We start from the raw sequence: 57,061 nt of genomic DNA, 5'->3' as shown, positions 1-57,061 counted from the left end.
GATCCGGCGAATCCCGTCCGGATAGCCGCCGCCTGTCATCGCGCCGGTCGCGCCGGCATCGAGATCGGCGAGCAGCGTGATGCCTTCCTCGCCGTCCCACGGCCCCTCTATCGCATCGCCGCCGAGCGCGATCAGCTCGCGCAGCTTCGACGCGGCGCCGGCGGTCTCGATCTTGAAGTACGACACCGCGTCGATCTCGCGGGCGAGCGACGCGAGCAGCGCGGCCGGCAGCGCGACGCCGCTCGCGGGCGCGTCCTGGATCATCAGCGGAATGTCGAGGCCGTCGGCGGCTTCGCGGAAGAACGCGCGCACCTGCGCTTCGGGCACGCGGAACGTCGCGCCGTGGTACGGCGGCATCACCATCACCATCGCCGCGCCCATTGCCTGAGCGTTCCGGTTGCGTTCCGCGCAGATCCGCGCGCTGAAGTGCGACGTCGTGACGATCACCGGCACGCGGCCCGCCACATGCTCGAGCGTGGTGCGCGTGATCAGGTCGCGTTCGTCGTCGCCGAGCGCGAATTGCTCCGAATAGTTCGCGTGGATGCAGATGCCCTGCGAACCGGCATCGATCATGAAGTCGAGGCAGCGGCGCTGGCCGTCGAGATCGAGCGCGCCGTGCGCGTCGAAGATCGTCGGCGCGACCGGAAAGACGCCCTGGTAGCGTGCGTTCATGGCGTGCCTCACTCGACGATGTCGAACTGGTCGAGGAACTCGGTCTTCAGCGTGAGGCCGAGGCCCGGCACGTCGTCGCGCAGCTGCACGAAGCCGTTCTCGGCCACCGGCTCGCCGTCGAAGATGTAATAGAACAGCTCGTTGCCGACTTCGACGTCAAACATCGGGAAGTACTCGCTCATCGGCGACGCGAGCGTGCTCATCGTCAGGTGATAGTTGTGCATCTGGCCCGCATGCGGAATCACCGGCACGCTGTACGCCTCGCACAACGCGTTGATCTTGTGCGCCATCGTGATCCCGCCGACGCGGTTCGTGTCGTACTGGACGACCGACACGGCCTTGCGGTCGAGCAACTGCTTGAAGCCGTACAGCGAGAATTCGTGCTCGCCGCCGGAGATCGGAATGCGCGTCAGCTGGTTCAGCTCCGCATAGCCGTCGATGTCGTCGGCGATCACCGGTTCTTCCAGCCAGCGCGGCTGGTATTTCTCGAGCTTCGGCAGGATGCGCTTCGCGTACTCGAGGTTCCAGCCCATGTAGCACTCGAGCATCAGGTCGTTGTCGTAGCCGATCACCTCGCGGATCGCCGCGACCGACTTCAGGTTTTCGGTCACGCCTTGCTGCCCGTGTGCGGGCCCGTAGCCGAAGCGCATCTTGAACGCGCGGAAGCCTTCCTTCAGGTAGCGCTGCGCCTCGTCCTGCATCTCTCTCAGATCGGTGCGGTAGAGCTTCGAGTAGTAACAGGGGATCTTTTCCTTGGTGCGGCCGCCGAGCAGCTTGAACACGGGCTTGCCGACGCTCTTGCCGAGGATGTCCCAGATCGCGATGTCGACCGCCGAGATCGCCGCCATGCCGATGCCCTTGCGGCCCCACGCGTGGGTCGCGCGATACATCCGCTGGTTCAGGTATTCGTAGTCCCACGGGTCCTGGCCGATCACGAGCGGCGCAAGGTACTGGTCGATGATCACCTTCGCGACATGCGGCGCGAGCGCGACGTTGCCGAGGCCGACGATGCCGTCGTCGGTCTCGACTTCGACGACCGTCCACGAATGGAAGCGGAACGTGCTCATCGTTTCCTGCGGCGCGTACAGCAGGTCCATCGCGTTCGAGCAGAAGTTGCCCTGGGGCGGAACGGTCTTGCCTTTCCACTGGAATACGCGTGCACGTACGGAACGGATCTTCATGATGGTGTCTCCGGTAATCGATGTTGTCGTGTGGGGGAGGCGCGCGAACGTCACGCCGAAACGGTGTTGGTGCGGCGCGCCGCGCCCATCCGGCAGGCGATCTGCAGCGCCTGCCAGGTCGCGCCGACGTCGGCCGTGCCGCGGCCCGCGATGTCGTACGCGGTGCCGTGCGCGGGCGTCGTGATCGGCACGGGCAGCCCGCCCTGCACGGTCACGCCGCGCGAGAAGCCGAGCAGCTTGATCGCGATCTGCCCCTGGTCGTGGTACATCGTGACGATCGCCTGGTAGTCGCCGGCCTGCGCCTTCAGGAAGATCGTGTCGGCGGGGAACGGGCCGTGGAACGGTGTGTCGGTCGGCCAGTCGCGCGACTGCAGCTTGCGCACGGCCGGCTCGATGATGTCGACTTCCTCGCGGCCGCAGCTGCCGCCGTCGCCGCCGTGCGGGTTGAACGCGGCGATCGCCACCTTCGGCGCCGCGACGCCGTTCGCGAGCAGCGACCGGTAGATCAGTTCGGAAGCCTGTTCGATCCGCTCGATGCTCAGGTAGCCCGGCGCATCCTTCAGCGGAATGTGCGACGAGATGCGTGCGGTCCACAGTTCGCCGAGCGTGTTGAATTCGCAGAAGTAGCCGGTCACGCCGAGCGCCTCGGCGAAGTGGTGCAGCTCGTCCTCGTGCTTCAGCCCGCCGAGCTTCATCGCGTACTTGTTGAGCGGCGCGAAGCAGATCGCGTCGATGTCGCCGGCAAGCGCGGCGTCGAGGCACAGGTCGAGCACGGTCAGCGTCGAGCGGCCGCCGGCCGCGCTGGGCTGCCCGACCGTGACGTCGGCCGGATCGATCGTGTCGATGGCGACGAACGCGGCGCGCGCGGTCGACGGCCGGCCGCGCGCGGCGGCGAGCGACGCGACGGGCTCGACGTCGACCGTCACGCCGGCAACGCGCTGGCCGGCTTCCCACAGCCAGCGATCCCCGATCAGCACGAGGTTCGCGCGGGAAGTTGCGTCGGGGCGCGCGAGCAGTTTCGCGATCAGCTCGGCGCCGATGCCGGCGGGGTCGCCGAGCGTCAGCGCGACGACGGGCAGGGCGGCGGTGGACGAGGGGGTGTTCATGCGGTGTCTCCGGTGGCGGCGCGTGGCCGTTTGTTTGATCAATTGTTCCGTTGTGCTTCGCCATTTCCCGCAAAGAGATTTCTTTCGGGGCGCATCGCTAGGAGGAACGGTGCCCTCTTGACCGGCAGCTTATTCAACGGGTTAGGATTGCCGGCATGATCCTTGTCTACCGCTACCGGGTGAAGTCGCTCAACGGACTGCTTACCAAGCAAAGCCGTGCGGTGAACTACGTCTGGAACTTCTGCAACGACACGCAGAAGCACGCGCTCAAGTGGAGTAAGAGGTGGCCGACGGGTTTTGACCTCAACAGGCTGACAAGTGGCAGCTGTAAGGAACTCGGTGTCAGCGCCGGCACGGTCAATGCGACGTGCGAGCAATACGCAAAGTCGCGCAGTCAGCGCCGGCGCCCGTACTTGCGCTATCGCGGCAGGAAATCGCTTGGCTGGGTGCCGCTGAAGGGCTGTGACCTGAAGCGTGAAGGCAATGCCTTTCGCTTCGCCGGCAACACATTTCGCGTGTTCAACAGCCGTCCGCTTCCCGAAGGCAAGATCAAGGACGGAACCAATTTTGCGCAAGATGCGCGTGGCAACTGGTTTCTGAACATCACAATCGAGATACCCGATGCTCAGGTGCGCCCGATTCGTTCCGGTGTCGGTATCGACCTTGGTCTGAAAGACTTCGCCACACTTTCGACTGGCGAGAAGCTGCCTAACGATCAGTTCGGCCGACGCGCGGCCGAGAAGCTCGCGAAAGCGCAGCGGGCGCGAAAGCACAAACGGCATATCGCGAAGCTGCATGCCAAGGTGGCGAATTCCCGTGCCGATTTCCAGCACAAGCTCGCGCTTGATTTGGTGCGGCGCTTCGATTACATCGCAGTTGGCAATGTGTCGGCTGCGAAACTCGCCAGGACCAGGATGGCGAGAAGCGTCTACGACGCGTCCTGGTCGTCCTTCCGAGACAAGCTCCGCTACAAGGCGATCGTGCACGGGGCCACATTCGAGGAAGTCGACGAGTACGGTTCTACCCAGTCCTGTTCGGCGTGCGGGTCGAAAGACAGCACGACGCGGCCGAAAGGTATCGCGGGACTGCGAATAAGAGAGTGGACCTGCAGTGAATGTGGTGTCGAGCATGATCGAGATACCAACGCTGCGTTGAACATTCTCCGATGCGGACGTGCATCGCCAGTTGTGGGAATCCGCCGCATTTACGCGGTGGGGGACGTCAAGGGGTTGATGCTAGGTAGACAGATCGAGTCGGTAAATTGAAAACTCTTGATGAATCGATAACCTGGAGTAATCAAAGATGGGCTCGATCGACCGACGAGACTCGACGCCGCAGCTGCTGAACCGGCTGCGCATGCGGCAGATCGCGCTGCTGCTGGCCGTGGACGAATGCTCGACGCTGCGCGCGGCGGCCGACCAGATGGGCCTCACGCAGCCGGCCGCGACGAAGATGCTGGCGGAACTGGAGAGCGCGCTCGGGCAGCGGCTGTTCGATCGCGTCGGGCGCGGGCTCGTGCTGAACCCGGCCGGCGAGCGCGTGCTCGGCTATTTCCGTGGCATTCGCGGCAGCGTGGAGGCGCTGAACCGCGAGCTCGGCGAGCTGCAGCTCGGCAGCGCGGGGCGGCTCGCGATCGGCAGCATCATGGCGGCGTCGCCGGGGCGGCTCACCGAGGCGCTCGTGCAGTTGAAGGCGCGTTACCCGCTGCTGGCGATCGACATCGCCGTGGATACGAGCGACCGGCTGATGCCGCAGCTTCTTGACGGCGTGCTCGAAGTGGTGATCGGGCGCCACGTGGGGACCGATTGCGATTTCCGCGTGGTGGACGACGAGGCCCTCGCGATCATCGCGGGCCGCGACCATCCGCTCGCGGGCTCGGGGCCCGTGGAATTCGATGCGCTGCTCGATTACGCGTGGATCCTGCAGCCGGCCGGCAGCCCGGCGCGCGAGGTCGTCGAGCGCGAGTTCAGCGCGCGGCACCAGCCGATGCCGCGCGGGCTGGTCGAAACGGGGTCGATCCTGACCACGATGAACCTCGTCGACCGTTCGTCGATGCTCGGCGTGATTCCGCTGACGGTGGCGCAGCGCAATGCGGAGCACGGGCTCGTCGCGATCGTCGATTACACGCTCGAACAGAAGCTGCCGTCGTACGGCAGCCTCGTGCGGCGCGACCGGCCGCTGAGCATCCCCGCGCAGCAGTTTCTCGCGCTGTTTCACGGGACTGGGGCCGGAGATGATGACGGTGCTTAATGGGGCGGTTTGCCAGCCAAGGCGGCCGAGCCAGCCGCGCCAGCCGCGTTGGCCGAATCAGCCGCGTCGGCCGAACCAGCCTGGCAGGCCGAATCAGCCAAGCCGGCCGAACCAGCCGCGCCGGCCGATCCCGCCGAGCCAACCGAGCCAACCGAGCCAACCGAGCCAACCGAGCCAACCGAGCCAACCGAGCCAACCGAGCCAACCGAGCCAACCGAGCCAACCGAGCCAACCGAGCCAACCGAGCCAACCGAGCCAACCGAGCCAGCCGAGCCAGCCGAGCCAGCCGAGCCAGCCGAACCAGTCATGCACCCGCGTCGCGGAACGCAGTGAAGCGTGATGGCGACGCCGGCGAGACGGATAAGGCAGGTGAACCCGAAGCGAACGGCCTCAGTGCGCCGACGGCGCGGCGGGCGCATCGGCGAGCGCCGGCATCGATTCCGCCAGCGTGCGCTCCGGGCGAATTCGCAGCGCGGCGACGATGCCGATCACCAGCATCGCGACCGAGCCGATGAACGGCACGGTCCAGCTCCCGGTGCGATCGACGAGATAGCCGAACAGGATCGGCGACAGGATCCCCGAGATCGCGGAGCCTGCGTTCATCATCCCGCTCGCGATGCCGGCGTGGGTCGGCGCGATGTCGCTCGGCACGGCCCAGATCGGCCCGATCGTCAATTCGAGGCACAGGAACGACCCCGACAGGCACAGCGCGACGCCGGCCGTCGAGTGCACGACCGCGAGCGGCAGCAGGCACACGAGCGCGCCGACGAAGCTCGCGACGATCACGCTCTGGCGCGACAGCGCGAGGTTGCCGGTCTTCCGGTAGATGCGGTCGCACAGCCAGCCGCCGAGCGTGTCGCCGACCACGCCCGCGAAGAACACGCCGGACGCGAACAGCGCGGTCGACTTCAGGTTCAGGCCCTGGCCGTTCAGGAAGAACGTCGGCAGCCACGTGAAGAACAGCCACGCGGTCCAGCCGTAGCAGAAGTAGACGAAGATGGTCGGCGCCATCCGGCGGAACAGCGGCCCCCACGGCGTCGGGCCGGCGGGCGGCGCGGGGCGCGTGGCGTGCGTGCGACCGTCGGCGGCTTCGTCGCCGAGCGGATGTTCGCGGAAGCCGACGATCCACCACGCGAGCCATACGAGCGTCACCGCGCCGATCACGAAGAACGCCGCGCGCCACGACAGCCAGGTCATCAGCGCGGCGACGATCGGCGGCGTGACCGCGTTGCCGAGCCGCGAGAACGAATGCGTGAAGCCCTGCACGACGCCGCGCCGCTCGCGCGGGAACCAGTGGGTGATCGCGCGGGCCTGCGCGGGCAGTGTCGCGCCTTCGCCGATGCCGAGCAGCAGGCGTGCGGCGAACAGCAGCCCGAGGCTGTGCACGAGCCCGGTCGCGAAGGTCGACACGACCCAGATCAGCCCGCAGCCGATCAGCGTGATGCGGGCGCCGAACCGGTCGGCGATCCAGCCGCCGCCGATCTGGCAGATTGCATACGAATACGCGAACGCGGAGAATGCGACGCCGAGTTCGGTATTCGACAGGCCGAGTTCGGCCTTGATCGCGCCGGCCGCGGTCGCGAGGTTGACGCGGTCGACGTAGAGGATGAACGAAAGCGCGCACAGCAGCCACAGCGTGTGGCGCCGTTGACGAGGGTCGTTGGGCATGTGTCTCACTCCATTCTCGTGCGCGGCGTGGCGATGACGCCGCGTTCACTGGCCGGGCCAGCATCGCGCGGCGGCGAAGACACTGTCTAATGAATCTTTGGGATCAATCGATAACCCCAGGTATTCATTCCCGTTTCTGCGGCATCAGCGGCATCATCTGCATCGGCCGTACCCGATGCAATGGAACACCACAGGTGAAGAATTGACCGACGACGAAGAACTTTCACTCCGCCGCGAGAGCCGCTTCTGGGAGCTGCCGCCGGTGAAATGGTGGATCCGCGGGCATGGCCGCGACGGCTATTCGTTCCGTCTGCTGCTGTGGCCGCCGGTGATCGTGTTCGTGCTCGAATTCATCTGCATGCTGTTCGACGCGCTGTACACCAGCATCGCCGTCAGCGCCGTCGCGACGCTGTTCCTCGGCTTCGCCGGGTACCACGGCGCGCAGCGCGAATGGCTGGTGCCCGCCGCGACCACGCGCGCGCTCGTGAAGGCACGCATGAAGAAGGCGGCCGAGCGGTTCTCGTCGCTCGGCGTGGGTGCGACCGTGCTCGCGATCTTCGTCGCGGCGACGTCGCTGTCGCTCGTGATGTCGGGTCAGCCGGTGCTCGACACCGCCTCGAAGGACGCGGTGTCGATCTTCATCGCGCTGGTGTTCCTGCCGGTGTACGTATCCGGCGCGGTGCGCAAGCTGGCGATCGCGCGGATCGAGGAGCTGGAGGCGCTGCGCAATGCGACCGTCGGCACCCGCCTGAAGTTCGATCGGGCCGGCGCCGTGCGCGCGGTCGTCGTGCAGGGCGCGGCGGGGAAAGGGAAAGTGTCCGTGCGGGAGTACACGGTGCTCGGGTTCAATCCGCCGCTCGAACAGGTCGGGCGCGAACCGCGCGCGTGACGGTCAAAGGCGACGCAAAGGCGGCGTCTTAAGCCGGAAAGCGCTCGTTGTCCGGCGCCGGCACGAGGTTGTCGGGCCACTGCACTTCGAACCGCGTACCGCCCGCGCCGGTCGGCACGCAGACGGCTTCGCCGTGGTGCGCATGCGCGATCGCCGCGACGACGGCGAGCCCGAGGCCGCTGCCGCCGGGCTGCGACTCGTCAACGCGCCGGAAGGCCTTGAACACGTGCGGCGCGAAATCCGCCGGGATGCCGGGGCCGTCGTCCTCGACGCGCAGCCGGCACATTCCTTCTTCGATGCACGTCTGGATCCGGATCGCGCCGGGCACCGCATGGCGGCGCGCGTTTTCCAGCAGCGCCAGCAGCGCCTGACGGATGCGTACCGGGTCGCAGCGCATGCGCCGCGGGTCGAGATCGAGCACCGGATGCTGGCCGGCGGCCTGCAGCGCGTGCGCGAACACGTCGACCACGGCGCGCACCTCGGCGGCAAGATCGGCGTCGCGGATCTCGATACTCAAATGGCCGCCATCCGCGAGGCTGACCACGCGCAGATCCTCGATCAGCCGCGTCAGCCCCTCGACCTGCGTGAGCAGGCTGCGGAACTGCGCTTCGTCAGGGGTGAACACGCCTTCGGCGAGCCCCTGCAGGCGTCCGCGCAGCACCGTGACGGGCGTGCGCAGCTCGTGCGCGATCGCGGCGTTCCAGATCGCCTGCTCGTTGGTCACGCGCTGCAGCTCGCCGGCGAGCGCGTTGAAGTTGTCGGCGAGCAGCGCGGCTTCGTGCAGCGAGCGGTCGCCTGCAACGGCGCGTGCGCCGAGATCGCCGCGCGCGACGCGGCGAATGCTGTCGGTGACCGAATTCAGCGGCACGAGGATGCGGCGCGCGAGATTGACGGCGACCGCGACCGACAGCGCGAGGCCGACCGACGTGGTCGCGATCAGCCATAGCCATTCCGGTGCGGTCGGCAGCAAGTTCTTCGTGTTGAAATGCGCGGGCCAGTAGTTGAACGCGACGTAGTAGAAGACGGTGGCGGTGAGCACCATCAGCATCGTCACGCCGAACACCATCCCGGCCATCGTCAGCGCGATCTGCCGGCTCAGGCCATCGAGCTTCACGTTCAGCTCCAGAGCTTGTAGCCGACGCCGCGCACGCTGACGGGCACGCCCTGCACGCCGAGGTCGTCCAGCTTCTTGCGCAGTTTGCTGACGTGGCTGTCCACCGTGCGTTCCAGCGCGTCGCCTTCCGGCAGGCAGGTGGCCATCAGCTCGGCGCGGCTGAACACGCGCCGCGGCGCGCGCGCGAGCTGCGCGAGCAGCTTGAACTCGGTGAGCGTCAGCACGAGCGTGTGCCGCTCGCTGCCCACTTCGAGCGTGGCTTCGTGGTGTTCGAGGTCGATCTCGAACGGCGCGACCCGCAGCACGCGCTGTTCTTCCTGGCGGGCGCCGGCCATCGAGCGACGCAGCACCGCCTGCGCGCGCGCGACGACTTCGGCGGGATTGAACGGCTTCACCACGTAATCGTCGGCACCGATGCGCAGGCCGGTGAGCTTGTCGATGTCCTGGTCGAGCGCGGTCAGCATGATCACGGGCGTGTCGCCGCGATGACGGATTTCGGCGAGCACTTTCCAGCCGTCGACGTGCGGCATCTGCACGTCGAGCAGCACGAGGTCGGGCTTGAGCTGCAGGTGCAGTTCCAGTGCGCGGCGGCCGTCGGCCGCGTGCACGGTGCGCAGGCCGCCGCGCGCGAGATAGGCGGTCAGGATCTCGGCGATCTCGGGTTCGTCTTCGGCGATGAGGACGAGCGCCTGGGCGTCCTGGCCGGCGCTGGAAGGGGTCGGGAGATCAGGCAGGGCCATTCGTGTGAGTCCATCGGGGTTTCCATCGAGTCGCCATACTACCGCATGGGAAACACCGCCGAGCAGAGGCCGGGCGGCGGTGTGCGCCGGCTCGTGCCGGCGCGTTCACGAACGGTATGGTGATGATGGCCCGGCTCGATGAGGCCGGGCCGCGCCCGCGGCGGCGGGCGGGTCTCATATCGGCAACCTGCCGGTGCGCGAAGCGCATCGCATCGCGCCCGCGGTGCCAACCGATCGCGGGGCGGCCCGCGTCAGTGGCCGATTTCCTTCAGCAGCGCCGCGGCCGCGAGCTTGCCGATACCGTTCGACGCGAGCGGGCTGTCGCCCGTGATCAGCTTGCGGTCCTGATGGCAGCGGCCGGTCATGTCCTTGTTGAGCACCTTCGCACCGAGCTGTTCCAGGCTTTGCGCGACGAGCCACGGCAGCGGGCCCGGCATGTAGCCGATGTCGAGATTCGGGCCGGTGTCGAGCGCATCCGGGAACACGCACATCTCGTAGCCCTTGAACGGGTAGTCCTGCGGATCCTCGTCCACGGCGGCCGAGAGCAGGCTCGCGGGCCCGTGGCACAGCGTGATGATGTGCCGGTCGTAATCGAGCGCCCAGTGCAGTGCGCGCTTCACGTCCTTGCTGTACGGAATGCCGGCGAGGACGCCGTGGCCGCCCGGGATGAACACCGCGATGTACGGCGATTCGGGGCCGAGGTTGGCGTCGAGCACGTCGGACAGCTTCAGCGGCGTCTTGAGCTTCGGCAGGTACTTCCGGTACGTGCCTTGCACCGCCTCGTCGTCGCCCGGCATCGCCCAGAGTTCGAGTTTCGTGGGGTTGCCCGACAGCGTCGCGATATCGATCTCGAAGCCGGCCTGGTCCATGTGATGCATCGGCAGCAGCATTTCGACCGGATGATTGCCGGTCGAGAACATCTTGCCGTTCGTCATCAGGACGTAGCGCTCGTCGGTCGCGATCATCAGCACCTTCCACTTGCCGCCCGTGTACGGATTCGGGTAATCCGCGCCGGTGAAATCGGTCTTCGACGACGTGTACTGCGACAGCGAATACGGGGACGGAAAGTACGCGTTGTTTTCGGCCGGATCGGGCGTGGGCGTTCTGTCCATCTGCGGCTGTTCGGAAGTCATGGCTGCTCCTTTCTCGGGGGGATGGATTGAGGATTCGGCATGGAAAACGGCCAAAACGCGTGCATTGCGCATGCACGGTTTCGAATCGGCGGCGTGGGCCTCCGTTCATGCCCGGGGCGAGGGGACGCGTGTCCCGACGAACAGGTTGCGCGCCGTCATGAATCGTACAACGTCACCCTTGGCGCCACGCCCCCCCGATCAGGTGGGTCGTGACACGGCGCCGCGCACCTTGCGCACACCGTCGTGGATACGCCGGGCACGTGACGCGCGGATGTCCGCCGGGCCGGCGCGCGTGCGCCGGCTCCCCCTGACAGGGGGGGACGCCGAAGCCGGCGCGTCGGGTATCGTGGCCGGACTCGCAAAGACCGGACAGGACTCGGCGTACGTACGGGCCGTGTCGCTGCGGGAGCGCATCTTCGCCCGGCCGGCATCGTGCCTGACCGGTCGCTTATGGAGCCATTCATGAATCCGTCACAGCCGCATTTGCACGATGCGCCGGCCTCGTCCGCGCATGCGTATCCGCTGCTGATCAAGCAGCTGCTTCACACGCCGCTCGCGACGCGGCCCGAGCAGGAGATCGTGTACGGCGACCAGGTCCGGCACGATTACTGGACGTTCCGGCATCGCATCGGGCAACTGGCGAGCGGGCTGACGTCGCTCGGCGTCGGCGCGGGCGATACGGTCGCCGTGATGGACTGGGACAGCCACCGCTACCTGGAGTGTTATTACGCGATCCCGATGATGGGCGCGGTGCTGATGACCGCGAACGTCAGGCTGTCGCCCGACCAGCTGCTCCATACGCTGAACCATTGCGGCGCGCGTGTCGTGCTGGTGCATCGCGATTTCCTGCCGTTGCTGGACGGCATCCGCGACCGGCTCGTCGCGGCGCAGCACTTCGTGCTGATCGCGGACGGCGCCGAGACCGGGCTGCCCGACGGTTTTGCCGACGAATACGAACGGCTCGTCGCGGCCAGTTCGCCCGATTTCGTGTTCGGCGATTTCGACGAGAACACGCGCGCGACGACGTTCTATACGACCGGCACGACCGGGCTGCCGAAAGGCGTTGCGTTCAGCCATCGCCAGCTCGTGCTGCACACGCTGGCCGGGATGGCCGCGCTGTCGAGCGCACGCGATCGCGGGCGCCTGCATCGCGACGATGTCTACATGCCGATCACGCCGATGTTCCACGTGCACGCGTGGGGGCTGCCTTATATCGCGACCACGCTCGGGCTCAAGCAGGTCTATCCGGGGCGCTACTCGCCCGACGGGCTGCTGGCGCTGATCGAGCGCGAGTCGGTGACGTTCTCGCACTGCGTGCCGACCCTGCTCGGCATGATCCTCGACTGCCCCGCATCGGCGTCGGTCGATCTCTCGTCGTGGAAGGTGGTGGTCGGCGGCTCGCCGTTGCCCGAAGGGCTGGCGCGGGCGGCGCTCGCGCGCGGCATCGACGTGTACACCGGCTACGGGATGTCGGAGACCTGCCCGCTGATGACGATCGCCCAGGTCGATGCGTCGCCGATGGCGGACGGCACGGCCGACGACGAGCTCGCGCGCCGGACCAAGGCGGGGCTGCCGCTGCCGCTCGTCGACCTGCGCATCGTCGATCCTCACTTTCGCGACGTGCCGCATGACGGCCGCGCGGCAGGCGAAGTCGTCGTACGCATGCCGTGGGCGACGGCCGGCTATCTCGGCGACGCGCCGGCGACGGCGTCGTTGTGGGCCGGCGGCTATCTCCATACGAACGACATCGGCGTGATCGATCCGGATGGCCGGCTGCAGATCACCGACCGGATCAAGGACGTGATCAAGACGGGCGGTGAATGGGTGTCGTCGCTGGAACTCGAGGACATCCTGTCACGCCATCCCGCCGTACGCGAATCGGCCGTCATCGGCGTGAAGGACGCGCGCTGGGGCGAGCGGCCGCTCGCGCTCGTCGTGCTGGCCGACGATCATGTGGGGCGCGTCGGGCCGGCCGAGTTGCAGGCGCACGTGAAGCAGGTGGCCGATCGTGGGCTGATCTCGCGGTACGCGGTGCCGGAACGGCTGCTGATCGTCGATGCGATCGAGAAGACGAGCGTCGGGAAGATCAACAAGCGGGCGCTGCGGGAGCGCTACCAGCCCGCGTGACGGTGCGGCCGGCCGGGCGCCGGCCGCCGGCCGCCGGCCGCGCCGGCTCATCCGAGCGTCGTCTTGCCGAGATCCTCGAAGAGCCGGACATTGTCCCAGTAGGCGGCCAGCCGTGTGATGCGGCCGTCGGCATCGAACTCGAACACGAACGCGTGCCGCAGCGTGAACGACCGGCCGCGATTCCGGATGCCGAGAAAGTCCCGCGCCTGCGTGCCGCCGATCGTGACCTCGGCGGTGGCGTGGCGGCCGGCGTCATCGGAATGAATGGCATCGATCCTGTTCGACAGGTCGGGGAACGCGTCCAGCAGCGCGCCCCAGATCATCCTGCCGTGCGTGTCCGCCGGCGCGGCCGCACCGGCCGGCACGTAGTCGAGGGCGGCGCCAGGGGAAAATAGCGCGAGCATGCCCTCGATGTCATGCTCGCGATACCGGTCGAAAAAGGTGGCGACGACGTCGCGACGGTTCATGGCGGCTCCTGGCGGAAAAGCGGGGCGACGGTCCCGACGCGCGGATCGGCCGGTTGCGCAGGACACCTTCCAGTCAGGATGGCGCGACTTTCCTCGCACGGTAGCCCCCCGAATGGGGGGCTGAACAGCATGCGCGCGATCGAGAACAATGCGAGTCCTTCCGTTCGACCGACGCGCGCCGCGGTACGGACATCACCTACTTATGAGGGCCGATGCCGTGTCGCTATGCTGTTTCGATGCGAGGCGGCACCGCGCCGCGCAGCGGGCCGCACACCGGCCCGGCCTTCCAGGCGGACGCACGCGCGCAGCGCAAGGAGAACAGGAACAGCATGACGTCCAGCGACAGCAGACAAGCAGCAGGGCCTGCGGACGCCGACGGGATCGAAGTGCTGGTGCGCACCAAGCTTGCACCGGCGTCGGCCCGTGGAATCGTGTCGCGCATCGCGCGGTTCGGCCGACTCGCGCGTGGCCTCGATCGCCGGCTGACGCTCGTGTGCGCGCCGGCCGGGTACGGCAAGACGACCGTACTGGCGGAGTGGCGCGACGCGCTCGTGGCGACGAACGTGAAGGTTGCGTGGGTGAGCCTCGACCAGGACGACGACAACGCATCGATCTTCTCGTCGTATGTGGTGGCGGCGATCGTCGACGCGACGGGCGGTGTCGGCGGCCGCGCGCAGCGGCTGCTGCGCGACCGCGCGCTGATTCCGCTGAAGATCGTGTTCGACGAATTGCTCAACGAGCTGGAGGTCGCGGGCGTCGAGCTGTTCCTGATGCTCGATGATTACGACCGCCTCGCGTCGCCCGTCATCCACGACGCGATGTTCGAGCTGCTGCGCTATGCGCCATCGAACCTGCACGTGGTGCTGTCGTGCCGCTCGGCGCCCGCGTTGCCGCTCAGCTATTTCGAATCGCGCGACGAGCTCGTCCGGGTCGACGAGGACGATCTGCGTTTCGATGAAGCGGAGACGAGCGCGTTCTTCGAGCGCGTCGCCGGCAAGCCGCTCAGTGCGGAAAACGCCGGGCGGCTGCGCGCGGCCACCGAAGGCTGGGTGTCGGGCCTGCAGCTCGCGGCGCTCGCGTTGCGCGACGACAACGATGCGGCGCGCGTCGCCGAGCAGGTCAGCCATGCGCGCGCCGGCATCGCCGCGTACCTGAACGAGAACGTGATGACGCAGGTGCCGGACGCGATCCGTCATTTCCTGCTCTGCACGGCCGTGCTGGACCGGATGACGCCCCCGCTGTGCGATGCACTGACTGGCCGCGACGATGCCGTCGCGTGCCTGGAGTGGCTGAGTGCGCACAACCTGTTCATCCGCTCGGTCGACGGCGGCCGTCGGAGCTATCGCTATCACGCGCTGTTCCTGCAATACCTGCGCGAGGAGCTGACGTTGCGCCTGCCGGACGAGGTCGCCGCGCTGCATCGCCGCGCGAGCGCGTGGTACGCGGCCGAACGGCAATGGCCGGATGCGGTCAGGCATGCGCTCGCGGCCGGCGATTTCGACGCGGCCGCCGGCTGGGTCGAGGCGTGCGCGATGAAGCTGATCGCAGCCAGCGACGTGCGCACCGTGCTCGACTGGGTGTCCCGCCTGCCGGAACAGGCGCTGGCGGGCCGCCTGCGCCTGCGCATCGCCCACGTGTGGGCGCTGGCGTTGTCGATGCAGATAGTCGACGCGCGGCGCGCGCTGGAGGCGATCGAAGCCGATATCGATGCACGGCGCGTCGGCACGGATGCGGTCACCGCGACCGAACTGCTCGGCGTCCGCTCGCTCATCGCGGGGCTGTCGGACCGGAGCATCGAGTCGCTCGAGCTCGGCGAGCGCGTGCTGGCGGCCGGCCCGCCGGCCGGCTCGTGGGTCGAACAGATCGGGCAGACGACGCTCATCTTCGGGCTCGGCTACGCGGGCCGCCTCGACGACGCGCTCGACCTGCGCGCGCGGGCGGAACGTGCGGCGTCGGGCCATGAGCCGCTGTTTGCGCATGTCTACCGGCAGAACATGTCCGGCCTCGCCGAATTCGTCGCGGGCCGCCTGCACGATGCGTCGAAGACGTTCGAGACCGCGCTGCGCGGCGCGGAACGCTCGGCCGGGCGGCTGTCGGCGGCGACGGCGCTGTCGGCCGGCTACCTGTCCGCGATCTATTACGAATGGAACGACTGGCCGAAGGTGCGCGAAGCACAGCGCGACCGTTTCGACATCGCGATGCAGGCGTGTTCGCTCGGGCCGCTGCTGCGGTTCATGCAGACGGCAGCGGTGCTGCAGTTCCGGTCGGGCAACGAGGCCCGAGCGCACGAGATGCTCGACGAAGCCGATCACATCGCCTGCAGCCGGCAATGGTTGCGGCTGCGCGTTGCCTGCATGGCGACCGGTGTTCGGCTGCATGTGAGCGCGGGGAAGCTGACACAGGCTCATCGTGTCGGGCGGGCGCTGGCGGCGCTGGTGTCGGCTGAACCACCGGAAGCCGCGTCGAGCTACGTCGAGACGTGGCAGATGGCGCAGTCCGCGCGGGCGCGGCTGCTGCTTGCCGATGCCCGCGCGGAAGAAGCCGCCCGGGTCATGGCAATCGTGCACGACGTGCTGGCCGCGCGCGGGTTCGACTGGTTCGCCGCGCAGGCCGCCGTGCTGCGCGCGGTCGCGCTCGAACAGGCCGGTCAGGAAGACGACGCACTGGCCGTGCTTGCCCCTGCGCTCGAATACGGGCAAGGCAACGGGCTCGTGCGCACGTTCGTCGACGAAGGCGCCGTGGCCGAACGCCTGACGGCGCGCGTGCTGAAGCGGGCCGACCGGTTTCCGGCGGTCGGTGCGTGGTATCTGCGCGAACTCGCGCGCGCGTTCGACGCGGACCGGGCGTCGAATGCCGCGCCGGCCGCACGGCCCGGCACGGCCGGCAACCTGAGCGCGCGCGAGGTCGAAATTCTCGATTACGTCGCGCGCGGCCTGTCGAACAAGGAGATCGCCCGCGCGCTGCGCGTTGCGCCGGAGACGATCAAGTGGCACCTGAAGAACATCTTCGAGAAGCTCAACGTCACGTCGCGCATCCAGGCCGTGCGCAGCGGGCTGGCGCTCGATGCGTCGTCCCGCACGCGCGTCGGCGACGAGTAGGCGGGGGCGCGCGGCGCGCCCGCGTTGCCACGGCGCGAGTGGCTCATCGATGCGAGTCGAACGCGGACACGATCTCGTCGATCGTCGCGCGGATGCGCGCGGTGTGGCGCAGGTCGCGATGCGTGACGAGCCAGACCTCGTAGGGCGCTTCCCGCATCTGCGCGGGCCAGATGCGGGCAAGGCCGTCGCGTTCGCCCATGTGCACCGGCACTTCGCCGATGCCGAGGCCCGAGCGCAACGCGGCGCGCATCATCAGGCTCGAATTCATCCGCCCGACGATGCGCCCGGCATCGATCGGCTCGCCGGCGATCGCCGGCTTCCGGCTTGCGTCGACATACGGCTGGTAGACCACCAGGTCGTGCCCCGCGAACGCACTGCCGCGTGCCGGCTCGCCATGCCGTTGCAGATAGTCGTGCGAAGCGAACAGTCCCATGTCCCAGCAGGCGAGGCGGCGCGCGACGAGATCGGGGTTGTCGGGCCGCACGGTGCGCACCGCGATGTCGGCCTCCCGTTTCGCCAGGTTCAGCACTTGAGTCGACGTGTTCAGCGACACGCATACGTCGGGATGCTTCGCATGCAGCCGCGCGATCGACGGCATCACGAATTCGAGCGCGAGCGCATCGGTCGTCGTGATCTTGACCTCGCCGGCGAGCCGCCGGTCGACGCCCTGCGTCAGCCGGACGAGCTCGTGCGCATGCAGTTCCATCGCCTCGGCGGCGCGCAGCGCCAGCTCGCCGACCGGCGTGGTCAGATAGCCCTTCGATGAGCGCAGGAACAGCGTGGCGCCGAGCGTGTGCTCGAGTTGCGCGAGCCGGCGCCCGACCGTCGCCTGGTCGACCCCGAGCGTTTGCGCCGCGCGGCGCAACGTGCGTTCGCGATGAATCGCGAGAAACACGCGTGCGTCGTCCCAGTTCATCGATTGTGCTGACTGATGCATTTTTGCATTCCTCGTTCGGCAATTCACTGCGTGCCCGCGAGCGGCACCGTCTCTAGACTGTCTTCACACCCATTGCGATGCCGCGATTCGAGGATGACCCGCGAATCGGCCGTGCATCGACGAACGTTGAGGATCATATCGTGACTGATGACGTGACAACCCTGCCCGCCGACATGACGGCGATTGAAATCGTGCGCCCCGGCGGCCCCGAAGTGCTTGTGCCGACCACGCGTCCCGTGCCGTCGCCGGGCCCCGACGAAGTGCTGATCCGCATTCACGCGGCGGGCGTGAACGGCCCCGACGTGTTCCAGCGCAAGGGGCTGTACGATCCGCCGCCCGGCGCGTCCGACATTCCCGGTCTCGAAGTTGCCGGCGAAGTCGTCGCGGTGGGCCGCGACGTCACGCGCTTCGCGATCGGCGACGAAGTCTGCGCGCTGATTCCGGGCGGCGGCTACGCGGAATACGCGGTGGCGAACGAGAGCAATACGCTCGCGATTCCCGAAGGGCTCGACATGACGGAGGCGGCGGCAATGCCCGAAACCTTCATGACGGTCTGGCTGAACCTGTTCCAGCGTGGCCAGTTCACGGCCGGCGAGAGCGTGCTGATTCACGGCGGCGCGTCGGGCATCGGCACGACCGCGACGATGCTGGCGAAGGCGTTCGGCGCGTCGACGATCATCACGACGGTGGGCTCGGAAGCCCAGCGCGAAGCAAGCCTGCGGCTCGGCGCGGATCTCGCGATCGAGTACCGCAACGAGGATTTCGTCGAAGCGGTCAAGCGCTTCACCGACGGCAAGGGCGTGGACGTGATCGTCGACATCATCGCCGGTGACTACGTCGCGCGCAATTTCGCGGCGGCCGCGATGAACGGCCGCATCGTCCAGATTGGCGTGATCAACGGGCCCGCGAAGGAACTCGACCTGTTCCCGATGCTCACCAAGCGTCTCACGCACATCGGCTCGACGCTGCGCTCGCGCACCTACGCGGAGAAGGCTCAGCTCATCCGCGAGCTGGAGGAAGCCGTATGGCCGCTGATCCGCCAGGGCACGGTGAAGCCGCAGGTCTACCAGACCTTCGACCTTCGCGATGCGAGCGCGGCGCACGCGCTGATGGATTCCGGCCGCCACATCGGCAAGATCGTGCTGCGCACGCCTGCGGCGGATCAGGCACCGGTTTCCGCCGCAGGCGGCAAGCATTCCACATGACCGGGCCTTGCTTCAGCCCCCCGGATGGGGGGCTGAAGGCAACGCGGCGAATGACGACAATCGGTACCACTGAACATGACGGCGCGCGACGCGAGCGATGGCCCACGGGGCACGTCGATGCATCGCGGGCCGCGGTTCGAAACCGAGGCCGCGCCGCGCGGCCGGGCGCGGGATGGCCCGAGCGTGCGCGCCTGGCGGATGTCGCGACGGCCGCGATGGACGATGAATCGAAATGGACATGCTTGAAAACATGCGGACGTTCGTGCGTGTCGTGCAGGCGGGCAGTTTCACCGCCGTCGCGAAGCAGTCCGACATGGCGACCGCTCAGGTGTCGCGGGCCGTCGCCAGCCTGGAGGACTACGCGCAGATCCGGCTGCTGAACCGGACGACCCGCAAGATCGCGCTGACCGACAACGGGCGGCGCTATTTCGAACGCCTGCTGGCGATCCTCGGCGACGTCGACCAGGCGAACGCCGAAGCGCGCAATGCACTGGTCCGCCCGTACGGGCGGCTGCGCGTGCATACGATGCCGGGGCTCGGGCAGAGCCACGTGACCGCGTCGGCCGTCGCGTATCAGGCGATCTTCCCCGAGGTGTCCGTCGAAATGACGTACTCGCAGCGGCTGCCGAATCTCGTCGAGGAAGGGTACGACGTGTCGGTTGTCACCGCGTCGAGCCTGCCCGATTCCGGCTATATCGCGCATTCGTGCGGCCGGAGCTACAGCGTGCTGGTCGCGTCGCCGGCCTATCTCGCGCGGCACGGTACGCCGCGCACGCCGGCCGAACTCGCGGGCCATGCGTGCCTGTGCCTCGATACGCCTGCCGACGCGAATGGCGAATGGCGGCTGCACGGCGCGGGCGGGGACGTCGCGGCGCACACCGTGACCGCCGCGTCGTTTCACGCCAATGCGCCAGAGGCGCTGTCGATCGCGCTGCGCGCCGGGCTGGGCATCGGCCCGCTTGCGATCTATTCGGTCATCGACGATTTGCGCAGCGGGCGGCTCGTCCGCGTGCTGCCCGATTACCGGCTGACGATGCTCGACGTCTACGCGATGTTCGCGTCCCGGCGATTCGTGGACGCGAAGATCCGCACCTTTCTGGATCACCTGCGCGCGACGCTGTCGCCCGCGCTGGCGGCCGACGAGCACGCGCTCGAAGCGATCGCCGCGCCGCGCGGCCGTGCGCGCACCCGTGCGTTGTCGGGTGCGGTGGCCTGACCGCTTTCCCCAGCAGTTTCCCCGCAGTTTCCGTTCGTTCCTTGAGGAGAATTCGATGAAGATCCGCCTTGCCGTCGTTGCAGGTTTTGTCGCGCTGTCGCCGATCCTGGGTCATGCGCAGTCCGGCGCGCCCAATGCGGACGTGTCCGGCCCGCAACGGGTCACCACGTCGCCGGCCGCGTCGTCCGTTGCGTCACCGTCACCGTCACCGTCGGCGGCGGCGCGGTCCGCGAAGAAGGCCGATCGCGCCGCCGATCGCGCGTTCGCGAAGAAAGTCCGCCAGGCGATCACGAAGGCGCCCGGCATCGGCGGCGCGCAGGTCACCGTATTTGCAAAGGCGAAGACGGGCGACGTGACGCTGGCCGGGCAGATCACGGACCAGTCGCAGGATCAGGTCGCGGTGGATGCGGCCCGCCAGGTGCCGGGTGTCACGTCCGTGAAAAGCCGGTTGCAGTTGCGTCTGGAAGGCGGGCAGTAACAGTAACGGGCGTGTGTCCCCGGGCGGCCGCGTCCGGGGCATTCGCCGGACGAATGACGCGGCGCCGGCCCGCCGGTGCCGTTTCATCGCCGCCATCCGCGCGGCGTCACGCGTGATCGCTTTTGCCGCACATCACCGTGAAGGTTTGCTGCATGGCCGCGCAAAGCGGTTCCCCGTCATCGCGAAGTGCCCGCTCATGGGCAAGGTCGTGATCGTGCAGGATGCATGAATCGGCGCGGCAGTCGCAGCATGCGGGTGGATCGGGCGTACGAGATCAATACATGTCCGATTCAGGCTCCTCGGCGCTTCTGCCGCCCGGGATCCGGAAAAGATATCGAATCCCGATAACGGTGCCATACGTCGATCCCGTCGCTCGTATGCCAGACGCCCGCGTCGGCGTGGATCGTCGGTGTGAATCGGTAGCTCAGGCCCCCGCCGTAGACCCGACTGTCTAACGAGCCGGCGGCCTTCTAAATGACGAATACCGCGTTGACGGTCAGGTCGTTGAGTTCATGACGACCGCCGATCGTGCGAGCGGAATCGAATACCTCGCCCAGTTGCCGACGCAGCCGACTATTCGCGGGATCGGCATCGGAATTCGCGTGCCGGTAGAGGTACGTGTCGATCGATGCATCGAGCGGGCATTCGAGCATAAGCGGGCCATCGCGCACGTGTGATGCCTTGCTGTGCATGGATCTACTCGAGCACCACGAGCAGGTTCAGGTCGGTCCGGAAAATGTTCATGACATTGGAAATGAGCGGGTGGCTGGGCGGCAGCGTTGGTTCGTCATAAATACCGAGTGACGACACGGTTTTGCCGCCCCCCGGACGGGGGGGGGAAGCAGCGTTGCGCGGCTCACGCTGAATTCACACACGTACGCCTGTCCCGATTTTTCGGCGCGACCGGGACGCGCGGTGTTTTCATGAGGAGCATGCGAATGCGTCGATGCCCCCCACCTGAGGGGGCTGCTATTCGCAGATGGTCGAAATATGCTCAACCGTCTCGCCATCACGGAGGCGCTATCGTCCGGATAGGGAATTGACCTATATGGTATGGATAACGAATCAATGAACGGGGTGGCGGATTAGGAAAGCGGCACTGAATCTAAAAATGATCGATGGAGGAGGCATATGACGTTGAATGAAAGCGCAGTTTCGCGCATCCGGGAGCATGTGAAGTTTCGTGAGCTGGTCGACGAACGCGCACGCCTGGGCCGGGTGTTGATGATTATCGTGTTGGGGACGTATTTCGGGCTGATCGCGCTGGTTGCGTTGCGGCCTGATCTGTTGCGCAGCCCCGCGTGGGCGGGAAGTGTCACGACCGTCGGCGTGGTATTTGCGATTGCGGTGATCGTCGCGGGATGGGGGCTCACGTGGCTCTATGTCCGTGTCGCGAATGATCGGTTCGAAAGGCTGACCAACGAACTGCTTGGCGAGGTGATGGAATGAGATCGATCGCACGCGTTTCGACCGCGACAATCATGCTTGCCGTCACGCCGGGCGGCTTTGCCTGGGCGAGCCCGGTGGTCGAGGGTGGGCAGCGTCAGCCGCTCAATCTTGCCGCCATCGCGATGTTCATGGTGTTCGTCTGCATGACGCTGGGCATCACGTACTGGGCGGCGAGGCGCACCAGGACGGTGAACGACTTCCTTACCGCCGGCGGCGGAATCAGCGGGCTCCAGAACGGCCTTGCGGTTGCCGGTGACTACATGTCGGCCGCGACGTTGCTGGGTGTCGTGAGTCTCGTCTATTCGAAAGGCTACGATGGCCTGCTCTATGTCGTCGGCTTCTTCGTGGGATGGCCCGTGATGCTGTTCCTCATGGCGGAGCGACTGCGCAATCTCGGCAGGTTTACGTTCGTCGACATCATCGCCTACCGGCTTGATCCGATCAGTACACGCTGGATGGGCGTAGTCAGTTCGTTGACGGTCGTGTTTTTCTATCTCATCGTCCAGATGGTTGGCGCGGGAGAACTCGTTCAACTGCTATTCGGCATTGACTACAACTATGCGGTCGTCGGCGTCGGGTGCCTCATGATCGTCTACGTGACTTTCGGCGGAATGATCGCGACGACGTGGGTTCAGATCATCAAGGCCGTTCTGCTGATGTTCGGCGGCACGTTGCTGACGTTGCTGGCGCTCGGTCATTTCGGCTTCAGCTTCGAACGGCTCGCGCTGTCGGCGATCTCCGTGCACAAGGGGGGAAGTTCGCTGATGGAGCCGGGCCGCCTGTTTTCGGATCCCGTTTCGGCCATCTCCATGTCGCTTGCGACGGTGTTCGGACTCTCCGGATTGCCGCACGTCCTGATGCGCTTCTTTACCGTTCCGAACGCGCGGGAAGCCAGAAAGAGCGTTTTCGTTGCCAGCTCGTGCATCGGTTTCATGTTCGTCGCGATGTTCATCATTGGTCTCGCGAGTGTCGTGATCGTCGGCACCGACCCGCAGTTCTTCGAGGGCGGCCGGGTGGGCGGGGTGCTGCGCGGCGGGAGCAATATGGTGGCGATGCATCTCGCCAAGGCGACGGGCGGTAGCCTGTTCCTCGGCTTCCTTGCGGCGGTGACGTTCGCCACCATCCTGGCCGTGGTGTCGGGCCTGGTGCTGGCGGGGGCGTCGGCCGTATCGCACGACATCTATGCGAGCGTGCTGTGCAAGGGGCGAGCCAGCGGGGCATCGGAGATCCGGGTTACGCGATGGACGACACTGGCGATCGGCGCCGTTGCCGTCGTGCTTGGCCTCCTGTTCAAAGGGCAGAATCTCGCTTTTCTCGTCGCCCTGGCGTTCAACGTTGCCGCTTCGGCGAACTTCCCGCCGCTCGTGCTTTCGATGTACTGGAAGGGGTTGACGAGTCGCGGCGCCGTTTGCGGCGGCATCGTCGGACTCGTTTCGTCGGTCTCGCTTGTCATTCTGTCGCCGGCGGTGTGGAAGTCGGTGCTCGGGCATCCGGCTGCCGTGTTCCCTTACGATCACCCGGCGTTGTTTACGATGCCGCTGGCGTTCCTGGCGAGCTACGTCATGTCGACATTCGATCGCAGCTCGAAGGCAAGCGCGGAACGGCGTTCGTTCGACGCCCAGTTCGTACGTGCTCATACCGGGCTCGGTGCGGAACGGGCGGTCGAGCACTGAGCTGAACGAACAGCCCTCCCCGGCGCGCGTCGGCAGGCAAGTCAGTGCGCGCGAATTGGTACCGACGTGCGGTCATTTCGCGCGGGCGCAGGGAGCGGCGAGTCGGGCGCTGCGAGCGCGCTTTGAATGAAATGCAGACTACCGAGGGCCGTCTGAAGATGGGGCACGGCCGGGCGAACCGCATCGATAGTCTGCATCACCCGCTGCAGTGCGCCAATGGCAGCCTGTACCGCGTGCATGGCAGCGGCGCTGGCCTTCGGCGTCGGCGCCTCGAACAAGCGCCGAATCGCGCGATATGCGTACGCGGAAGCGTCCAGCCATGCCGGGGCGGCGTCCGGGCCGGTCCGTGCTGCCTCGATTGCCATCGCGCCGCGCAAATCGACGACGGCCGAGCCGATCTCGAGCACGGCCAGAAACCATTCGACGGACTCGCGGTTCGCCACCGGGTCGTCACGGGATATGGACCGAACCTGATACATGAGGTCGCGCGTGCGGCTTTCGAAGCGCATGCGCAGTGTCGCGGCCGAGCCCGTGCATGCAAACACCACCTGCCTGCGAAGGTCGGCCAGCAGGTGTTTGCGCAACCCGTGTGTCGTCGGTGGCAGGAACAGTTCGAACGCGACCGAGGCCATCAGCATGGACAGGACCAGCGCGATTGCGTCGTTCATGAAGGACGTCGGATCGTACGCGACGACATTGTCGGGGCCCGTCAGGAAGCAGAAGTAGATGCAGTATCCGATGCCGTATCCGGCCAGCGACGGGCGCGTCGTCATCCAGCATCCGAGTGCGAGCGGCGGAGCGAGTACCACGCACAGCAGTGGAAAACCGTCGATGACCGGATAGATGACGAACATGACAACCAGCCCGATGATGGACGCGAACGCCGTGCCGACCGCCATCTGGAACGCCGTGCGGGACGGTCGCGCCGAGGATGCGACCAGCGCGCAGATTGCGCCGCCGTTCAGGACCAGCAAGGCGCCCGAGGGCCATGCAGTCGAGATCCAGAACGCGCTCAGCACCAGCGTCAGCAGCATTGCGCGGATGCCTGCGACTGCCGCGATGAGCGGATTGGTTCGCGGTTCGTAGGGCGCCATCCACTGTTCGCGCTCGTGCGCGCTTGCGCTCAGCGACAGATAAGTTCTCGCATAGGCGATATAGATGTCCAGGAACCGGTCGAGCAGTTCGACAGCCGTGTCGAAGTCAAGCGCGGTCACGCCGTAGCCGAGCCGGTTCCGTGCCAGGCGCGCGCGGGCGGGCAGCGCAGCTCGGCACTGTTCGAGCGTGTCGGCCAGCGACGCGGCGAGTGCTTCGATATCGTCGGCGTGCGTCGCATCCTGCCGTTCGAGGCGGATCGGCGCGGCGATACCGGCCATCAGTGCCTCGACCTCCGCCAGCACGGCATCGGCTCGGGCGACACGCAGCCGGGTGATCAGTTGACTCAATGCGTGCAGGCGCGTCGACGCTGCCATGCGTTCCGCGTTGAGACGAGTCAGGCGGCCGTTTCGCAAGCGCGTATCGGGGCCTTCGAAAACCGCGGCGCTGCGTGCGGCTTCCGCGTTGACGGTCTCGTCGACGATGCGCACGCTTAGCGCCTCGAGAAACGACCGGTCGATGCGGCCGGACAGAATCGACAGCACATCGTCCGCGAACTGCGCAAACCGCGCCCGGTTCACGCGGTTGATCTGTTCGCTCACGTGCTGCGGAAAGACGAGCGCGCTGACCGCGCCCGAACTCAGGATGCCGATCGTCACCTCCGTCACACGCGTCATCGCAGACAGAAAGGCCGCGTCCGGATGTTGCCATGACGGGATGCCGATAAGCGCGGCAGTGTAGCCGGCGAGCACGAATCCATAGGTTCGGAAGTTGCGGTTGCGCGCGGCACCTGCCGTGCATAGGCCGATCCAGAGCGCGGTTGCACCGAGAAAGAGTTCCGGCGTCTGCCCGAACAGGCTGATCAGTACCAGCATGGCGAGCAGCCCTACGATCGTGCCGCAGATCCGGTACAGGCTTTTTGCGAGCACCATGCCGCTTTGTGGCTGCATGAGCACGAAGACCGTCGTCATCGCCGTTCGTGGCATCGGAAGTTCGAGCTTCATCGCCACACCGAGCGCCAGAAGCGCGGCGAGAATGGTCTTGAAGACGTACAGCCACGTGACGCCGCTCGTGCTTGCCCAGTTACGGGCGGCATCGGCGATGGCAACATATGATTTGGTATCCGAAATATAAGATGTGAATCTGAATGGCGACAAAGACATGATGTATGTTGCGCGTGATGCAGGTGTGCGGCGACGGGACGAGCGTGATTGTATGTTCCGGCGGTGCGTTCGAGTATTGCGCGTGGTGTTAAACGCTTTTTCCGGATCAGGATCGACGTCATCGCGCGACGACCGGGTGCGCTAGTCGAGTGTGCCACCCGATGAGCGCGGCCCGTTCGACAAAGCGACAGGAATCGGCGCGCGATCCCCGTTTCGGGCAGCCGGACGGCCGCTTGTTCGCGCGTTTCGTTCTTGTGCGAGGCCGGCGGCGAACCGCGCATTCGCCGCCGGCGCGGAGGTCGCTCCTTGCGTCAGGCGCGCGGCAGCATCTTCAACAGCGCCTGGGCGGCTGGTTCGGACGACGCCGGATTCTGGCCGGTGATCAACAGGCCGTCGACGACCACATACGGTTGCCAGTCATCGGCTTTCGAATAGCGGCCACCCTTCGACCGGAGCTCGTCCTCGACGAGAAATGGCACGATGTTCGTCAACCCGACGGCATCCTCTTCGGAATTCGAGAAGCCGGTGACGGTCTTGCCTGAGACGAGCGGCTTGCCGTCCGGCCCCTTGACATGCCGTAGCACGCCCGGTGCGTGGCAGACGGCTGCGACCGGCTTGCCCAGCGCGATGGCCTGCTCGATCAACGAGATCGATCGTGCGTCCTCGGCGAGATCCCAGAGGGGGCCGTGGCCGCCCGGATAGAACACCGCGTCGAACCCATCAACGGCAACCTCGGACAGCTTTTGCGTGGCCGCAAGCGCGGCACGCGCGTCCGGATCCGCGTCGAAGCGGCGTGTGGCGTCGGTCTGAAACGCGGGGTCCGCGCTTTTCGGATCGAGAGGCGGCTGGCCGCCGGCAGGCGACGCCAGCGTGATGTCGGCGCCGGCGTCTTTCAGCGTGAAGTAGGGGGCAGCGAATTCCTCGAGCCAGAAGCCGGTTTTCTCGCCAGTCGAGCCGAGGGTGTCGTGGGATGTCAGGACGAACAGAAGTTTCATGATGTCTAGGGATGAAGATGAATGATGGATGCGCGAATCCGCTTTAGGCAGCGGCTTCGGCGACGCGCACGACCACCTTGCCGAAGTTCTTTCCCGCGAGCAGGCCGATGAGCGCTTCCGGCGCGTTTTCCAGGCCGTCGGTGACGTCCTCGCGTGGCCTGATCTCGCCGGTTTTTACCCATCCGCCCATTTCGGCCAGGAACGCCTGATAGCCGGTCGCGTAGTGATCGAGGATGATGAAGCCCTCCATGCGGATCCGTTTCTTCAGGAGCGTGTCGGTCAGGAGCGGAAGCCGGTCGGGGCCGGGAGCCGGTTCGCTATCGTTGTATTGCGAAATCAGACCGCAGAGCGGCACGCGCGCGCCGACGTTGAGGAGCGGCAGCACGGCGTCGAAAATCGCGCCGCCCACGTTCTCGAAGTACACGTCGATGCCGCCGGGGCAGGCTTGCGCGAGCTGCTGCACAAGATCGGGCGCACGCCGGTCGAGGCACACGTCGAAGCCGAGCGTCTCGGTGACGTACCGGCATTTCTCCGCGTCTCCTGCGATGCCGACGACGCGGCAGCCTTTCAGTTTCGCGATCTGGCCGACGACGGCGCCTACCGCACCGCTCGCCGCCGCGACGACGATCGTTTCGCCCGGCTTCGGTTGCCCGATCCGCAGCAGGCCCGTATAGGCAGTGAAGCCCGGCATGCCAAGCACGCCAAGCGCATGGGACGGGTGTTCGAGATCCGTGCCGAGCGGCATGAGATCCGAGCCGTCGGAGAGCGCGTAGTCCTGCCAGCCGCTTTCACCCAGTACCAGACTGCCAACGGCGAATGCGGGATGCTTCGAGGCGATGACGCGGCTGACGGTGCCGCCAACCATCGTATCGCCAAGCGCAACCGGCGGCGCATAGGACGGCGCGTCGCTCATGCGCCACCGCATATAGGGATCGAGCGACAGGTGGAGCGTCTGCAGCAGGACTTCGCCTTCGGCGGGCGTCGGCACAGCAGTGGTTTCAAGCCGGAAGTTGTGTGCTGCCGGCGCCCCGACGGGGCGGCTTGCCAGGACGACCCGGCGATTGACGGATTGGGATTGCGGCATCGATGAACTCGTTGTTACGGTTTCGCCGCCCGGATCATGCCGGGCGGCGGCGGAATCTCCTGCGACAGTCGCGATGCGCAGGACGACATGCCACGGCACGTTGCCCCAGAAAAGTAGACCAGTCGTCTAGAGTCGAAGCGCTTGCGGACAACGTCGCAGGGATTGACCTGCGGGGTTGCGCCCGGCTGCGCAATTCATCGCATGAGTGCGAGGGCTGACCTGGAGGTCGAACCGTGGTGCGGATCATACGAGCCAGTAGACCAGTCGTCTAGTGAGCGTTCAACGCTATTTCGCGCGCCGCGATGTGTCCCGTTTGCGATCGCAGGAGGGCGAACGGCAAGGGCGAATCGAGCAACCGCCCGCCGTCATGGCCGTGCCATAAGGCGTTCGTCGAGATCAGCCGTCCCGGCAAATGGCGGCGTGCGACCGCTTCCGAGCCGTGAATGCGATGTGGTCGTCCTCCCCATTCGGGGGGGCGCGTTGGTTGCGTGAAACGCCGTAACGTAGTCGGCAAGGCCGCCGTTCGCGTCGGTCCGGCCGACGCAATCATCGTGTACCGAGCGGGGGGAGCCATGACCAAGACGGTGTTGATAACCGGAGCGGGGTCCGGATTTGGGCGAGGGGTCGCGTTCGCGCTTGCCGACCGGGGGCATCGCGTGATTGCGTGCGGTCAGATCTGGCCGCAGGTCTGGGCGCTGAGGCAGGAGGCCAAGGCGCGCGGTGTAGTCATGCAGGTCATCAAGTTCGATGTGACAAACGAAATCGATCGTGCACATGCATTGACGTACGACGTCGATGTCCTGCTGAACAACGCGGCGATCATGGAATCCGGACCGCTTGTCGAGATTCCGATATCCGTATTTCGTTCGGTATTCGAAACGAATGTCTTTGCGGCGCTCGAAGTCGCGCAGGGATTCGCGCGCAGGATGGTCGTGCGCGGGCATGGTCGAATCGTCTGGATGTCGTCGGTCGCGGGACTCGTCAAGGTGCCGTTCGACGGCGCCTATGCCGCGTCGAAGCATGCCGTCGAAGGCATCTGCTCCGCGATGGAGGAAGAACTGAAGCCTTACGGCGTCGAAGTCGTGACCATCAATCCCGGCGCGTATCGCACCGGCTTCAACGATACCGGCATGGAAAGCATGGATCAATGGTGGGATCAGGGCGAGCGCGTGGTCGCCCACTGGCCGACGCGCGAACTGAATCGGCAACACGATCCCGCGGAAATGATCGACGCCATCGTGACGGTGATCGAGGCGGAGGCGCCGCCGTATCGGACCGTCAAGCCCGAGTCTGCCGAGCAGCTCGTGCGCGATGAACAGGCTGCCGCATGGCAACGGATCGTCGGCGGCAAGCGGTGAGCGGCGCGAACGAACGCAACACCCGGTCACCTTGTGTGCAGTCATGGCCGCTCCAGCGCGGGTCGCCGCGCACTGTGCCGGTATCCGGCGCGATCAATCTGGACGCGTAGAAGCAAGCCCGCCCGGGAGAAGCGCGTTGCTGCCTACATGAACGCCTCGCCGTATTTTTTCACCCCCCCGTAGTGGGGGTAGAGCGGTCGGCTCGGCAGCGCTATCGTTGGCGCATCGTGGCGGAAGGCCGAAATGATGCAGGCTGGCCAGTTCGTGCCGAGCGGGTGCCGTTACATGGTCCGATTCCGGCGCGTGGCCGCGCGGAGGCGCGCACGAAGTCGCCACGACTATCTCGCTTGACCGGACGCGGCCGCCTTTCCACGCGAGCCGGCAGCAGGGCAGCGCGCATGCGCGCGTGGCTCGCCCGGAATGTCCGGCCCGGGATGGATGCCGGCATCGTATCAATTGCACTGCGCGACTGTTCGCGTCGCGCGGAGAAACCCGCCATGATTTTTGAAATTGCCCAGATCGACATACAGGAAAACGGTGAGCAGGGGTTCGAACGTGCGGTCGCCGAGGCGAAGCCGCTCATCGAACGCGCACCCGGTTGCCACGGCCTGCATTTGTATCGCGGTATCGAGCAACCGTCCCGCTATCGTCTGATGGTGCAATGGGAAAGCGTCGAGCGGCATGACGCCTTTCGCCAGACGGCCGATTTTCAGCGTTGGCGCGAACTGGCTGGCCCCTTCTTCGTGGGCCCTCCTTCGGTCGAGCACGTGCGCGAAGTCTGACGCGCCTGCGCATGGGGCATGGGGCACTGCCCCGACCGTTCGGCATACCCGACCTGCATCGCGGGCACCATGGGTTGTTGCAAGGAGATAGAGGCAGTGAGGTTCTCCACGATCAGCACGCAGATTCAACTGGCGAGGCGGCCGAACGGCCAGCCCGTTCTGGACGATTTCCTGACGGTCGAGGCACTGCTTCCGTCGTTGTCGGACGGCGAGATTCGCGTACGTAACGAATACATTTCAGTCGATCCGTACATGCGCGGTCGAATGGACGACCGGCCGTCATATGTCGAACCGTTCAAGCTGCATGAAACGATGACCGGCGCGGCGGTGGGCCGTGTGACCGAAAGCGCATCGAGCGCATTCGCACCCGGCGAACTGGTGCTGCACCGATACGGCTGGCGCGATATCGCACAGGGCGCGGCAGAAGATTTCACCCGCGTCCCGGACTTGCCGGAGCTGCCGAGCAGCGTTCATCTCGGCGTGATGGGCGCGACCGGCATGACGGCGTATGTCGGACTGCTCGTCGTGGCGCGCATGCGCGCGGGCGAGGTCGTATTCGTTTCCGCGGCGGCAGGTGCTGTCGGTTCGCTCGCAGGGCAGATCGCGCGGCTGAAGGGCGCCGCGCGCGTGATCGGCTCGGCCGGAAGCGACGAGAAAGTTTCCGTGATGCGCGAACGCTACGGATACGATGCGGCGTTCAATTACCGGCGCGCTCCCGTGCTCGAGCAATTGGAGGCTGCGGCCCCCGCAGGCATCGACGTCTATTTCGACAACGTCGGCGGCGATCATCTCGAAGCCGCATTGTCGACGTTCAATTACGGCGGACGTGCAGCGATCTGCGGTGCCATTTCGCAGTACGATCGCGTCGGTGTTCTGCCGGGGCCGCGTTTCATGGAAAACATCGTCTATCGCAGCTTGACGTTGACGGGCTTCCTGCTCCATGACTATCGACAGCACCGGGATGCGTTCGTCGACGAGATGGCAGCGTGGCTGCGGGGCGGGCAGATCGTGCATGACGAAACGATCGTCGACGGTATCGCCCGCGCGCCGGCGGCGTTTATCGGGCTGATGAACGGGACCAACACCGGCAAGATGCTGGTCAGGATCTCGTGAACGATTGAACCCGCGCGATCGACCAGGCCCGGGATTCGACACTGCTGGCTTGCGAGCGAGACATGCCTGATGCGACTTCACGATGGGACGATGAACGTCGCGTGGGATGCGTCCGCGAGTTCGCGGGTGCCCAGGTGACGGTGCTGGAATGCGACGGAAGCGTGTTGGTGGTTCGTTGGGTCGAGCCCGGCGTCCGGCATTTCGGCGAGCAGCACTGGCGGCGAGCAATCGCTTCCCGCCGTGGTCGGTGCGTACTGTCACACTTGCCCATTTTTCCCGGTGACGCAGTGTTTCGTCCGACGGGACGGCCCAGGCCCATCAACGCCGGCGCGATGATCCTGGCGAACGATGCGCTGGGCACGCAGCCCGTCTGAACGCGTGCCGGCGCGCGGCAGCCGGCACGCGCAGCCTCGTCACGATCGGATCACGATTGCACGACGGTATTTCTGAGTACGCCGATTCCCTCAATTTCGACCTCGCAGACGTCGCCTGCGCGCATCCAGAGCTGTGGATTGCGCGCCATGCCGATGCCTGACGGTGTGCCTGTCGCGATGACGTCGCCGGGCTCGAGCGTCATGACTTCGCTGATGGTGGCAATCAGCGTGGCGATGTCGAAGATCATGTCGTTCGTATTGGCTTCCTGCACGACGGCACCATTGAGCCGGGTCTGAAGCCTGAGGCCGGCTGCGCCCGGCGGCAGTTCGTCGACGGTCACCAGTTCGGGGCCCAGTGCGCCCGTTTCGTCGAAGTTCTTTCCGACGGTCCATTGCGGCGTCTTGAACTGATAGTCCCGCAGGGTCGCGTCGTTGAAGGCCGTATAGCCGGCGATGTGGCCCAGCGCATCGCTTCGCGCGATGCGTCGACCGCCGCGGCCGATGATGACCGCCAGTTCGCCTTCGTAATCGAGCTGATTCGATTCGATCGGCAAGCGGATCGCGGCTCCGTGCGCGGTCAGGCTGCTGCGAAAGCGCGCGAAGAGCGTCGGGTACGACGGAACCTCGTATCCGGCCTCTTGCGAGTGCTCGACGTAGTTGAGCCCGACGCAGATGATCTTCGACGGCCGCGTCACGGGCGGAAGCAGCGCACACTCGGTCAGGTCGAGCGGCTGGCCGGTCTGCTGGAGGCGTTCGCTTGCTTGTACCAGGGCGGAAGGCCCGCCCGAGACGAGGGTGTCGAGATCGCCGGGGTAGCCGGGATCGGTCCGCGTCAGTCCAAGATAGCGGCCGTCGCCGGACCGGATGGCGAGGCCGGTGGCGCCGTCGCGTACGAAGCTGATGAATCGCATGATGGTTTTCCGATAATCAGGTCAAGGAAGCAGGGAAGGCGTGCGGCCGCGCCACGCAGTCTTTCGATCGCGTGGGACGGTGGGTCCCGCGTGATGCAGGCAGCCGCGCGATGTCATTTGCCGGTGGAACCGCGCGCAGCGTCGTCGGTCACTTCGTTCGCGACGGCAGCCCGGATCCGCTGCAACTGCGCCGGATCGATCTGCCGCCGGACCTTCGCGACGTCCGATGCGGTCACCTTGCCGGCACGATTGCCCCAGCTTTCACGTACGAACGTCGCGAGTTCGGCGACCTGCAGGTCGGATAGCCGCCAGCCGAATGCGGGCATGGCCAGCGGTGCCGGATCGGATCGGGTCGACGGCATTCGCGAGCCGGTCAGGATCACGTGAATGACCGACGACGGATCGTCGGAAGAGACCTCCGCATTGCCGGCCAGCGCGGGAAACGCCTTCATTGCGCCGCTGCCGTCGGAGCGGTGGCACGCATTGCAGTTGTTGAGGTACAGCAATGCGCCGCTCGTCGGCGCGACGCCCGAGCGCAATGCCGCGGCTGCGTTCGCGTTGATGGGAGGTGCTGCAGGTGTCTGCGGTGCGCGAGCGGGGTGGAGGCTACCGAGGTAGTCGGCAACCGCACCCAGATCGGCGTCGCTGAAATATTGCGTGCTGTTCTCCACGACCTCAGACATGCCGCCGAACGTGGCGTTGCCGTGTGATCGGCCGGTTCGCAGCAGCTGAACGATGGTGTCCCGTGTGAGCTCGCCGGCGCCGTGCCCGGGGCGCAGGTCGGGGGCATGCCAGCCTGCGAGCGTGTATCCGCTCAGGTACAGGTCTGTTCCGCGCTCGTCGAACGCCTTCTCCTGGCCCATCAGGCCGTGAGGCGTATGACAGGCGCCGCAGTGTGCGAGCCCTTGAACAAGATACGCGCCGCGATTCCACGCCGCGCTTTGCGCCGGATCTTCACGATATGCGCCACCGGGGCGAAACAGAAGATTCCATCCCGTGAGCAAAACGCGCAGGTTAAAGGGAAAGTGGAGCCGCGTTTCCGTATTCGGCCGGCTGATCGGGGGGACGCCGTGCATGAAGTACGCATAGAGTGCACGGATATCGGTGTCGCTGACCTTCGAGAAGGACGGGTACGGCATGGCGGGGTAGAGCAGGTGTCCGTCCTTCGCGACGCCTTTGCGCATCGCAGCCGCGAAGTCGTCGTAGCTGTAGCTGCCGATCCCGTGCTTGATATCGGGCGTGATGTTCGTCGAATAGATCGTGCCGAACGGCGTTTCCATCGGCAGCCCGCCGGCGAACGGCTGGTCGCGGCGCGATGTATGGCATGCGACGCAATCGCCGGCGCGCGCCAGATAGGCTCCGCGCGCGATCTGGTCGGCATCCTGCGCGTTCGCGGCGGCCGGTTGTATCCACGTGACCAGCGTAGCGAAGGTCAACAGCAGGCCGAATGTGATTCCGGCCGGCTTCTTTCGTCGAGCACTCATTGCGCTTCCTATGTCGGTAGCAGCGGACCAGGATTCTTCAGATACTGCTCGCGGATCGCGCGCGCCGAGAAGTACGCTTGTGCGCCAACCATGCCTGTCGGGTTGTAGGCCCAGTTTTGTGGAAACGCGCATGCGCCCGTCACGAATACGTTATGCACGTCCCACGATTGCAGGTACTTGTTCACGACGCTCGTATCCGGACGATCGCCGCAGACCGCACCGCCGGTCGTATGCGTGGTCTGGTATGGCCGCATGTCGAAGTGATCGCCGATGTTCCCGACATGGATCGACATCGATTTCGGTTTCATCGCCCGCGCGACTCGCTCGGCCTGGCCGGTGACGAACCGTGTCATGCGCATCTCGTTGTCGTGCCAGTCGAATGTCATGCGCAGCAGCGGGAGGCCGTATGCGTCGCGATAGGTCGGATCGAGATCCAGATAGTTCGTGCGGTACGACATGACCGAGCCTGCCGTACCGATGGAAAATGAATGCAGGTAGTTGTCCTTGAGCGCCTTCTTCCAGGCGGCCCCCCATTTGGGGGTGCCTTCCGGCAGCAGTGTCTGGCCGATCGGGCGGCCGCCGGTGACCATCGCGCTGATATATGCGCCGCCGACGAACCCGGCCGCGGCATGATCGAAGTGATCCGCATTGAAGTCGTCGAATGCCTGGCCTCCGGAGCCGGCGCCGATGAACGGATCGATGTGGACATCCTTGTCGAAGAACAGCGAGACTGCGCTGTTCTTCTGATAGGCGAAGTTTCTGCCGACGGTTCCCGTTCCCGTCGCCGGATCGTACGGCGTTCCGATCCCGGACAGCAGCAGCAGGCGTACGTTGTGCATCTGGAATGCGCAAAGCACGACGATACGTGCCGGCTGAAACACTTCTCGCCCTTGCGCATCGAGATAGGTCACGCCGGTGGCGCGCTTGCCGGATGAATCGAGTTGCACACGCGTCACATGAGATCGGTCGCGCAGCTCGAAATTGGGTTTTGCCAGCAATGCCGGCAAGATGCAGGCTTGCGGCGATGCCTTCGCATACATGTAGCAGCCGAAGCCTTCGCAATAGCCGCAGAAGTTGCACGGGCCGAGCTGCATCCCGTAGGGATTCTGATAGGCGACCGACGCATTGGACGCGGGAATCGGAAATGGATGGAAGCCGGTTTCGCTCGCCGCGCGCTTGAACAGCGCCGCCGGATAGTTGTCGGTGAGCGGTGGGCATGGATAGTCGCGCCGACGTAGGGCCTCGAATGGATTGCCGCCGTCCACGATCTTGCCGAGCAGATTGCCTGCCTTGCCCGACGTGCCCATCACGGCCTCGACACGCTCGAAGAACGGTTCGAGTTCCTCCAGTGAATAGGGCCAGTCCTGGATCGTCATGTCATCGGGAATGAACTTGGCGCCGTATCGCTGCACGTAGTGCGAGCGGATCTTGAGGTCGGCGGCATTGGCTCGCCAGGTTGTACCGTTCCAGTGCACGCCTGCGCCGCCCACGCCGGTACCGAGCAGGAATGCGCCGAGTTGCCGGTACGGCAATGCGTCGTCGTTCGGCGAATGCCGGATCGTGACCGTCTCGCGCGCCAGATTTTGCATCAGCTTGCGTCGCTGGATGTAAGCCAGCTCGTCGGCGATTGCCGGGTACGCGAACTCGGGGCTCGTATCCCGATTCTCGCCGCGCTCCAGGCCGACTACGGTCAGACCGGCCTCGGCCAGTTCCATACCCATGATCGCGCCTGTCCAACCCATACCGACGAGGACAGCATCTACTTCCGGCTTCGTGATTTGCGGCATATGCGTCTCAACCTTGTTGACCTTCGATGCCGACGGGGCCAAACGGGTAGCGCTTGCCGGTCCCGACCCAGTCAAGGAAGTCCGCCCTGGCACCTGGAAAGCCGATCATCTTCCAGCTGCCCATCTCCTTGTTGCCTCCGTGTATCGGGTCCGACAGATAGCCTTCGCGGGTGTTCTCCAGCAGAAACGCGAAGAAGTCTGTCGACGAGATATCGTCGAATGCCATCGCGCCGGATTCCAGCCGCATGAGCACACTTGTCTGCTCTGCCACGGGGAGATCGGCAAAGCGCTTGCCGGCGAATTCGTCCATGCATCGTGCGTTCACCGCCTTGATACCTGCTCGGTACACCTCGCGAGGTGTCAGCCGTGACTGATAGCCGAATAATGGCGAGCCGGCGCGAAACGGACCCTGCATGTACCAATGCGCCGCGTAGCCGTAACCGGTTTCCAGTTGTTTGTCGATGAAGACGGGTACGTTGAGGTCCAGCGCTCCAGGCCCTTCGTCGTCGTGCGGGATCAGGAGATCCGCTGCCGCGAGTACGAAATTCCATTCATCAAGCGTGAAGTATTTCGGACGATAGTTGTCGAGCCCCACGGCGCCGTTGGCGTTTTGCGCTGCCGCTGGCGATGGCGACGCATCGTCGCCGGAATGACAAGCACCGATTGCAACGGCGGCGGGAACAATGGCGACGCGTTTGAGGAATATGCGCCTGCCTGACGCCGACGGGTGCCTGTATTCAGACGGGGGGGCTTCGCTCATCGATGGGTCTCGGATGATTTCATGGTGCAGTCACGTGCACGCGAGTACGGGAGGCATGTCGATTGCACGGTGATGGCGCGTCAATACTCGGTTCGACAGGCATGAGCGGCGCAGCCTCTCGAGGCGCAGCGCACGCGTCGGGACATGCGTCGAAGTGCGGATAAAACAGTACCCGGGGCTCAGCTTGAGGGCAGCCCCCTGTTCGGGGAGGGGCGTGCATGAAGAGCGGCCGGCAACGCCGCATTTCCGGGCGCGCAGGCTGGCGAACCCGGCTTCCGGTGCTGAGCATTTCGACCATTGCGGACGCTCACGGTGAAACGCGCAGAGCCTCAGGTACAGACGGGCGAGCTTGTCGATTCCCGAATGCGGATCATCGGTGTGCGTGATCGTTTGAAGCGTGCTTGCACGTACACCCGTACCGATGTTCATCGATGGATTCACGTGCACGAGCGTTGTCCGCATGAGTGCCAGCGGGATTTTCAAAACCGGTCGAACGGTACAACTGACCATTCCAGATACGGTTCTGCTGGACAGCATCGGCCAACAGTTCAAGAAACGACGTGACATGCCCCCCCACTTAGGGAGGATCCTTGCAAACGCCTCGTCGATACGAGGATCATGGCGGTGGCGAGGTTTGCTTCTTCAAACCGACGACGAATCTCGCTCTTCCACAGGAAACGACTCGCGAATGGAGTCGGATGCCGTCGAGTGACAAGTACAGTTCCCGGCATTCGGGAGTCACGTCATGCGATTCGCAACGTTCTTCCAGAAAGGGGCTGGTGTGGTCGTGGAAATATGGGGAGCGAGACATGGCTTGGTCCAGAGTCGCGCTGGCTATCCGGGCGTACCGCTCGAACTGCTGCCCACGGAACGCAAAACGCTGATGTTTGCCGGCAAGCAGGTGTGTTCAGGGGGGCGGTCGAGCCCGTCGATGTCGAACACGCCCCATGGGCTGATGCATCGCGCAAGATCGCTTACGCGTGCTGGGGCCCATATAGGCCCCCTGGCTGCGCACCGACGCCGTTCATGACGCGTGCCGTCGATTTTCCCGGATTGTTGCCGGGATGACTGGCATGGCGTTTCATCCGCAGCGCACCAGTGGATTGCAATCGCGTCACTCGACTCCTCCGCGAACGCCGGGCCGAGCCAGGCCAGGCAGGCGCGAGATGAATTCAACCAAGGAGCCCGCCATGTCGAATATCTCAAGACGTTCATTTGTCCAGTCCATCGGTGCCGCAACACTGGCTCCCGGCGTATTGCTCGCCTCGACCGAGGCCGGTGGCGCAACCGAGAAGCCCGTCGCACCCCAGGGTGGCGGTGCGGACTATGCCGGCTACAAGCATATTCAAGTCAGCCAGGACCACGGGGTCGCCACCGTGACGTTGAACTACCCGCCGTTCAACCTGCTCGACGAAGTACTGTCGGAGGAGTTCGATTCGCTGACGCGGCAACTGGAACAGGATGCGAACGTACGCGTCGTGGTCCTGCAGAGCGCCGTGCCGAAGTTCTTTATCGCGCATTCGGGGCTGCACCGTGTCGGCTCCGCTCCGAAGACGACTTCAAATACACGCACCTTCCGTCTGACGCAGATGCTCGGCGAGCGCCTGCGCAATATGCCCAAGGCAGTGATCGCCAAAGTCGAAGGCATCGCTCGCGGGGGCGGCTGCGAGATCGCGTTGGCTGCGGATATGTGTTTCGCCGCGATCGGCAAGGCCGTGTTTGGTCAGCCGGAAGTCGTTTGCGGACTCGTGCCCGGCGGTGGCAACACACAGCGCCTGCCGAGGCGCATGGGTCGTGCACGTGCTCTCGAAGTGCTGCTGATTGGGGAGGACTTCTCGGCGGAACTGGCCGACCATTACGGCTACATCAATCGTGCGCTGCCGGCCGGGGAATTGGGACCGTTCGTGGACAGGCTTGCGCGCCGGATCGCGAGCTTTCCCCCTACCACCATTGGCCACTTGAAAAAGGCCGTGGACATGGGGTCGGACGTCTCCTTCTCGGAAGGGTTGCTGGTGGAAGCACACGAGGCGGATCTTTGCGTCGCCAACGAAGCAATACAGGCGCGCGTGAAAGCGATACTCCAGGCCGGTGCCGAAACCTACGAAGGCGAACTGCGCTTTCCCGATCTGTCTGCGAAACTGCCGCCTGCCGATTAAGCAGGCTATTGTTCCTCCGAACGGCGATAACCCATGGGCCGGTGGATGCGATATGACTTGATTCACTTCTTGTCGTCATTTGGCCGGTGAGTTTTCGACTGTCCCGAAGATGCTTGTTGGGGCGCAGCCGTGCACTTGAAATATTGCTCGGCTGCCAAAATGTCTCGGCGGAAATGGCGGAGCGATACGGCTATGTCAATCGAGCGCTGTCATGTGACGAGCTGACACAGGTCGTCGATGAACCGGCACACAGGGCGCGGGCTTTCCGTTTCATACGCTCGGTCACATCAAAAGCACGGTTGACCGCGGCGCGTATGGGCAGCTTTCCGAGGGGCTTCTGGTTGAAGCTTGCGAAGCCGATCTTTGTGTCGCGAACCCTGTCACGCAGGCTCGTGTAAAGCTCGCCATGCAATGCGGCTTCGAAACGTACCAGGAAGAGCTTGATCTGGGCGAGTTGATCGGCCGACTTCCGTCTGCTCACTGAAACGCCACGTCGAACCGAAAATTTTCTGCGGAGCCTCGGCCGGCGTCATGTCTGCCGAGGCAGGTTTTGTTGATCGCCCTGTCGAACATACTTCCTGTCGCCTGCGAACCGGCATCATCGCCATGCCTGCGGGCTTTTTGTGAGCAGGGGCTTCGTCGACCCATGCAGCAGCGAATTGCGTTCGCGAATGACGAACCATGGTTCGTCGTGGGCTTGCTTTGCCCGCGTCCACGCGACGTCGACACCGGCTTGTCGCATGACGTCCGCCTCGAGGGACGCCACTGGCCCCGGAACTGAGCGAGAGCATGGGCCGGCCAGTTTTCCGCTGTGTTTCGTCCATGTTGTTTCGCCCCTATTCCTTCAACGGAAATTTTCCAATTCTCGGAACGTACCGAACACTTCGGATTCCGTGTTTCCTGGCGGTCGGAAATAATCGAAAGTCACGGATTGGTTCGATTCGAGTTCGTCATTGAGGTGGGAATTGTGCATTGAAGGACGTGTGGTGTTGGTCGCATTTTCGAGAATGAATTTCGACTGGCAATTTGTGTGACGTATTCAATGTTTGACAGATGAATTATTTTCAATAGTAAAAATAGGCGGAATCGCTCGCGAGGGGGGCAGGAAACCTGTTTTAAACATCCTGCTAATGTGGTCCGCGGGGTATTGGCCAAGGCGTTGTTCGAGAAACAGCTTGGCAGCTTTCACACGCGTGCCGCGTCACTTCACCGATAACTCAAGCGTATCAGTTGATCGTCAAACGGCATTGGACCGCCGCATCGGAGCACGCATATTCTTGCTCCACCCGACGCAGACCCGGTTCGGTGCATGACAACATGTCGGCGTGAATTCGGCGTCCGAACGTGGAATTCGATGCTGTACACCGATCTGCGAAAATTCAGACAATTATCGCGGTTACATCGAAAGACTTCGATTCCAATTGAATGATTTTTGTGGGTGAGGCTTCACATGGAATGGTTCGGGTGGCGATGCATCGTGCAAGTGTCAGTCAATTATTAATAATATTTAAGAGTCACTGAAGTGGCCAACATCGTGATGCAAGGAGACAGTTGTGGATTATTTCAATGATCAATCCGTCGACGCGCGTCGACGAGCAATGATGCGTGCCGCCGTCGGTGGCGCAGCGCTGGCGACGCTTCCGGCTCGTGCGTGGTCCGCAACGGCGCGGCCAATCAAAATCGGTTTCGTCAGTCCTCAGACAGGTCCGTTGGCGGCATTTTCCGAGCCCGACGATTTCACGATCGGACAGATTCGGCAGGCGTTGAGGGCAGGCATCAAGGTCGCCGGAAAGACCTGTTCCGTAGAGATCATTTACAAGGATTCCCAATCGAATTCGAGCAGGGCTGCGGACGTTGCCAATGACCTGATCCTGAACGATAAGGTGGATCTGGTGATTGCGGCGTCGACACCCGCTACCACCAATCCCGTTGCCGACCAGTGCGAGCTGAACGGCGTGCCTTGCGTGACGACGGACACACCATGGCAGGCCCATTTCTTCGGTCGCGGTGGCAGTCCGAAAAAAGGATTCGACTGGACGTACCACTTTTTCTGGGGACTGGAGGACATCGTTGGAACCTTCACCAGCATGTGGACCCAGGTTCCCGGCAGCAAGGTCGTCGGTGCGCTTTGGCCTAACGACTCGGACGGCAACATATGGGGGGACGCGCAAAAGGGGTTCCCGCCGATCCTGGCGCGCAAGGGTTTCACACTGGTGGACAAGGGGCGTTTTCACCTGCCGTCCGACAATTTTTCCGCGTACATCTCCGATTTCAAGCGACGTGACGCGACGATCGTCACCGGGGTCATTCCGCCGCCGGATTTTGCGAATTTCTGGTCGCAAGCGGGGCAGCAGGGCTATCGCCCAAAGGTGGTGACCGTTGCGAAGGCATGCGAGTTTCCCGCTGTCATCCAGTCGTTTGGTGAACGGGCCGCGGGCCTGTCGGTGGAGGTCTGGTGGTCTCCCGCTCATCCGTTCAAATCGAGCCTGACCGACGTCAGTTGCCAACAGCTTGCTCAGTCGTATAGCCAGAAGACGGGGCGTCCGTGGTGCATGCCGCTCGGTTTCAAGCACGCGCTGTTCGAAGTTGCAATCGATGCCCTGCGCCGATCAGCGGACCTTACGCCGGAAGCGATTCGCAATGCGATACGCGAGACGAATCTGGCGACTATCGTCGGCCAAGTCAACTTTCGCGCAGGACCGGTCGGGAATATCGCGAGGACTCCTCTCGCCGGCGGGCAATGGAAAAGACACGCTAAAGGATTCGAACTGATTCTGGTTGATAACAGCCAGGCACCCATGATTCCGATCCGCGATCGACTCGAGCCGATTCCTACATGATCAGATGTGGTTGAGCGTTTGAATTTTTTCCGGATACAGCGACACGTTATGGAAATACTGTCTCTACATGGCGTATCGAAGTCGTTTGGTTCGATACGCGTTGCCAACGAACTCAATTTATCGGTGAAGAGAGGAGAGGCACTCGGTGTAATCGGGCCTAACGGAGCCGGCAAGACCAGCATGTTCAATCTCATCACCGGGGGCATCGGGGTGGACAGCGGCTCGATCACCTTTGAAGGCAAGGAAATCTCTTCATTGCCGCCTCATATTCGGTGCCGTGCCGGTATCGCACGTTCCTATCAGGTTCCCCGGCCGTTTTTCGACATGACGGTCTTCGAGAACGTGCTCGTGGGCGCAACCTTCGGTGGGGAACGCGATACGAAGTCTGCCATTGAATCTACTGTCCGAGTGCTTGATCAGACAGGATTGCTTAACAAGGCGAACAGGCTGGCTGGAACGTTACCGCTTCTGGACAGAAAGCGGCTCGAGCTCGCGCGAGCGTTGGCTACCGATCCGTCGCTGCTGCTGCTGGACGAGATTGCCGGGGGGCTGACGGAACATGAGATCCGCGAGTTGATCGAGATGATTCATGCGCTCCGCGCGACAGGTATTTCGATCATCTGGATCGAGCACATCATGCATGCATTGATGGCGGTGGTCGATCGCATCGCCGTATTGGATCTGGGTGCCGTCATCCTGGAGGGATCGCCCCGGGACGTGATGTCCAGCGACGTGGTCAATGAAATCTATCTGGGAGGCGGGAGTGAGCACGATTCTTGAGGTCAGCGCCATCGATACCTGTTATGGCGACTTTCAAGCGCTCTTCGGGATCGATTTCGAATTGAGTCGCGGCGAGATTGTTGCGCTCGTCGGCTCGAATGGCGCGGGAAAGTCCACCTTCCTGTCAACGCTTTCCGGCCTGATGAAGCCCACGTCCGGCAACATTCGCATGGATGGAGAGGACGTTACCGGGGTGCCCGCGTACAGGATGGTCGCGCGCGGGCTGTCGATGGTTCCGGAAGGACGCAGACTCTTTCCAAGCCTCAGCACCGAAGAGAATCTTCGCATCGGCGCGTCTTCCGGCCGGAAGGGGCACTGGTCGCTACAAAGGCTCTATGCGCTGTTCCCGATCCTGGAGGAAAAGCGCAAGGTGCCGGCGACGATGCTTTCGGGCGGCCAGCAGCAGATGGTTTCAATCGGCCGGGCGTTGATGGCGAATCCGAGCGTATTGCTCTGTGACGAAATTTCGCTGGGTCTGTCGCCGGCCGCAATCCGGGATATCTACGCCGTGCTTCCGACTATTCGTGAAGAGGGTACGGCGATCGTCGTGGTCGAGCAGGATATTGAGTACGCGATCAAGCTCGTCGATCGACTGGTCTGCTTTCAGGAGGGACGCGTGACATTGAGCGGGGCGCCGGCCCAGCTCACACGCGACCAAATCTCACTTGCTTACTTTGGTGTCTAGTGCCATGTCTGACTGGATCAACGCATTATTAAATGGTTTGTTGCTGGGCGGGCTGTATGCGCTGTTCGCGACGGGTTTGTCGCTCTCGTTCGGCATCATGCGGATCGTCAATATCGCGCACGGCGACCTCGCCATTCTGGGCGCGTTCGTGGCGTTTTCCATCGCAGGCGCACTACGGGTGAATCCGTGGGCTGCCGCGATGCTTTGTGTTGCGACGATGTTCGCTGTTGGTTACGCGATGCAACGAATTCTCGTGGAGAAAACGCTCGACAAGGGAATCCTGTCGCCGTTGCTCGTCACGTTCGGATTGTCCATCGTGCTGCAGAACGGATTACAGGAAGTCTATTCGGCCGATCCCCGTGGCTTCGATGTGGGTGTGCTGTCGACCGCAAGCATCCCGTTGACGGTCGATATTGCGGTCGGCATGTTGCCGGTGTTGACGATGGCGATTGCCATCGCCGTGTTGGCTTGCCTGCAGGCACTCTTTACATACTCGTCGATCGGGCGTGCATTTCGCGCCACTTCGGACGACGCCGACGCCGCGCAACTGGTCGGGCTGAATCATCGGCGTATTTACGGCGTTGCGATGGGGCTTGCAGTGGCCGTTGCCGCGGTGGCCGGTGTATTTCTTGCCGTGCGCGCGAACGTCAGTCCCACCGAAGGGCAGACACGTCTCCTCTATGCCTTCGAGGCCGTCATCATCGGTGGGTTGGGGTCGATATGGGGCACGCTGGCTGGCGGCACGATCCTTGGCATCGCCCAATCGATCGGGATGAAGGTCAACCCGGGATGGGGGACGCTTGCGGGGCACCTGATGTTTCTGGCGGTGCTGGTCGTCCGCCCGAGTGGCCTGTTTCCCCGGACTCGAGATCGGTGAGGCGCGCCATGGAACATTTCATCGTTGAGCGTCATACCCGACTGAGTCGGATTGGGCAAGTCGCGGGATTGGTCGGTGTGTGTGCAATCGTTGCGATGCCGTGGTGGGCGGGACGTCCGGAGCAGCATCTGATGGCGGAGGTGCTGTACACGATAGCGCTTGCCCAGATGTGGAATCTGCTCGCCGGTTACGGCGGAATCATCTCGATAGGGCAACAGGTTTACATCGGGGTGGGAGCCTACAGTCTCGTGGCCCTTGGTCTGGGAGCCGGCATCAATCCGTTCCTGGTCATTCCGATCGCCGGCATTGTCTGCGCGGTACTTGCGATCCCGCTGGCCGCGCTGCTGTTCCGGCTCAAGGGAGCGCATCTCGCGGTCGGAACGTGGGTTGTGTCGGAAGTGTTTCGCCTGCTGGTCTCGAACACCGAGGCATTGGGCGGCGGCTCCGGGTTGTCCGTCATCGCGACCATGCGAGGGATGCCGACCTGGTGGAGGGAAGCGACGACCTTGTGGGTCGCGGCAATCCTCGGCATTGGCGCATGTGCTGTGGTGTATGCCGTCCTCCGCTCGCGTTACGGACTGGCGCTGACTGCGGTACGGGACAACGAAATCGCCGCGCGCAGTCTTGGCGTACCGACCGGGAAAATCAAATGGGTCGTCTACATTGGCTCGGCTGCGGGATGCGGGATGCTGGGTGCGCTGATCTTCGTCACGAAGTTACGCGTTTCGCCGGATGCAGCGTTCTCGATCGACTGGAGCACCCTGATGCTGTTCACCGTGGTGATCGGAGGGATCGGAACGATCGAAGGGCCGATTGTCGGGGCGCTACTGTATTTCGTCTTGCGGCAGTCGTTGGGAGACCTCGGGGTCTGGTATCAGATCGTAATGGGCGTACTCGCTATCGTTTTCATGATCTGGTGTTCGAAAGGGATATGGGGACGTTGTGCGTCCGGACGAAACATGTCGATCTTCCCGACCCGCATGCGCATTGTGATCGATCCGGATCGGAGCCGGGCGGCAGGGCCCGAGATGCAAATCAATTCGACGGAGACGCCGTGAAAATGGAGAAATGACGCGGCATTGCCGAATAGGCGATGCGATTTATGTGGATAAAAATATAAATCATTTAGTGATGCGAATAAATATCAAGGTGAAGGAGATGGAGATGAGGAATTTGAAGTGTGGCCTGTTTGCGGTGGTAGCGGCAATGCCCGCGCTCTCCTCCGCACAAAGCAGCGTTTCGATATCGGGTCTGATCGATGCCGGGGTGTCGTATGTGAGTAACCAACACGGCGGATCGAGCGTCATGTTCGACAGCGGGATTCTATCGCCGAGCTTGCTGATGCTGAAAGGAACGGAGGATCTCGGTGGAGGCAGCAAGGCAATTTTCGAGCTGACGTCGCAGTTCGATATCGGATCGGGAAAAACGATTCCGGCGGCGGGGTCGATTTTCGATCGTACTGCGCTGGTAGGAATCACAAACGATCGCTACGGTAGCATTACGCTTGGAGATCAATACGAGTTCATGTTCGATTCCCTGACGGTCGGGCGTTTTGACGGCGCGTTCCTGTTTGGTGGTCTGTACGATTTCAGGCAGGGTCCGTTTTCAAAACTCGGCATTCCAAATAATCCAACCGGATCGTTTGACTTCGACAGAATGGCGGGCGGAACGCGCGTTGGAAATTCGGTCAAGTATCGCAGTCCGGTCCTGGGTGGATTCAGCTTTGGCGCGATGTACGGGCTCGGCGGGAAGCCCGGCGCGTTTTCCGCGAACTCGACGGTCAGTGCCGGAGTGAACTACGAACAGGGTCCGCTTGGGCTGGGCGCCGCATACACCAACGAACGCTATCAAGTTCTCGGGAACGGAAACGACTCGATCAGAAATTTCGGCTTTGGCGCGCACTATGCGTTCGGATCTGTCCTCGGGATGCTGCTGTATACCAATACAAAGAACACGGCGTCGAATGCCGGGATCAATGTCTACAAGACGGGCGTCCAATGGCACGTTTCCGCGCCGTGGATCGTCGGCCTGGACTACACGTTCATGAAAGGAAACGATGTCTTGTCCAACAACAAGGCACATCAGATTGCCGCCGCCGTCCAGTACCTGTTCTCGAAGAGAACGTTGGCGTACGTCGAACTCGTCCATCAGCGCGCAAGCGGAGATAGTAACGGCGGTGCGTGGATCAACGGATTGTTTCAGCCGGATAGCGGGTCGAGCAGCCGTGTCCAGACGATCGTGAGATTGGCTCTCCAAACGAAATTCTAAATTTCACCCGGAACGAGCGCGAGGACGTCCCGTTACGCGGCGCGTTTGATATCCTGATTTGCATATCAGGACGGATTCAACGCGTCGAAGAGATCGATCGAGTGCATGCAGATTAGTCCGACATCGGACGGGAGATGCGTGCGCTCGATCGAGATGAGTCTGCGGGTTTTCGTCATCTTGAGCGGGTGGGGGCGGTATGTGGATATCGCGCGGCCGAGCATGCGTTGTCAGAATACCGCCATCGAATCGCTTCGATTGAGGTTGCCACGAAGCCGGAATTTGCCAGCTCGACCGTATTGAAATCCTGAGTCGATCGTGTTCATGAAATATCCCGATATCGAAGCACGAGGAGCGGGGCGCTCCGACGAGTCTGTCATCGCGTGTGAAGACACGATAAATACTGGATCCGACCGAAGATTCACGTGACAACGTCGCGGGTGCAGATGCAGCTGTATTTCATCGTCGAAGGGAGCGAGTCTTGTTCGACGCGGGGCATTGCTCTGTGCCAGAGCGAGGGAATCGTCACTGTTTCCCGCTCAGATGGCATTCACGCGTGAGTGTTCTGTAAATGCTCCCGCGAGCCTGACACCGGCTGGTCGATCGAGACTGGTAGACGGGCGTGTGTCGTTTGTATCCACGGCCTGAACTGCGTCGGGCATGGCGCACCGGTCGATACTACTTGAGGTCGTCTGATACGTGACCTCTGGCGGTACCGGAGACGTTGGGGAACACGGCCAGCGTTGGATTTCGCCCGATTGCGATCGGACTTGTCGGTCGGGTGCTCCCGAAGGATCGGGGGGCGTGTCACACATGCAGCAAATACGTGCCGAAGGCCGGAACGTGTTGGAGATGGCTTTGGAACTGAGACACTTGAAATACTTCGTTGCAGTCGCCGAAGAGCTGAATTTTCATCGCGCCGCGCGGCGTCTTCATCTTTCTCAACCTGCGCTCAGCCGGCAAATTCAGCAACTCGAGGACGAAATCGATGTCGCGCTCTTTCAGCGGTCGGCTAAGCGAATCGATTTGACGACTGCAGGCCGGACCCTCCAGAGTCACGCGTACACCATTCTGGCGCATGTCCGAAAAGCGGAAGAACAATCGAGGTCGGTCGGCAAGGGAGAGGCCGGGTATCTGGCGATTGGCTTCTTCGGGTCGGCTATCTTTGACGTGATACCGAAACTATTGCTCGAGTACGGACGACAACATCCAAACGTCAAACTGCAGTTGTTCCAGATGACAAAGGAAGCGCAAATTCAGGCGCTTCGCGACAGAGAGCTGACGATTGGATTCAATCGTATGGTTCCACCCCAATCGGACATCGTTCAGCGGGTCGTTCTGACCGAGGACATGATGGTTGCGATTCCGAGTGCTCACCCGCTTGCCAGGCAAAGGCGTATCGACTGCTACGAAGTATTGAACGAGCCTATGGTGCTCTATCCGCGTTGGACCACGCCGGGACTGGGAACGCGGGTATATGAAATCTTCGACGCGTACAACGCACAACCCAACGTAGTGCAGGAGGTCACCGATGTTGCGACTGCAATGGCACTGGTTGCGGGTGGATTCGGGTTGAGTATCGTTCCGCAATCTGCATCGCATCTGAGGCTACCAGGAATCGTCTATCGCCCGTTGATTGCCAAGGTGGCCGCGAAAATCGAACTCGTTTGCCTTTATCGACGAGATGATCACTCGCCCATCCTGCGGTCTTTTCTTGAAGTTCTCCAAACCCTCACGTCGCGCGACGCTGAAATGGCGGAACAACCTTCGACGCAGAGTGTGTGACATCTTGTGCAGACCGATAGCCCGACGGGTGCACGCCTGAATTGCGCGGATGTGTGTGATCGTGGTGAGGCGTTTTAGATAGCGCTGATATGAACGCGGATTAGTGTTTCGGTGACGATTTTCCGAGCCCGGACGGGCGGTGGACGAGATGCCCGAATTCAGTGCGATACGCTTGACCGAACAGAGGGCGAGGCTTTGACGGCCGGCGTCAGTTCTTTCCAACGATGGTATGAGACATCTTGGTGATCGCGAGACTCAAGGGCGAAGCATCGTTAGGATCGGCCGTACTCTTGAATCGGTTTGCGCGCAGGACCGGGAAAGTGGAAAGGACAGGCGCTCGTCGAGTGGGCATGCTTGAACAAGTCGAGCACGCAGGGAAACAGCGCCCATCGCATGCTTGCCCGATACCCGGCGGCCGTAGTGACCGTGCGATTTTCAACCGTCTTTTAGTGCGCGCCGTACTGCAGGCGCGACGTCGCTTGCGAATAGTTCGATCGTATTTCGGACCACGTCGCGAGGTAGGCCGCCGATATCGAGTTGGGCCATATAGCGTTGGTGACCAAAAAGCTCGTGCTCGTACAGAATCTTGTCGACGATCTCTTGCACGCTGCCGACAAAGAGCGCTCCGTGCGGTCCGGTGAGCGTGTCGTATTCATCCCGCGTGAGAGAGCGATTGCGATAGACGTGTGGCAGGTTGAACCGGAAGTAGTCGCGATAGTAGGGGAAAAAGGTGTCGCGAGCACGGGTGCCGTCGCGCTGCACATGAAAATGCCCGGAAATGGCAATGGCGAGATTGGAATCAGCGTGTCGCGCCGCCCGGCCCGTCTCTCGATACAGTTCGATGAACGGTTTGAATTGTTCGGGACGCCCGCTGATGTTGGCGAGGTTAAGTGGCAGGCCAAGCGTGCCGGCTCGGCGCGCACTGGCGGGAGTACCTCCCGCGGCAATCCACAACGGCAAGGTGTTTGCCAGAGGTCGCGGCACGATTTGTGCATCGCGCAAAGGTGCGCGATGCCGTCCCTGCCATGTCACATGAGGAGCAGCGTCCAGTGCGATGAGTAGATCCAGTTTCTCGTCGAACAGGGCGTCGTAGTCGTCGAGCCGGTAGCCGAACAACGGAAATGATTCGACGTAGGCGCCGCGACCGACCAGAAGCTCTGCGCGTCCGTTTGAAATCAGGTCGACTGTCGAGAATTGCTGGTACAGACGCACGGGATCGTCCGAGCTCAGGATGCTGACCGCACTTGTCAGACGGATGCGGCGCGTCACGGCTGCAATTGCCGCAAGCACGGTCGCAGGCGACGAAACCGCGAAATCGCCGCGGTGATGCTCGCCGACACCAAAGACGTCAAGACCGGCGTCATCGGCCAAGCGTGCCGCGTCGATGATTTCGGCCAGGCGCCGGCTTGCATGGGTGGGGCTGCGCTTGTCCGGGGCGAGATCGCCGAAAGTGTAGATGCCGAATTCCATGTGTGCGGGGTGTGCGGTTCCAGCGGTCGGCTTGCGCAACCCGCGGACGGCGTAGCGCGTAATTGACGGAAAACCGCGCGAGTGGTCAGAAAGGCAGATTAGGGGTTCGCTTGACGGCATGGGCACCGTCGCCGATCAGGGCGATCACGATGGCCGCGATGGCCAGGAATACCGGGTATTCCCAGCCACCATGCGGATTGGTGAACATCCAGCCGTTGCCGAAGTGGACCGTCGACGCGACAAATAGCTCGGCGGCGGCAACAATGGCGACGATCCGGGTATAGATGCCCAGCAGCAGCAAGATGCCGGCACCGATCTCGAACAGAATGATCGGCCATGCGAACCAGCCGGGGAATCCGACCGATGCGAAGAATTGAGCGGTACCAGTCGGCGTGAACACGAGCAGCTTGGTCAGGCCGTGGGCAATGAACATCACACCGAGTGCAACGCGCAGCACGAGTGCTGCATAGGGGGCAGTGCGGGAGTCGATCACGGGATTCTCCATATTGAATATCAGGCAAGGGAAAGGCATGCGTTTAACCAAGCGTTGAAATCGCCAATGGTTTCGGGCGTCAGTTGGTGACCAGTCGGATAAATTTCTGTTCGATGCCGGATTCCGAGGCTTGTCAGTTTCGCGCTGGCGCGCTCGGCCCACGCAACGGGCAACTTGTCGTCGTATTGCCCGTGGGCAATGAACGCCGATAGCGTAGACAGCGCATCTGAGGTCGAAATGCGCTCGTCGAGCTCCGGCAATATCCGCCCGCTCAGGATCGCGAAACCCTTGACCTCCGACGGCGATGTCAGCGCGGTACTCGCGCTCATGATCCCGCCCTGACTGAAGCCGGCGATGACTGTCGGGAGCGGAAGCGAGCCGTCGTTCTCTTGAAGCACGCGGATCAATGTCTTCAGCTTTGCGCGGCTGCTCTCGGCCTGTTGTGCGTCGATGATCGGACCCTGTCGATCGAAGCGCACCTGAAACCACGCGAATTGCTGAGGGCCGATCGCAACAGGTGCACGCACAAAGACGCATTCGATGCGTGGATCGAGCATTGCGGCGAGTTGCAGCAGGTTCGTTTCGTTGCCACCGACCCCGTGCAGCAGGACCAGCCGCGCAACGGCGGACGAACTCCGGTGCACATGGTATGCGAGCCCGGACTCCGGATCATGGGTCAGCGCCAGCGGTGCGTCATGAAGGATCCGGGTCATGATTTTGCAATCCAGGCTGGGGCGATCGCGGTACCCATACCCGCGCCGTATCCAAAGTAGATGTTCAGGCCGGCGAGCGGTTCGAGGTAACGGGCGTTTCTCAGCGAGCCGGCATCCACGGCAAGGAAGCCAATGCTTTCGATCAGTACTTTGACCGTGTCTTTGGCCCGCGTGTCGTCCCCGGCGAAGAACACCGAGCCGCGTTGTCCGTCGGCAAACAATGCACCATCGGAGAGAACTTGAGCGAAGACCGTATTGAATGCCTTGACGACGTGGGCGTTGGGTATGGTGCGAGCAATTTCCTCCGCGCCCGACGTGTTGTGTCCGATAGCGAGGCTCATGTAGTCCGTCGTCAGCGGGTTGGTGATGTCAATGACAATCTTGCTGTTCAGGTCGCCAACTGCTTGCAATGCTGGCGCTGCATCGGCGTAGCTCGTGGCAACAATGATGACGTCGCTTTCTCTGGCCGCGTCGAACGCATTGACTGCTACCGTGCTTGGATGTGCGTTTGCCAGCGCGCGAGCCTTGGCGAGATCTCGACCGACGACACGCATCGAATGACCGGCTCGTGCAAACTGCGTAACGAGAGCCGAACCCATATTGCCGGTGCCTAAGACGGTGATTTTCATGTTTTCCTCGAGTGGAGGTTGGTTCACGTGGCTTCACTATATTGGCGCGGATGATGGCGATAAATCGCTATCATTGGGATTGGTTGTTCCGATTCGCGAGACGATAAATGGACCGTAGCCTGGAAATGTCGGTGTTCGTCGCAGTGGTCGAGGCCGGGAGCTTTGTGGGGGCGTCAGAAGGGCTACGTATGTCCAAGGCAGCGGTCTCGCGTCATGTCGACGCTCTTGAGAGCCGTCTGGGAAGTCGCTTGTTGCAACGCACGACGCGCCGCCTGTCGCTCACGGAGGAGGGAAGGCTGTTTCATCAGCGAGCGAAGGACATACTGAGCGCGATGAACGATGCGGAGGCCGAGGTGAGTTCCCGGACGCATCAACCCGGTGGTGTTGTCCGGATCAATGTGCCACTGAGCTTCGGTATTTCACATCTCGCGCCGCTATGGGGACGGTTCATGGCGTTGTACCCGCAGATCGATCTCGACATCGTGCTGAATGATCGTGTTGTCGACCTGGTCGACGAGGGCTACGATCTGGCGGTCCGGATCAGCGCATTGCCGGATTCGTCGTTGGTCAGCCGCAAGCTGGCCGCCACCCGTATGATGCTTTGCGCGTCGCCTGGCTATCTGCAGCGATACGGCATGCCGTTGCATCCGGCTGAATTGGTCGGGCACCGTGTGCTCGCCTATACGTATCTGGCGGGGCGCGACGAATGGCAATTTCAGGGGCCGGACGGAGACGTTACCGTGCGAACCAGGGCGCGCGTCTATTCAAGTAACGGTGACACGTGTCGCGCGATCGCGCTGGCAGACGAAGGCATCATTCTGCAGCCGAGTTTCATGATCGGCGACGATTTACGCGCCGGACGCCTGGTGCGGTTGATGCCTGAATTCCAGGCCCTCGAACTTGGCATCTACGCCGTCTATCCAACGCGCAAACAACTTGCGTTCAAGGTACGTTGTCTGATCGACTTCCTGGTCGATGCGTTTCGCGATCCTCCGTGGAGCGCTGTTGATGCAGGAGCGGTTTCCGATGGGTGAAGCATCGAGCCCGCGCGAAGGCGGTGGCGGATACATGTGTGATTTTCCGTCAAACCCCATTGCTGTCGATTGAACCGATTTTGTTCGCGTCGTGGCCAGGCAGTAGCCTGACAACCATTAAAAGTTCTCGTCGACAAACTGCTCGGAGACCTGCTCCATCATTCGAAACACCGGCTCCAGTCGTCTCCCTTTATCAGTGATGACGTACTCGACGTGCGGCGTGGCGGACTTCCGAATGATTCGCTTGACGATGTGCTGCTTCTCGAGACTTCGCAGTCTCTCTGTCAGCACCTTGGGCGAAACAGGGCCGATCGTTCGCTCGATTTCTGCAAACCGGTGATGAGCTCCGTCCATGAGGAGCCATAAGATCCGTAGCGTCCATGCGCCGGAGAGAATCTCCATGCAAATCTCAAAGGGACAGGGTTGTCTGGATGCTTCGAACGGAGCGGATACGACGGCGACTTTTTCCATGGGGATCTTCTTGGTTACGCGTTGGTAAGTACCTTACGCGATGAAAACGTGCGTGATAGTGTCCCATACACCCTTGACTGACGAAACATGTTCGTCGGGTGGGCACTATTAATTTGGAGAACACAATGAGCAACAGGCCGGCCGATATTGTCAGCCCCGTTACCAATCAGATACTGTCTCCTGCCACTACAACCGAGGACGCCGTGCGTGCCGGTCGCGCTCACTACGACAAGCCGACACCCGAGAACGCAATCTTCCTCTTCATCGATCATCAGATCGGCCTGATGGCAGGCGTACGTGATTTCGGTTCGCTCGCCGAGTATCGGAGCAACGTTGTGGGGCTGGCGCGTACGGCAAAGGCGTTGAAGATGCCGGTACTGATCTCGTCGTCCAATGCGCAATGGCAAAACGGAGACACGCTTCCGGAAATCAAGGAGATTTTCGATGAAGAACCGGTCTACCGGCGCACCGGCATCATCAATTGCTATGAAGATCCGACCTTCCGCAGTGCGCTGGAAAAACTGGTCCAGGAAACCGGCCGGCGGCACATTATTATTTCCGGCGTGACGATCGGGACCTGCTGCGCGTTTCCGACGCTTTCAATGCTGCAGGACGGCTACAAGGTATTCCCGGTCGTCGACGCATGCGGCGCGTGGAATGCCTACGAGGCTCAGGCTGCGATGTCTCGTATGGGTAACGCCGGCGCCGAGTTGGTCACGACGTTCGCGCTTGCGTGCGAGTTGCAGGCTGACTGGAAGCGTCCGAGCGCGACCGACATGCTTGCTCCGTTTGTCCAGAACCTTCCTGAGTACGGTTTCGTTCTGCAAAATTACTGGAACAACGCAAATCAGCATACGGTTCCGGACCCATTCGGAATGGTGAAATAAGCCGGTGCCCGACGCGTCGGACGCTGTTGCATTGAGTGCAGGTTCATCGCGTCGGCATCTGGAATGAATTTTTTTTAGGCTATTTTATTTATAAGAAATGATTCGTATTGCAAATAAATAATAGAATCTTTGGGAAGAGCGGGCGATAGGCGAGGGGCGTGCGCGCCAGATAAGATTCCGAAGAAGGCTTTTTATAACGTTCGTGAATCTCTATGTTTTCACTGGGAGCCGGCGTCCTGGTCGGCATTCTCTACAGCGTGATCAATGATTGTGCTGCAAGTGTGTGTGGCGTTCTCTCGGCCGGACCGCGGCAATGATGCCGGATGACAATTTGCTCGCGACGATTGCCGGTTATGCGGACACGCTTGGCTTCTTCGCACTGTCAGGCCTTTTCACCGCGCATGTCACGGGCCACCTTGTTTTGATCGGCGCGGAAGTCGCCGGGTTCGGACAAGGGCTCTTCGTGAAGCTGACGGCGCTTCCTGCGTTCGTCGTCGGCATATTTGATGAAGCGATTGCCCACTACGGGCTGCCCGGGATCGTATGCGTCGGTCGGGGCAGTCCGTTCAGGGCTAATGCGTTCACCGAGGCGGTGCTGGCCTGGATCAGATGCATCGCGAACTGCTTGTCGAAACTGGCCGTGACGGATTCGACGTGGTTCGGGTTGAGGACGTCGGTCATGGCGCTTTGAGGGGGCGGGCTCCATGCCGGATGCCGGCACGCAAGCCGCTCGAGATCGGCTTGCGAGGTATTCCGGAACCGCAACTTGAAACCGAAGGCACCTTTGGCAGCGGCTCCGCGAGCAGTCCCGATGGCCCGGCCGCGCCGGAGCAAGCCGGACCGCAAGCCCGTCCGGAAGGATTCACCCAATGAATACCCCCGGATTCAGAAAATAAAGTTTAAAAATGCGTCCCCGCCCCCTATGCTGAATCCTTCTGATCTGGCGGGCATGCGATGGCTGAACTTTTTCTGGTACGGCACGGGCAGGCGTCCTTCGGCACGGACGACTACGACCGGTTGTCCGCGGCGGGCGAGCAGCAGAGCGTCTGGCTCGGCGAATACTTCGCGCAGCAAGCGCTCACATTCGACCGCGTGATCTGCGGCACGCTGAACCGCCACGCGCAGACGGTCGACGCGATCCTGCGCGGGATGGGCCGCGAAGGCGCGCCGGTCGACCGCCACCCGGGGCTGAACGAATACGACTTCCACGGCCTGTTCGCGGCCGCCGCGCACGATTACCCCGACATCGCCCGCCTCGCGGCCGGCTCGATGAAAGAGCATTTCCGCGCGCTCCGGCAGGTGCTGCAGCTCTGGTCGGAAGACAAGCTCGGCGATTCGGCCCCCGAGACCTGGGCGCACTTCCAGCAGCGCGTGGCCGATGCCCGCGCGGCCATCCGCCACGGCGGCGGCCAGCGCGTGCTGGCGGTGAGCTCCGGCGGCCCGATCGCGGTCACCGTGCAGCAGGTGCTGGCCGCGCCGCCGTCGAGCGCGATCGCGCTGAACCTGCAGATCCGCAACAGCAGTCTTTCGCAGTTTTTCTTCAACGCCGATGCGTTCCACCTCGCGTCGTTCAACGGCATCCCGCATCTGGAGGATCCCGAACGACACGCGCTGCGAACCTACGGCTGACCCACGAACGATCGCGACGATGACGAACCCTACCCAGCAACTCGACGCAGCCCGCCTCACGCGCTATCTGGAAGCGCACGTGCCGGGCTTCGAAGGCCCGGTCGACTTGGAGAAGTTTGCCGGCGGCCAGTCGAATCCGACTTTCCTGCTGCACGCGAAGAGCGGCCGCTACGTGCTGCGCCGCCAGCCGCCGGGCGAACTGCTGAAGTCCGCGCACGCGGTCGACCGCGAATTCCGCGTGCTGAGCGCGCTGTCGGGCACCGCGGTGCCGGTCGCGCGTCCGTATCACCTCTGCGAAGACCGCGACGTGATCGGCAGCATGTTCTACGTGATGAGCTTCGAGGACGGCCGGATTTTCTGGGATCCCGCGCTGCCGGAACTGCCGAAGGCCGATCGCGCGGCGTGCTACGACGCATTGCTGCAGACGATGGCCGCGTTGCACGACATCGACGTCGACGCGGTGGGCCTCGCCGACTACGGCCGCCCCGGCAACTACTTCGAGCGCCAGATCGGCGTGTGGACGAAGCAGTACCGCGCGGCCGAAACGGAGCGCCTCGACGCGATGGAAACGCTGATCGACTGGCTGCCGAAGGCGTGCCCCGCCGACACGGGTCGGCCGACGCTGGTGCATGGCGACTTCCGGATCGACAACCTGATGTTCGCGCGCGACAGCTTTCGCGTGCAGGCCGTGCTCGACTGGGAACTGTCGACGCTTGGCAACCCGCTCGCCGATCTCGCGTATCTCTGCATGTGCCTGCGGCTGCCGTCCGGCGGGCAGGTGCGCGGGCTCGCGGGCCAGGATCGCGCCGAACTCGGCGTGCCGGACGAAGCGGCGATCGTCGCGCGTTATTGCGAACTGCGCGGCATCGAGCCGATCCGCGACTGGCACTTCTACCTCGCATTCAGCTTCTTCCGGCTCGCGTCGATCGCGCAGGGCGTGAAGGCGCGCGCGCTGCAGGGCAATGCGTCGAGCGAGCAGGCGCTGCGCGTCGGCGCGATGGCCGGGCGGCTCGCCGAACTGGCCGTTGGCGTGATCGACGCGCATCGCTGAAGCCGCCGGTTTCACCGGGCAGCGGCAGGACAACACATCAATGGAGGAGCACAGCAACATGGCAACGAATCTGTTCGACCTGACGGGCAAGATCGCATTGGTGACGGGCGCGAGTCGCGGCATCGGCGAGGAAATCGCGAAACTGCTCGCGGAGCAGGGTGCGCACGTGATCGTGTCGAGCCGCAAGCTCGACGACTGCCAGGCCGTGGCCGACGAGATCGTCGCGGCAGGCGGCCGCGCCGAGGCGCTGGCCTGCCACGTCGGGCGGCTCGAGGACATCGCCGCGACGTTCGAGCACATCCGCGGCAAGCACGGCCGCCTCGACATCCTCGTGAACAACGCGGCCGCGAACCCGTATTTCGGGCACATCCTCGATACCGACCTCGCCGCGTACGAGAAGACGGTCGACGTGAACATCCGCGGCTACTTCTTCATGTCGGTCGAGGCCGGCAAGCTGATGAATGCGAACGGCGGCGGCGCGATCGTCAACACGGCGTCGGTGAACGCGCTGCAGCCGGGCGACCGGCAGGGCATCTACTCGATCACGAAGGCCGCGGTCGTCAACATGACGAAGGCGTTCGCGAAGGAATGCGGGCCGCTCGGCATCCGCGTGAACGCGCTGCTGCCGGGTCTCACGAAGACGAAGTTCGCGGGCGCGCTGTTCGCCGACAAGGACATCTACGAGACCTGGATGGGGAAGATCCCGCTGCGCCGCCATGCGGAGCCGCGCGAAATGGCCGGCACCGTGCTGTATCTCGTGTCGGACGCGGCGAGCTACACGAACGGCGAATGCATTGTGGTCGACGGTGGCCTGACGATCTGAGCGCGCGATGAAGATCGACAGCTACGCCGGACAGGCCGTGATGATCAAGCGGGTCGGGCGATCGCGCATACGGATCCGCTCAAGCGCGTGACGCGGGTGGATTGGGATGGCTACGGGCAGCGAACCCGAATCGTCGATCCGGCGGAGGGCACGCAGCAGTTCCGGTA

52 protein-coding genes and 1 pseudogene (1 of these 53 cut by a window edge) are annotated in these 57,061 nt (G+C 63.5%); 28 read left to right on the top strand and 25 right to left on the bottom strand.

Annotation, left to right across the window (positions count from 1 at the left end; translation table 11 throughout):
• The 3 genes in view from G3O06_RS19310 to G3O06_RS19300 are tightly spaced (at most 50 nt apart) and all read right to left on the bottom strand, a layout consistent with a single transcriptional unit that may run on beyond the window.
• Window positions 1-672, bottom strand: partial view of a dihydrodipicolinate synthase family protein gene (locus tag G3O06_RS19310; protein ID WP_205817141.1) — the 5' portion only. 246 nt of this gene lie to the left of the window's left edge; the window shows 672 of its 918 coding nt (coding positions 1-672); the start codon lies at window positions 670-672; the stop codon falls past the left edge of the window.
• Between the two features lie 8 nt (window positions 673-680).
• A complete protein-coding gene (locus tag G3O06_RS19305) occupies window positions 681-1,853 on the bottom strand; it encodes an L-rhamnonate dehydratase (protein ID WP_011356645.1) in 1,173 nt (390 codons plus the stop codon).
• 50 nt (window positions 1,854-1,903) lie between these two features.
• Window positions 1,904-2,959: a 4-hydroxythreonine-4-phosphate dehydrogenase PdxA gene (locus G3O06_RS19300; protein WP_205817140.1), complete on the bottom strand. Its 1,056-nt coding sequence runs from the start codon at window positions 2,957-2,959 to the stop codon at window positions 1,904-1,906.
• A gap of 155 nt (window positions 2,960-3,114) precedes the next feature.
• On the opposite strand from G3O06_RS19300, the gene G3O06_RS19295 reads away from it, so the two are divergent.
• Together G3O06_RS19295 and G3O06_RS19290 are read left to right on the top strand one after the other, a co-directional pair.
• Entirely contained in the window at window positions 3,115-4,224 is a 1,110-nt protein-coding gene (locus G3O06_RS19295) for an RNA-guided endonuclease TnpB family protein (RefSeq protein WP_205817139.1), read from the top strand.
• Between the two features lie 37 nt (window positions 4,225-4,261).
• Window positions 4,262-5,209 (top strand): LysR family transcriptional regulator, encoded by a 948-nt coding sequence (locus tag G3O06_RS19290; RefSeq protein WP_205817138.1) that lies wholly within the window; start codon window positions 4,262-4,264, stop codon window positions 5,207-5,209.
• Between the two features lie 93 nt (window positions 5,210-5,302).
• Here G3O06_RS19290 and G3O06_RS49755 read toward each other — a convergent pair whose 3' ends face one another.
• Window positions 5,303-5,521 (bottom strand): hypothetical protein, encoded by a 219-nt coding sequence (locus tag G3O06_RS49755; RefSeq protein ID WP_277403737.1) that lies wholly within the window; start codon window positions 5,519-5,521, stop codon window positions 5,303-5,305.
• A 78-nt stretch (window positions 5,522-5,599) separates the two neighbouring features.
• Entirely contained in the window at window positions 5,600-6,877 is a 1,278-nt protein-coding gene (locus tag G3O06_RS19280; protein WP_205817136.1) for an MFS transporter, read from the bottom strand.
• Window positions 6,878-7,079: 202 nt separating this feature from the next.
• Between G3O06_RS19280 and G3O06_RS19275 the strand changes: the two genes are divergently transcribed.
• Window positions 7,080-7,766 carry a hypothetical protein gene (locus tag G3O06_RS19275; protein ID WP_174967894.1) on the top strand — a complete coding sequence of 229 codons (687 nt, stop codon included), beginning with the start codon at window positions 7,080-7,082 and terminating at the stop codon, window positions 7,764-7,766.
• 28 nt (window positions 7,767-7,794) lie between these two features.
• On the opposite strand, the gene G3O06_RS19270 is transcribed toward G3O06_RS19275, so the two are convergent.
• From G3O06_RS19270 to hchA, 3 genes are all read right to left on the bottom strand, one after another.
• Window positions 7,795-8,880, bottom strand: a complete 1,086-nt coding sequence (locus G3O06_RS19270; protein ID WP_205817135.1) for an ATP-binding protein — start codon at window positions 8,878-8,880, stop codon at window positions 7,795-7,797.
• A 2-nt stretch (window positions 8,881-8,882) separates the two neighbouring features.
• Window positions 8,883-9,614: a response regulator gene (locus tag G3O06_RS19265; protein WP_174914545.1), complete on the bottom strand. Its 732-nt coding sequence runs from the start codon at window positions 9,612-9,614 to the stop codon at window positions 8,883-8,885.
• 257 nt (window positions 9,615-9,871) lie between these two features.
• On the bottom strand, window positions 9,872-10,753 hold the full coding sequence (hchA, locus tag G3O06_RS19260) for a glyoxalase III HchA (protein WP_205817134.1): 882 nt from the start codon (window positions 10,751-10,753) through the stop codon (window positions 9,872-9,874).
• Between the two features lie 462 nt (window positions 10,754-11,215).
• On the opposite strand from hchA, the gene G3O06_RS19255 reads away from it, so the two are divergent.
• The gene (locus G3O06_RS19255; RefSeq protein ID WP_205817133.1) at window positions 11,216-12,880 is read left to right on the top strand and encodes a fatty acid--CoA ligase; all 1,665 of its coding nucleotides are present in this window, start codon (window positions 11,216-11,218) and stop codon (window positions 12,878-12,880) included.
• Window positions 12,881-12,927: 47 nt separating this feature from the next.
• Here the strand turns inward: G3O06_RS19255 and G3O06_RS19250 are convergent, their stop codons facing one another.
• Window positions 12,928-13,347, bottom strand: coding sequence for a nuclear transport factor 2 family protein (locus tag G3O06_RS19250; protein ID WP_205817132.1), 420 nt, complete (start codon window positions 13,345-13,347; stop codon window positions 12,928-12,930).
• A gap of 329 nt (window positions 13,348-13,676) precedes the next feature.
• Here G3O06_RS19250 and G3O06_RS19245 point away from each other — a divergent pair, with 329 nt between their 5' ends.
• The gene (locus tag G3O06_RS19245; RefSeq protein ID WP_205817131.1) at window positions 13,677-16,445 is read left to right on the top strand and encodes a LuxR C-terminal-related transcriptional regulator; all 2,769 of its coding nucleotides are present in this window, start codon (window positions 13,677-13,679) and stop codon (window positions 16,443-16,445) included.
• Window positions 16,446-16,488: 43 nt separating this feature from the next.
• Here G3O06_RS19245 and G3O06_RS19240 read toward each other — a convergent pair whose 3' ends face one another.
• Entirely contained in the window at window positions 16,489-17,382 is an 894-nt protein-coding gene (locus tag G3O06_RS19240) for a LysR family transcriptional regulator (RefSeq protein WP_241020131.1), read from the bottom strand.
• Between the two features lie 173 nt (window positions 17,383-17,555).
• On the opposite strand from G3O06_RS19240, the gene G3O06_RS19235 reads away from it, so the two are divergent.
• The 3 genes from G3O06_RS19235 to G3O06_RS19225 all read left to right on the top strand — a co-directional run bounded on the left by G3O06_RS19235 (window position 17,556) and on the right by G3O06_RS19225 (window position 20,281).
• Window positions 17,556-18,587, top strand: coding sequence for an NAD(P)H-quinone oxidoreductase (locus G3O06_RS19235; RefSeq protein ID WP_205817146.1), 1,032 nt, complete (start codon window positions 17,556-17,558; stop codon window positions 18,585-18,587).
• Between the two features lie 232 nt (window positions 18,588-18,819).
• The gene (locus G3O06_RS19230; protein ID WP_174997703.1) at window positions 18,820-19,803 is read left to right on the top strand and encodes a LysR family transcriptional regulator; all 984 of its coding nucleotides are present in this window, start codon (window positions 18,820-18,822) and stop codon (window positions 19,801-19,803) included.
• A 55-nt stretch (window positions 19,804-19,858) separates the two neighbouring features.
• Entirely contained in the window at window positions 19,859-20,281 is a 423-nt protein-coding gene (locus G3O06_RS19225) for a BON domain-containing protein (RefSeq protein ID WP_205817130.1), read from the top strand.
• A 470-nt stretch (window positions 20,282-20,751) separates the two neighbouring features.
• Here the strand turns inward: G3O06_RS19225 and G3O06_RS19220 are convergent, their stop codons facing one another.
• Window positions 20,752-20,973, bottom strand: a complete 222-nt coding sequence (locus tag G3O06_RS19220; protein ID WP_205817129.1) for a hypothetical protein — start codon at window positions 20,971-20,973, stop codon at window positions 20,752-20,754.
• 439 nt (window positions 20,974-21,412) lie between these two features.
• Between G3O06_RS19220 and G3O06_RS19215 the strand changes: the two genes are divergently transcribed.
• Window positions 21,413-21,730 carry a DUF485 domain-containing protein gene (locus tag G3O06_RS19215; protein ID WP_174967903.1) on the top strand — a complete coding sequence of 106 codons (318 nt, stop codon included), beginning with the start codon at window positions 21,413-21,415 and terminating at the stop codon, window positions 21,728-21,730.
• A 32-nt stretch (window positions 21,731-21,762) separates the two neighbouring features.
• A complete protein-coding gene (gene actP / locus G3O06_RS19210; RefSeq protein WP_241020130.1) occupies window positions 21,763-23,403 on the top strand; it encodes a cation/acetate symporter ActP in 1,641 nt (546 codons plus the stop codon).
• Between the two features lie 41 nt (window positions 23,404-23,444).
• Here the strand turns inward: actP and G3O06_RS19205 are convergent, their stop codons facing one another.
• From G3O06_RS19205 to G3O06_RS19195, 3 genes are all read right to left on the bottom strand, one after another.
• A complete protein-coding gene (locus G3O06_RS19205; RefSeq protein WP_205817127.1) occupies window positions 23,445-25,658 on the bottom strand; it encodes an FUSC family protein in 2,214 nt (737 codons plus the stop codon).
• 311 nt (window positions 25,659-25,969) lie between these two features.
• Window positions 25,970-26,653: a type 1 glutamine amidotransferase domain-containing protein gene (locus G3O06_RS19200; RefSeq protein WP_205817126.1), complete on the bottom strand. Its 684-nt coding sequence runs from the start codon at window positions 26,651-26,653 to the stop codon at window positions 25,970-25,972.
• 43 nt (window positions 26,654-26,696) lie between these two features.
• Window positions 26,697-27,737: an NADP-dependent oxidoreductase gene (locus tag G3O06_RS19195; protein ID WP_205817125.1), complete on the bottom strand. Its 1,041-nt coding sequence runs from the start codon at window positions 27,735-27,737 to the stop codon at window positions 26,697-26,699.
• Between the two features lie 443 nt (window positions 27,738-28,180).
• Here G3O06_RS19195 and G3O06_RS19190 point away from each other — a divergent pair, with 443 nt between their 5' ends.
• From G3O06_RS19190 to G3O06_RS19175, 4 genes are all read left to right on the top strand, one after another.
• The gene (locus tag G3O06_RS19190; RefSeq protein ID WP_346779539.1) at window positions 28,181-29,095 is read left to right on the top strand and encodes an SDR family oxidoreductase; all 915 of its coding nucleotides are present in this window, start codon (window positions 28,181-28,183) and stop codon (window positions 29,093-29,095) included.
• Between the two features lie 497 nt (window positions 29,096-29,592).
• A complete protein-coding gene (locus G3O06_RS19185; RefSeq protein ID WP_174968062.1) occupies window positions 29,593-29,877 on the top strand; it encodes an antibiotic biosynthesis monooxygenase family protein in 285 nt (94 codons plus the stop codon).
• Window positions 29,878-29,973: 96 nt separating this feature from the next.
• Window positions 29,974-30,990: an NADP-dependent oxidoreductase gene (locus G3O06_RS19180; protein WP_205817123.1), complete on the top strand. Its 1,017-nt coding sequence runs from the start codon at window positions 29,974-29,976 to the stop codon at window positions 30,988-30,990.
• Between the two features lie 41 nt (window positions 30,991-31,031).
• Window positions 31,032-31,364, top strand: coding sequence for a DUF3331 domain-containing protein (locus G3O06_RS19175; protein WP_241020134.1), 333 nt, complete (start codon window positions 31,032-31,034; stop codon window positions 31,362-31,364).
• A gap of 50 nt (window positions 31,365-31,414) precedes the next feature.
• On the opposite strand, the gene G3O06_RS19170 is transcribed toward G3O06_RS19175, so the two are convergent.
• The 5 genes from G3O06_RS19170 to G3O06_RS19150 all read right to left on the bottom strand — a co-directional run bounded on the left by G3O06_RS19170 (window position 31,415) and on the right by G3O06_RS19150 (window position 36,789).
• Window positions 31,415-32,275 (bottom strand): fumarylacetoacetate hydrolase family protein, encoded by an 861-nt coding sequence (locus G3O06_RS19170; protein WP_205817122.1) that lies wholly within the window; start codon window positions 32,273-32,275, stop codon window positions 31,415-31,417.
• Window positions 32,276-32,388: 113 nt separating this feature from the next.
• The gene (locus G3O06_RS19165) at window positions 32,389-33,759 is read right to left on the bottom strand and encodes a cytochrome c (protein WP_205817121.1); all 1,371 of its coding nucleotides are present in this window, start codon (window positions 33,757-33,759) and stop codon (window positions 32,389-32,391) included.
• An 8-nt stretch (window positions 33,760-33,767) separates the two neighbouring features.
• Window positions 33,768-35,546, bottom strand: coding sequence for a GMC family oxidoreductase (locus G3O06_RS19160; RefSeq protein WP_205817120.1), 1,779 nt, complete (start codon window positions 35,544-35,546; stop codon window positions 33,768-33,770).
• A gap of 7 nt (window positions 35,547-35,553) precedes the next feature.
• Complete coding sequence (locus tag G3O06_RS19155; protein WP_174967911.1) at window positions 35,554-36,306, bottom strand: gluconate 2-dehydrogenase subunit 3 family protein; 753 nt, start codon at window positions 36,304-36,306, stop codon at window positions 35,554-35,556.
• 30 nt (window positions 36,307-36,336) lie between these two features.
• Window positions 36,337-36,789, bottom strand: a complete 453-nt coding sequence (locus G3O06_RS19150) for a hypothetical protein (RefSeq protein WP_205817119.1) — start codon at window positions 36,787-36,789, stop codon at window positions 36,337-36,339.
• Window positions 36,790-37,496: 707 nt separating this feature from the next.
• Between G3O06_RS19150 and G3O06_RS19145 the strand changes: the two genes are divergently transcribed.
• Window positions 37,497-38,462: an enoyl-CoA hydratase/isomerase family protein gene (locus tag G3O06_RS19145; protein ID WP_205817118.1), complete on the top strand. Its 966-nt coding sequence runs from the start codon at window positions 37,497-37,499 to the stop codon at window positions 38,460-38,462.
• 190 nt (window positions 38,463-38,652) lie between these two features.
• On the opposite strand, the gene G3O06_RS19140 is transcribed toward G3O06_RS19145, so the two are convergent.
• Window positions 38,653-38,943, bottom strand: coding sequence for a hypothetical protein (locus G3O06_RS19140; RefSeq protein ID WP_205817117.1), 291 nt, complete (start codon window positions 38,941-38,943; stop codon window positions 38,653-38,655).
• 1,072 nt (window positions 38,944-40,015) lie between these two features.
• Here G3O06_RS19140 and G3O06_RS19135 point away from each other — a divergent pair.
• From G3O06_RS19135 to G3O06_RS19105, 7 genes are all read left to right on the top strand, one after another.
• Window positions 40,016-41,302: an ABC transporter substrate-binding protein gene (locus G3O06_RS19135; RefSeq protein WP_174997689.1), complete on the top strand. Its 1,287-nt coding sequence runs from the start codon at window positions 40,016-40,018 to the stop codon at window positions 41,300-41,302.
• 48 nt (window positions 41,303-41,350) lie between these two features.
• Window positions 41,351-42,082, top strand: coding sequence for an ABC transporter ATP-binding protein (locus tag G3O06_RS19130; RefSeq protein ID WP_205817116.1), 732 nt, complete (start codon window positions 41,351-41,353; stop codon window positions 42,080-42,082).
• Window positions 42,066-42,767 (top strand): ABC transporter ATP-binding protein, encoded by a 702-nt coding sequence (locus G3O06_RS19125; protein ID WP_346779538.1) that lies wholly within the window; start codon window positions 42,066-42,068, stop codon window positions 42,765-42,767. The genes G3O06_RS19130 and G3O06_RS19125 overlap by 17 nt, the downstream gene beginning before the upstream one ends.
• Window positions 42,768-42,771: 4 nt before the next feature.
• Window positions 42,772-43,644, top strand: coding sequence for a branched-chain amino acid ABC transporter permease (locus G3O06_RS19120; RefSeq protein WP_174997686.1), 873 nt, complete (start codon window positions 42,772-42,774; stop codon window positions 43,642-43,644).
• An 8-nt stretch (window positions 43,645-43,652) separates the two neighbouring features.
• Window positions 43,653-44,702 (top strand): branched-chain amino acid ABC transporter permease, encoded by a 1,050-nt coding sequence (locus G3O06_RS19115; RefSeq protein WP_205817114.1) that lies wholly within the window; start codon window positions 43,653-43,655, stop codon window positions 44,700-44,702.
• A 106-nt stretch (window positions 44,703-44,808) separates the two neighbouring features.
• On the top strand, window positions 44,809-45,912 hold the full coding sequence (locus G3O06_RS19110) for a porin (RefSeq protein WP_205817113.1): 1,104 nt from the start codon (window positions 44,809-44,811) through the stop codon (window positions 45,910-45,912).
• A gap of 810 nt (window positions 45,913-46,722) precedes the next feature.
• The gene (locus G3O06_RS19105; RefSeq protein ID WP_241020132.1) at window positions 46,723-47,694 is read left to right on the top strand and encodes a LysR family transcriptional regulator; all 972 of its coding nucleotides are present in this window, start codon (window positions 46,723-46,725) and stop codon (window positions 47,692-47,694) included.
• A 435-nt stretch (window positions 47,695-48,129) separates the two neighbouring features.
• On the opposite strand, the gene G3O06_RS19100 is transcribed toward G3O06_RS19105, so the two are convergent.
• From G3O06_RS19100 to G3O06_RS19085, 4 genes are all read right to left on the bottom strand, one after another.
• Window positions 48,130-49,164, bottom strand: a complete 1,035-nt coding sequence (locus tag G3O06_RS19100; RefSeq protein ID WP_205817111.1) for an LLM class flavin-dependent oxidoreductase — start codon at window positions 49,162-49,164, stop codon at window positions 48,130-48,132.
• 85 nt (window positions 49,165-49,249) lie between these two features.
• A complete protein-coding gene (locus G3O06_RS19095; protein ID WP_174997682.1) occupies window positions 49,250-49,657 on the bottom strand; it encodes a DoxX family protein in 408 nt (135 codons plus the stop codon).
• 20 nt (window positions 49,658-49,677) lie between these two features.
• Window positions 49,678-50,370 (bottom strand): phospholipase, encoded by a 693-nt coding sequence (locus tag G3O06_RS19090; protein WP_174997681.1) that lies wholly within the window; start codon window positions 50,368-50,370, stop codon window positions 49,678-49,680.
• Entirely contained in the window at window positions 50,367-50,999 is a 633-nt protein-coding gene (locus G3O06_RS19085) for an NAD(P)-binding domain-containing protein (protein ID WP_205817110.1), read from the bottom strand. Before G3O06_RS19085 ends, G3O06_RS19090 begins: the two co-directional genes overlap by 4 nt.
• Window positions 51,000-51,106: 107 nt before the next feature.
• Here G3O06_RS19085 and G3O06_RS19080 point away from each other — a divergent pair, with 107 nt between their 5' ends.
• A complete protein-coding gene (locus G3O06_RS19080; RefSeq protein WP_174997679.1) occupies window positions 51,107-52,033 on the top strand; it encodes a LysR family transcriptional regulator in 927 nt (308 codons plus the stop codon).
• A 117-nt stretch (window positions 52,034-52,150) separates the two neighbouring features.
• On the opposite strand, the gene G3O06_RS19075 is transcribed toward G3O06_RS19080, so the two are convergent.
• Entirely contained in the window at window positions 52,151-52,504 is a 354-nt protein-coding gene (locus G3O06_RS19075; protein WP_205817109.1) for a helix-turn-helix domain-containing protein, read from the bottom strand.
• 125 nt (window positions 52,505-52,629) lie between these two features.
• Here G3O06_RS19075 and G3O06_RS19070 point away from each other — a divergent pair, with 125 nt between their 5' ends.
• The 5 genes and pseudogenes from G3O06_RS19070 (at window position 52,630) to G3O06_RS19050 (ending at window position 56,894) form a co-directional block, all read left to right on the top strand.
• A complete protein-coding gene (locus G3O06_RS19070) occupies window positions 52,630-53,391 on the top strand; it encodes an isochorismatase family protein (RefSeq protein ID WP_241020128.1) in 762 nt (253 codons plus the stop codon).
• 313 nt (window positions 53,392-53,704) lie between these two features.
• Window positions 53,705-53,893 (top strand): annotated as a pseudogene (locus G3O06_RS50000) (DUF1275 family protein); the annotation flags it as partial.
• 452 nt (window positions 53,894-54,345) lie between these two features.
• Window positions 54,346-55,020 carry a histidine phosphatase family protein gene (locus G3O06_RS19060; RefSeq protein WP_174988034.1) on the top strand — a complete coding sequence of 225 codons (675 nt, stop codon included), beginning with the start codon at window positions 54,346-54,348 and terminating at the stop codon, window positions 55,018-55,020.
• A gap of 19 nt (window positions 55,021-55,039) precedes the next feature.
• Complete coding sequence (locus G3O06_RS19055) at window positions 55,040-56,071, top strand: phosphotransferase (protein WP_205817108.1); 1,032 nt, start codon at window positions 55,040-55,042, stop codon at window positions 56,069-56,071.
• A 58-nt stretch (window positions 56,072-56,129) separates the two neighbouring features.
• On the top strand, window positions 56,130-56,894 hold the full coding sequence (locus G3O06_RS19050; RefSeq protein WP_205817107.1) for an SDR family oxidoreductase: 765 nt from the start codon (window positions 56,130-56,132) through the stop codon (window positions 56,892-56,894).
• Window positions 56,895-57,061 lie beyond the last annotated feature (167 nt).

The organism is Burkholderia sp. Ac-20345 (assembly GCF_017104825.1).
GTDB classification, from domain to species: Bacteria; Pseudomonadota; Gammaproteobacteria; order Burkholderiales; family Burkholderiaceae; genus Burkholderia; species Burkholderia lata_B.
Note: the sequence above shows the minus strand (reverse complement) of the source record. Positions and strands in the feature narration are given on the sequence as shown.

What these genes read in the sequence shown, in the direction of transcription:
- G3O06_RS19305 (WP_011356645.1), bottom strand. Translation starts at nt 1,853, where the DNA reads ATGAAGATCCGTTCCGTACGTGCACGCGTATTCCAGTGGAAAGGCAAG.
- G3O06_RS19300 (WP_205817140.1), bottom strand. Translation starts at nt 2,959, where the DNA reads ATGAACACCCCCTCGTCCACCGCCGCCCTGCCCGTCGTCGCGCTGACG.
- G3O06_RS19295 (WP_205817139.1), top strand. Translation starts at nt 3,115, where the DNA reads ATGATCCTTGTCTACCGCTACCGGGTGAAGTCGCTCAACGGACTGCTT.
- G3O06_RS19290 (WP_205817138.1), top strand. Translation starts at nt 4,262, where the DNA reads ATGGGCTCGATCGACCGACGAGACTCGACGCCGCAGCTGCTGAACCGG.
- G3O06_RS19280 (WP_205817136.1), bottom strand. Translation starts at nt 6,877, where the DNA reads ATGCCCAACGACCCTCGTCAACGGCGCCACACGCTGTGGCTGCTGTGC.
- hchA (WP_205817134.1), bottom strand. Translation starts at nt 10,753, where the DNA reads ATGACTTCCGAACAGCCGCAGATGGACAGAACGCCCACGCCCGATCCG.
- G3O06_RS19255 (WP_205817133.1), top strand. Translation starts at nt 11,216, where the DNA reads ATGAATCCGTCACAGCCGCATTTGCACGATGCGCCGGCCTCGTCCGCG.
- G3O06_RS19250 (WP_205817132.1), bottom strand. Translation starts at nt 13,347, where the DNA reads ATGAACCGTCGCGACGTCGTCGCCACCTTTTTCGACCGGTATCGCGAG.
- G3O06_RS19245 (WP_205817131.1), top strand. Translation starts at nt 13,677, where the DNA reads ATGACGTCCAGCGACAGCAGACAAGCAGCAGGGCCTGCGGACGCCGAC.
- G3O06_RS19240 (WP_241020131.1), bottom strand. Translation starts at nt 17,382, where the DNA reads ATGCATCAGTCAGCACAATCGATGAACTGGGACGACGCACGCGTGTTT.
- G3O06_RS19235 (WP_205817146.1), top strand. Translation starts at nt 17,556, where the DNA reads ATGACGGCGATTGAAATCGTGCGCCCCGGCGGCCCCGAAGTGCTTGTG.
- G3O06_RS19230 (WP_174997703.1), top strand. Translation starts at nt 18,820, where the DNA reads ATGGACATGCTTGAAAACATGCGGACGTTCGTGCGTGTCGTGCAGGCG.
- G3O06_RS19225 (WP_205817130.1), top strand. Translation starts at nt 19,859, where the DNA reads ATGAAGATCCGCCTTGCCGTCGTTGCAGGTTTTGTCGCGCTGTCGCCG.
- G3O06_RS19220 (WP_205817129.1), bottom strand. Translation starts at nt 20,973, where the DNA reads ATGCACAGCAAGGCATCACACGTGCGCGATGGCCCGCTTATGCTCGAA.
- G3O06_RS19215 (WP_174967903.1), top strand. Translation starts at nt 21,413, where the DNA reads ATGACGTTGAATGAAAGCGCAGTTTCGCGCATCCGGGAGCATGTGAAG.
- actP (WP_241020130.1), top strand. Translation starts at nt 21,763, where the DNA reads ATGCTTGCCGTCACGCCGGGCGGCTTTGCCTGGGCGAGCCCGGTGGTC.
- G3O06_RS19205 (WP_205817127.1), bottom strand. Translation starts at nt 25,658, where the DNA reads ATGTCTTTGTCGCCATTCAGATTCACATCTTATATTTCGGATACCAAA.
- G3O06_RS19200 (WP_205817126.1), bottom strand. Translation starts at nt 26,653, where the DNA reads ATGAAACTTCTGTTCGTCCTGACATCCCACGACACCCTCGGCTCGACT.
- G3O06_RS19195 (WP_205817125.1), bottom strand. Translation starts at nt 27,737, where the DNA reads ATGCCGCAATCCCAATCCGTCAATCGCCGGGTCGTCCTGGCAAGCCGC.
- G3O06_RS19190 (WP_346779539.1), top strand. Translation starts at nt 28,181, where the DNA reads ATGCGATGTGGTCGTCCTCCCCATTCGGGGGGGCGCGTTGGTTGCGTG.
- G3O06_RS19185 (WP_174968062.1), top strand. Translation starts at nt 29,593, where the DNA reads ATGATTTTTGAAATTGCCCAGATCGACATACAGGAAAACGGTGAGCAG.
- G3O06_RS19170 (WP_205817122.1), bottom strand. Translation starts at nt 32,275, where the DNA reads ATGCGATTCATCAGCTTCGTACGCGACGGCGCCACCGGCCTCGCCATC.
- G3O06_RS19165 (WP_205817121.1), bottom strand. Translation starts at nt 33,759, where the DNA reads ATGAGTGCTCGACGAAAGAAGCCGGCCGGAATCACATTCGGCCTGCTG.
- G3O06_RS19160 (WP_205817120.1), bottom strand. Translation starts at nt 35,546, where the DNA reads ATGCCGCAAATCACGAAGCCGGAAGTAGATGCTGTCCTCGTCGGTATG.
- G3O06_RS19155 (WP_174967911.1), bottom strand. Translation starts at nt 36,306, where the DNA reads ATGAGCGAAGCCCCCCCGTCTGAATACAGGCACCCGTCGGCGTCAGGC.
- G3O06_RS19145 (WP_205817118.1), top strand. Translation starts at nt 37,497, where the DNA reads ATGTCGAATATCTCAAGACGTTCATTTGTCCAGTCCATCGGTGCCGCA.
- G3O06_RS19130 (WP_205817116.1), top strand. Translation starts at nt 41,351, where the DNA reads ATGGAAATACTGTCTCTACATGGCGTATCGAAGTCGTTTGGTTCGATA.
- G3O06_RS19120 (WP_174997686.1), top strand. Translation starts at nt 42,772, where the DNA reads ATGTCTGACTGGATCAACGCATTATTAAATGGTTTGTTGCTGGGCGGG.
- G3O06_RS19115 (WP_205817114.1), top strand. Translation starts at nt 43,653, where the DNA reads ATGGAACATTTCATCGTTGAGCGTCATACCCGACTGAGTCGGATTGGG.
- G3O06_RS19110 (WP_205817113.1), top strand. Translation starts at nt 44,809, where the DNA reads ATGAGGAATTTGAAGTGTGGCCTGTTTGCGGTGGTAGCGGCAATGCCC.
- G3O06_RS19105 (WP_241020132.1), top strand. Translation starts at nt 46,723, where the DNA reads ATGCAGCAAATACGTGCCGAAGGCCGGAACGTGTTGGAGATGGCTTTG.
- G3O06_RS19100 (WP_205817111.1), bottom strand. Translation starts at nt 49,164, where the DNA reads ATGGAATTCGGCATCTACACTTTCGGCGATCTCGCCCCGGACAAGCGC.
- G3O06_RS19090 (WP_174997681.1), bottom strand. Translation starts at nt 50,370, where the DNA reads ATGACCCGGATCCTTCATGACGCACCGCTGGCGCTGACCCATGATCCG.
- G3O06_RS19085 (WP_205817110.1), bottom strand. Translation starts at nt 50,999, where the DNA reads ATGAAAATCACCGTCTTAGGCACCGGCAATATGGGTTCGGCTCTCGTT.
- G3O06_RS19080 (WP_174997679.1), top strand. Translation starts at nt 51,107, where the DNA reads ATGGACCGTAGCCTGGAAATGTCGGTGTTCGTCGCAGTGGTCGAGGCC.
- G3O06_RS19075 (WP_205817109.1), bottom strand. Translation starts at nt 52,504, where the DNA reads ATGGAAAAAGTCGCCGTCGTATCCGCTCCGTTCGAAGCATCCAGACAA.
- G3O06_RS19070 (WP_241020128.1), top strand. Translation starts at nt 52,630, where the DNA reads ATGAGCAACAGGCCGGCCGATATTGTCAGCCCCGTTACCAATCAGATA.
- G3O06_RS19060 (WP_174988034.1), top strand. Translation starts at nt 54,346, where the DNA reads ATGGCTGAACTTTTTCTGGTACGGCACGGGCAGGCGTCCTTCGGCACG.
- G3O06_RS19055 (WP_205817108.1), top strand. Translation starts at nt 55,040, where the DNA reads ATGACGAACCCTACCCAGCAACTCGACGCAGCCCGCCTCACGCGCTAT.
- G3O06_RS19050 (WP_205817107.1), top strand. Translation starts at nt 56,130, where the DNA reads ATGGCAACGAATCTGTTCGACCTGACGGGCAAGATCGCATTGGTGACG.